Raw genomic sequence first — 54594 nt, forward strand, 5'->3', positions numbered from 1 at the left:
GTGCGCGCCATCGAAATCCGCAACAGCGTGCTGCCCCGCACCCACGGTTCCGCCCTGTTCACCCGCGGCGAAACCCAGGCCCTGGTGATTGCCACCCTGGGCACCGAGCGTGACGCCCAGCGCATCGACGCACTCTCGGGCGAGTTCGAAGAGCGCTTCATGCTGCACTACAACATGCCTCCCTTCGCCACCGGCGAAACCGGCCGCGTGGGCACACCCAAGCGCCGCGAAATCGGCCACGGCCGTCTGGCCAAGCGCGCCCTGGTGGCCGTGCTGCCGACCAAGGAAGAGTTCCCCTACTCGATCCGTGTGGTGTCTGAAATCACCGAATCCAACGGATCTTCTTCCATGGCTTCCGTTTGCGGCGGCTGCCTGTCCATGATGGACGCTGGCGTACCCCTGAAGGCGCACGTGGCGGGTATCGCCATGGGCCTGATCAAGGAAGACAACCGCTTCGCCGTGCTGACCGACATCCTGGGTGACGAAGATCACCTGGGCGACATGGACTTCAAGGTGGCCGGTACCACCAACGGCATTACCGCTCTGCAGATGGACATCAAGATCCAGGGCATTACCAAGGAAATCATGCAAGTTGCCCTGGCGCAGGCCAAGGAAGCCCGCATGCACATCCTCGGTGAGATGCAAAAGGCCATGGGCGAAGCCAAGACCGAAGTGTCCAGCTTCGCGCCCAAGCTCTACACCATGAAGATCAACCCCGAGAAGATCCGTGACGTGATCGGCAAGGGCGGCGCCGTGATCCGTGCGCTGACCGAAGAAACCGGCACCCAGATCAACATCGAGGAAGACGGCACCATCACCATCGCCGCTACCGACGGCGCCAAGGCCGACGAAGCCAAGAAGCGCATCGAGCAGATCACGGCCGAAGTCGAAATCGGCAAGGTCTACGAAGGCCCGATCACCAAGATCCTGGACTTCGGTGCCCTGGTCAACCTGCTGCCCGGCAAGGACGGCCTGCTGCACATCAGCCAGATCGCTCACGAGCGAGTCGAGAAGGTCACGGACTACCTGTCCGAAGGCCAGATCGTCAAGGTCAAGGTGCTGGAAACCGACGAAAAGGGCCGCATCAAGCTGTCCATGAAGGCGCTGCTGGACCGTCCCGCCCAGAACGGCGAACAGGCCTAAGTTACGTTGCTATTGATTCTGTAGCTGCTCGCGCAATATGCGCGGGGGCTACAGCCTGATTTGGCTATGAAAGCGGTAGAGATTTCTTCCTTCGGTGCGCCGGACATGTTGCGTCTGGTGGACTGCGCTGCGCCGGTTGCCGGGGCGGGGGATGTGCTCATCCGTGTGGCTGCCAGTGGCATCAACCGGCCCGATGTGCTGCAGCGTGCTGGGTACTACCCGGCGCCAGCAGGTGCTTCGACGCTGCCAGGACTGGAAGTGGCCGGCACCATCGTGAGTGGTGATGCGGCTGCCATGCAGGCGGCAGGTTTTCAGCCCGGGGATCGTGTCTGTGCCCTGGTGGCGGGTGGTGGCTATGCCGAGCTTTGCGTGGCACCGGTAGGGCAATGCCTGCCGGTACCTGCGGGTTGGAGCGATGTGGAGGCTGCAAGCCTGCCAGAGACGCTATTCACCGTGTGGAGCAATGTGTTCGACCGGGGCCGTCTGCAGGCGGGGGAAACCTTGCTGGTGCAGGGCGGAGCCAGTGGCATTGGTGTCACGGCTATCCAGCTCGCCAAAGCCATGGGCGCAACCGTGATTGCCACAGCCGGTAGTGACGAGAAATGTGCTGCCTGTCTCGTCTTGGGGGCTGACCACGCCATCAACTACAAGACCCAGGATTTTCAGGCGGAGGCCTTGCGCCTCACCGATGGACGGGGCGTGGATGTGGTGTTGGACATGGTGGCTGGTGCCTATGTGGCCAAGGAAGTGCAATGCCTTGCTGAAGATGGCCGTCTGGTCATCATCGCGGTGCAGGGTGGTGTGCAGAGCGAGATCAATGCCGGGCTGGTGCTGCGCAAGCGCCTGACCATCACCGGCTCAACCCTGCGGGCCCGGCCTGTGGCGTTCAAGGCAGCGATTGCGGCTGCGTGCCGGCGCGTCGTCTGGCCTCTGCTGGAGGTTGGCCGTGTCAAGGCAGTGATTCACAGCGTGTTTGCGCCGGCGGATGCGGCAAAAGCCCATGCGCTGATGGAGAGCAACCAGCACGTCGGCAAAATTGTTTTGAAGTGGGATGCAGCATGAAAAAGAAATTGATTGCCGGCAACTGGAAGATGAACGGCTCCACCGAGGCAAATGCCGCCTTGGTGGCGCAATTGCTGGCCGGTACAGGGCAGGCGGGCTGCGGTATTGCCGTCTGTGTGCCGGCGCCTTACCTGGCCCAAGTGGCCGGCTTGGTTCGGGGTTCGGCTATTGCCGTGGGTTCGCAGGATGTGTCGGTGCATGCTTCCGGTGCCTATACGGGTGAAGTGTCGGCTGGCATGCTGCGTGACCTCGGTGTGCGCTATGCCATCGTCGGCCACTCGGAGCGTCGTCAGTACCATGGTGAAACCGATGCCGTCGTGGCCAGCAAGGCCCAGGCAGCGCTGGCCGCAGGTGTCACGCCCATCGTTTGTGTGGGTGAAACCCTGCAGGAGCGTGAAGCCGGGTTGACTGAAGAGGTGGTGAAGCGCCAGATGGCGGCTGTCATTCACACCAACGGCCATTGCATCAGTGAGATCGTGGTGGCCTATGAACCGGTCTGGGCCATTGGTACTGGCAAGACGGCCACGCCCGAACAGGCGCAACAGGTGCATGCAGTGTTGCGCAAGCAATTGAAGGCCGCCACGGCACATGCAGACCAAATCCAGATTCTGTATGGCGGCAGCATGAACGCGGCCAATGCCGCTGAGTTGCTGGCCCAGGCCGATATCGACGGAGGCCTGGTGGGCGGTGCGTCGCTGAAGGCCCCCGACTTTCTGACCATCATCGCCGCAGCCGATTGAGGCAGCGCAATTTTTTAGTTTAGGAGTTATTCATGAATTTTGTTGTCACCATCATCCTGACTGTGCAAATGCTGTCGGCCCTGGCCATGATCGGCCTGATCCTGGTTCAGCATGGCAAGGGCGCCGACATGGGCGCAGCCTTCGGCAGCGGTGGCTCTGGCAGCCTGTTCGGTGCCAGCGGTAGCGCCAACTTCCTGTCGCGCACCACGGCCATTCTGGCCACCGTGTTTTTCGTTTGCACTCTGGCTCTGGCGTACTTCGGCAATCTGCGTCCCGCCAGCTCCGGCTCGGTGCTGGAAGGCGCTGCTGCAGCGGCCCCGGCTGCTGCTCCCGCAGCAGCAGTGTCTGCGCCTGTTGTCCCTGCTACCGGTGCGGCCCAGATCCCGTCCAAGTGATCCGTTTTTAAATGCCTTGTCCCTGTCAGTGGCAGGGTAAATTCAGGGTAAACTCTAGGGCTGGTGAATAAGCAAATGCCGAAAGGCTTTCCTCACGCAAATTCACCAGCTGAGAACCGCCGTCGTGGTGAAATTGGTAGACACGCTATCTTGAGGGGGTAGTGGCGAAAGCTGTGCGAGTTCGAGTCTCGCCGACGGCACCAGAACAATATCCGCTCAGCCAAGGTCCTCTTGGCTGAGCTGTAATGGTGATCAGAATCTCAAGATGAACCTCGATCAATATCTCCCCGTACTCTTGTTCATCTTGGTCGGTATCGGTGTGGGTGTAGTCCCTCAGGTACTCGGCTACGTCCTGGGGCCCAATCGCCCCGATCCCGCCAAAAATTCCCCTTACGAATGCGGCTTCGAAGCGTTTGAAGATGCCCGCATGAAGTTCGATGTGCGCTACTACCTGGTCGCCATCCTCTTCATCCTGTTCGACCTCGAAACAGCCTTTCTGTTTCCCTGGGCTGTGTCCCTGAGAGAAACCGGCATGCTGGGTTTCCTCATTGGTGCCGAGTTCGTGATTGTGCTGACCATCGGCTTTGTCTACATGTGGAAAAAAGGCGCCCTGGACTGGGAGTGATCCAATGATTGAAGGTGTACTCAAAGAAGGCTTTGTCACGACGAGCTACGACTCGGTGATGAACTGGGCCAAAACTGGCTCCATCTGGCCCATGACCTTCGGTCTGGCCTGCTGTGCCGTGGAAATGATGCACGCGGCGGCTGCACGCTACGACATCAGCCGTTTTGGCTCTGAAGTGTTTCGTGCCAGCCCGCGCCAGTCAGACTTGATGATTGTGGCCGGCACGCTGTGCAACAAGATGGCTCCGGCCTTGCGCAAGGTCTATGACCAGATGTCCGAGCCGCGCTGGGTCATCAGCATGGGCTCCTGCGCCAACGGCGGTGGCTATTACCACTACAGCTATTCCGTGGTGCGTGGTTGTGATCGCATTGTCCCTGTGGACGTATATGTGCCTGGCTGTCCCCCCACTGCTGAAGCTTTGGTGTACGGTATTCTGCAACTGCAGCAGAAGATTCGCCGCACTGAAACCATTGCCCGGGCCTGAGGAGTCTTATGACTGTTTATTCCATTCGGCCAGAAGACACGCTGGCTGCAGTGCAAGGTGTTCTGGGTGACAAGGTCAAGTGTCTGACGGTTGCGCTGAATGAGGTTGAGCTGGTGGTTGCGCCGACGGACCTGCTTGCTGTTGCCAAGACTCTGCGTGATGCGCCCGGCTGCCAATTCGAGCAATTGCTCGACCTGTGCGGCGTTGACTATTCGGACTACAAGGCGGGTGAGTACGAAGGCCCGCGTTTTGCAGTGGTGATGCACCTGTTGTCGGTCAGTCTCAACCAGCGTTTGCGCCTCAAGGTGTTCGCCGCCAATGACGACATGCCCACCGTGCCCTCGGTGACTGAAATCTGGAATTCCGCTAACTGGTTTGAGCGCGAGGCATTTGACCTGTTCGGTTTGGTGTTTGAAGGTCACAATGACCTGCGCCGCATCCTGACCGACTACGGCTTTATCGGCCATCCTTTCCGCAAGGATTTCCCGCTCAGTGGCCATGTGGAGATGCGTTTCGACGAAGAGCACAAGCGCGTGGTGTACCAGCCGGTGACCATTGAAGCGCGCGAGATTACTCCACGCATCATCCGTGAAGACAACTACGGGGGCCTGCAATAAGCAGTTGAATGCATGGCTGAAATCAAGAACTACACCCTGAACTTCGGACCCCAGCACCCAGCAGCCCACGGTGTGCTGCGTCTGGTGCTGGAGCTCGATGGCGAAGTGATCCAGCGCGCCGACCCGCACATCGGCCTGTTGCACCGCGCTACCGAGAAGCTGGCCGAAAGCAAGACCTACATCCAGAGCCTGCCCTATATGGACCGCCTGGACTACGTCTCCATGATGAGCAACGAGCATGCGTACTGCTTGGCCATCGAGAAGCTGTTGGGTATCGACGTGCCGATTCGTGCGCAGTACATCCGTGTGATGTTTGCCGAGATTACGCGCCTGCTCAACCACCTGATGTGGCTGGGCTCGCACGGCAACGACTGCGGCAGCTCCACCATCCTGATCTACACCTTCCGCGAGCGCGAAGACCTGTTCGACATGTACGAGGCCGCCAGCGGCGCGCGCATGCACGCGGCCTACTTCCGTCCGGGTGGCGTCTATCGCGACCTGCCCGACACCATGCCCCAATTCAAGGCGAGCAAGGTGCGCAATGCCAAGGGTGTGGAAGAACTCAACAAGAACCGCCAGGGCTCGCTGCTGGACTTCATTGACGACTTCACGCAGCGCTTCCCGGCCTGCCTGGAGGAGTACCACACACTGCTGACCGAGAACCGCATCTGGAAGCAGCGCACCGTCAACATCGGCATCGTGACACCCGAGCGTGCGCTCAACATGGGTTTCACCGGCCCTATGCTGCGTGGCTCCGGCATCGCTTGGGACCTGCGCAAGAAGCAGCCCTACGACGCCTACGACAAGCTGGACTTCGACATCCCTGTTGGCAAGACCGGTGACGTTTACGACCGCTACTTGGTGCGCATGGAAGAGATGAACCAGTCCAACCGCATCATCAAACAGTGCGTGGACTGGCTCAAGGCCAACCCCGGCCCCGTCATCACCGACAACCACAAGGTGGCGCCGCCCTCGCGCGAATCCATGAAGACCAGCATGGAAGAGCTGATCCACCATTTCAAGTTGTTCACTGAGGGCTTTCGTGTGCCTGAAGGCCAGGCCTACGCCTCGGTGGAGCACCCAAAGGGTGAGTTCGGCATCTACATCGTCAGCGACGGTGCCAACAAACCCTACCGTCTCAAGATCCGTCCCCCGGGCTTTGCCCACCTTGCCGGCTTGAATGAAATGGCGACCGGCCACATGATTGCCGATGCGGTGTCCATCATCGGCACCATGGATATTGTTTTTGGAGAGATTGACCGATGATCTCTGATGCGACCAAGGCACGCTTCGCAAAGGAAGTTGCCAAGTACCCCGACAACGATACGGGCCGCCAGTCAGCGGTGATGGCCTGCTTGGCCATTGTTCAGCAGGAGCTGGGTTTCGTGAGTGCCGAGAGTGAGAAGGTGGTTGCCGACTACCTGCACATGGCGCCCATGGCAGTGCATGAAGTCACCACCTTCTACAACATGTACAACCAGCGTCCGGTGGGCAAGTTCAAGCTCAACGTCTGCACCAATCTGCCCTGTCAGCTGCGCGACGGCCAGAAGGCCTTGCACCACTTGGAGCACAAGCTGGGCATCCACATGGGCGAGACCACGGCCGATGGCATGTTCACGCTGCAGCAAAGCGAATGCTTGGGCGCCTGTGCCGATTCGCCCGTGATGTTGGTCAACGACCGCACCATGTGCAGTTTCATGAGCAATGACAAGCTCGACCAGCTGGTCGACGGTCTGCGCGCGGCGGAGGGCAAGTGATGACCGTAGAGAACGTTCTCTCGCAGTTTCGCGCCACCGGCGTAGAAACCTGCTTCCACGACCGCCACATCAACCCCCAGATCTATGCCGGCCTCAACGGCAGCAACTGGAGCATTAAGGACTATGAAGCGCGCGGCGGCTACCAAGCGCTGCGCAAGATCTTGGGCAAGGATGGCGGCGAAGGCCTGACCCAAGACCAGGTGATTGCCACCGTCAAGGAATCAGCGCTGCGCGGACGCGGTGGCGCAGGCTTCCCTACCGGCCTGAAGTGGAGCTTCATGCCGCGTTCCTTCCCCGGCCAAAAGTACCTGGTCTGCAACTCGGACGAGGGCGAGCCCGGTACCTGCAAGGACCGCGACATTCTGCAATTCAACCCCCACATCGTGATCGAAGGCATGGCCATCGCGGCCTATGCCATGGGCATTAGCGTCGGCTACAACTACATCCACGGTGAAATCTTCGGCAGCTACGAGCGCTTCGAAGCCGCCTTGGAAGAAGCCCGTGCGGCCGGATACCTCGGCAACGCCATCATGGGCAGTGGCTTCAACTTCCAGCTGCATGCAGCGCACGGCTTTGGCGCCTACATCTGCGGTGAAGAAACCGCGCTGCTCGAATCGCTCGAAGGCAAGAAGGGCCAACCGCGCTTCAAGCCGCCGTTCCCGGCCAGCTTTGGCCTCTACGGCAAGCCCACCACCATCAACAACACCGAGACTTTCGCTGCCGTGCCCTGGATCATCCGCAACGGCGGCCAGGCCTACCTCGAATGCGGCAAGCCCAACAACGGCGGCACCAAGATCTTCTCGATCAGCGGTGACGTGGAGCGCCCCGGCAACTACGAAATCCCGATGGGCACGCCGTTCTCCAAGCTGCTCGAGCTCGCCGGTGGCGTGCGCGGTGGCAAGGCGCTCAAGGCGGTGATCCCCGGCGGATCGTCTTCGCCCGTGCTGCCCGCCTCCGTCATGATGGAGTGCACCATGGATTACGACTCCATCTCCAAGGCCGGCTCCATGCTGGGCTCTGGTGCAGTCATCGTCATGGATGAGACGCGTTGTATGGTCAAGGCTCTACAACGCTTGTCTTACTTCTACATGCACGAGTCTTGCGGCCAGTGCACGCCCTGCCGCGAAGGCACAGGTTGGCTCTCGCGTATGGTGGACCGTATCGTCGACGGCCAGGGCCGTCCCAGTGATATGTCCCTCCTGGACAACGTGGCCGAAAACATCATGGGCCGCACCATCTGCGCCCTGGGCGACGCGGCGGCGATGCCAGTGCGCGCCATGATCAAGCATTACCGCCACGAATTTGAGTACCTCGTTGAGCACAAGACCAGCATGGTCGCGGCCTCCGTTTGATCGAGTGAAGCGAGTAAACAGATGATTGAAATCGAACTCGACGGCAAGAAGGTGGAGATCGCCGAAGGCAGCATGGTCATGCATGCGGCTGACAAGGCGGGCACCTACATTCCTCACTTCTGCTACCACAAGAAGCTCAGCATTGCGGCCAACTGCCGCATGTGCCTGGTCGATGTGGAGAAGATGCCCAAGCCCATGCCGGCCTGTGCCACCCCCGTGACCCAGGGCATGATCGTGCGCACCAAGAGCGACAAGGCCATCAAGGCCCAAAAGTCGGTCATGGAATTCCTGCTGATCAACCACCCGCTGGACTGCCCCATCTGCGACCAGGGCGGCGAGTGCCAGCTGCAGGACTTGGCCGTGGGCTATGGCGGATCTGCATCGCGCTACGACGAAGAAAAGCGCGTGGTCTTCCACAAGGATGTGGGCCCGCTGATCTCCATGGAGGAGATGAGCCGCTGTATCCACTGCACTCGTTGCGTACGCTTTGGCCAGGAAGTGGCCGGCGTGATGGAGCTGGGCATGTCGCACCGCGGTGAGCACGCCGAGATCGAGACCTTCATCGGAGACACCGTGGACTCCGAGCTCTCCGGCAACATGATTGACATCTGCCCGGTCGGCGCGCTCACCAGCAAGCCTTTTCGCTACAGTGCCCGCACCTGGGAACTGTCGCGCCGCAAGTCGATCAGCCCGCATGACTCCACCGGTGCCAACCTGATCGTCCAGGTCAAGAACCACAAGGTGTTGCGCGTGGTGCCACTGGAAAATGAGGCCGTCAATGAATGCTGGATCGCCGACCGCGACCGATTCTCCTACGAGTCCCTCAACAGCGACGCACGTCTGGGTAGCCCTATGCTCAAGCAGGGTGGCGAGTGGAAGACCGTGGACTGGCAGACCGCCCTCGAGTACGTGGCCAACGGCCTCAAGCAGATCAAGGCCAACCACGGCGCCGCCAGCATTGGCGCGCTGGTGAGTCCGCACAGCACGCTCGAAGAGCTGTATCTGGCCGGCGCCCTGGTGCGTGGCTTGGGCAGTGACAACATCGACTACCGCCTGCGCAACAGCGAGTTCCCCGCTGCTGCCGGTGTGCGCCACCTGGGCACCTCGATTGCCTCGCTGTCGCAGTTGCAACGCGTGCTGGTCGTGGGCTCCAACCTCCGCAAGGACCATCCCCTATTTGCCCAGCGCATCCGCCAGGCCGCCAAGGTCGGTGGCGTGGTCAGCGCGCTGCTGGCCGAAACGCAGGACTGGGCTCTGCCCATCACCAATCTGTCCATTGCACCTGCCGCCAAGTGGGTGCAGGCGCTGGCCGACATTGCCGTGGCGATTGCCGCAGAGAAGGGCGTTTCGCCCCCGGCCTCTGGCACCGCCACCGCCGTGGCCCAAAGCATTGCCAAGAGCCTGCTCTCTGGCGAGCGCAAGGCTGTGCTGCTGGGCAACGCCGCCGCGCACCACGCCAAGGCCTCCAGCCTGCTGGCCCTGGCCAACTGGATTGGCGAGCAGACCGGCGCCAGCGTCGGTTACCTGACCGAAGCCGCCAACACCGTGGGCGCGCAATGGGCCGGTGCCCAGCCGCTGACCGGTGGCCTAAACGCAGCGCAAATGATGGGCGGTGGCCTCAAGGCAGCACTTCTGCTCAACACCGAACCCGCGTTTGACAGTGCGCTGGGCCGCGACGCCCTGCTGGGCTTGAACCAGGCTGAGATGGTGGTCAGCCTGAACCCTTTTAAGGCCAACCTCGAGATCAGCGATGTGATCCTGCCGATCGCACCGTTCACCGAAACCTCGGGCAGCTTTGTCAACGCCGAAGGCCGTGTGCAGAGTTTCCACGCTGTGGTAAAGCCCGCTGGCGAAGCCCGCCCCGCCTGGAAGGTACTGCGCGTGCTGGCCAACATGCTGGATGTGGCCGGCATGGACTTCGATACCTCGCAAGACGTGCTCAAGGTCTTTGCATCGGAAGCCCAGGGCGATGCCCAGTTCGTGCCCGTCGCACGCCTGAGCAATGCCAGCAGCGCCGCGATTGACCTGCGGGCCGCCGAAGTGGCGCCCGCGGTGGCCGCGATTTACCGGCTTGACGGTTTGGTGCGCCGCGCTAGCTCGCTGCAGCTGACGGCCGATGCGAAGCGCACCCATGCTGAACAGGGTGCCAAGGAAGAGGCTCTGTCATGATCGACACGATTTACAACACCGGCCTGGACCTGATCCCGGCCTCCTGGTGGGCGGGTTTCTTCTGGCCCGTGATCTGGACCCTGCTCAAGATCGTGGTGCTGGTGCTGCCGCTGATGGGTGCCGTGGCCTATCTGACGCTGTGGGAGCGCAAGTTCCTGGGCTGGATGCAGGTGCGCGTGGGCCCCAACCGCGTGGGCCCCTGGGGTCTGCTGCAGCCGATTGCCGACGCGCTGAAGCTGCTCACCAAGGAAATCCTGGTGCCGGCGCAGGCCAACAAGGGCCTGTTCTTCATCGGCCCTATCCTGACCATCATGCCCTCGCTGGCGGCCTGGGCTGTCGTGCCCTTCGGCCCCGAGGTGGCTCTGGCCAATGTGAATGCCGGCCTGCTGTTCATCATGGCCATCACTTCCATGGAAGTCTATGGTGTGGTGATTGCCGGCTGGGCCTCCAACTCCAAGTACGCCTTCCTGGGCGCGCTGCGCGCCTCGGCGCAGATGGTGAGCTATGAAATCGCCATGGGCTTCTGCCTGGTGATCGTGCTCATGGTCTCGGGCAGCATGAACCTGTCCGACATCGTGGCAGGGCAGGGCAAGGGCCAGCTGGCCGCTGCCGGCCTGGGCTTCCTGTCCTGGAACTGGCTGCCGCTGCTGCCCATCTTCGTGGTCTACATCATCTCGGGCCTGGCCGAAACCAACCGCCACCCGTTTGACGTGGTCGAAGGCGAAGCCGAAATCGTGGCCGGCCACATGGTGGAGTACTCCGGCATGTCCTATGCCATGTTCTACCTGGCCGAGTACGCCAATATGTGGCTGATCTCCATCCTGGCCTCCATCATGTTCCTGGGTGGCTGGTTGTCGCCGTTTGCCGCGCTGGACTTCATCCCCGGCTGGATCTGGCTGGGTATCAAGACCTGCGCCATCGTGAGCCTGTTCATCTGGGTGCGCGCCACATTCCCGCGCTTCCGCTACGACCAGATCATGCGTCTGGGTTGGAAGGTGTTCATCCCCGTGACCCTGGTCTGGCTGCTGGTGATCGGCGGCTGGATGCAGACCCCCTTCAACATCTGGAACTGAAGGAGCTGCACTCATGTCCTCCAACTCCGTGGCCCGTGTGCCTTCCGCTTTCTCCCTCAAGGACTTCCTCTACAGCTTCCTTCTGTTGGAGCTGTTCAAGGGCCTGGCCCTGACCGGTCGCTACCTGTTCCGCCGCAAGGTGACTGTGCAGTTCCCCGAGGAGAAGACGCCGCTGTCGCCGCGCTTCCGCGGCCTGCACGCACTGCGTCGCTATGAGAACGGCGAAGAGCGCTGCATCGCCTGCAAGCTCTGCGAGGCCGTGTGCCCCGCCATGGCCATCACCATCGAATCCGATGTGCGGGACGACGGCTCGCGCCGCACCACGCGCTACGACATCGACCTGACCAAGTGCATCTTCTGCGGCTTCTGCGAGGAAAGCTGCCCGGTGGACTCCATCGTCGAAACCCACATCCTGGAATACCACGGCGAAAAGCGCGGTGACCTGTATTTCACCAAGGAGATGCTGTTGGCCGTGGGCGACCGCTATGAGACCGAGATCGCTGCCAACAAGCAGGCCGATGCCAAGTACCGCTGACCAGAAAGTATTTCAATCATGAGTGTTACGACTGGCCTGTTTTACGCCTTTTCCGCGGTGCTGCTCATCGCGGCGTTCAAGGTCATTACCGCACGCAATCCTGTGCATGCAGCCCTGTACCTGGTGCTGACCTTTTTCCAGGCCGCGCTGATCTGGATGCTGCTCAAGGCCGAATTCCTCTCCATCGCCCTGGTGATGGTCTACGTGGGGGCGGTGATGGTGCTGTTCCTCTTCGTGGTGATGATGATGGACATCAATGTGGAGAACCTGCGCATCGGGTTCTGGAAGCATTTCCCGCTTGCGGCCCTGGTGGGCGTGGTGATTGCGCTGGAAATGGCGGCTGTGCTGATGGGCGGCTTCCGCGTCGTGGAAGACCCCTCGCTGCTGCCCGCAGCCGGCACTTCCAACACCAAGGAAATCGGTGTGGCGCTGTTCACCCAGTACCTGTTCCCGCTGGAAGTGGCCGCCGCCATCCTGCTGGTGGCCATGATTGCGGCGATTGCGCTGACGCTGCGCGCTCGCAAGGACAGCAAGTATGTGGACCCGGCCGACCAGGTGCGCGTGAAGTCGCGTGACCGCATGACCGTGGTGAAGATGGCTGCGAGCCAAGTGGCGCCGGCCCCCGTTGCAGACGCTGACGCGGAGAAAAAACAATGACTTTGACCTTAGGCCATTACCTGTCGCTGGGCGCCATGCTGTTTGCGCTGTCGGTGGTGGGCATCTTCCTGAATCGCCGCAACCTCATCGTGCTGCTGATGGCGCTGGAGCTCATGCTGCTGGCCGTGAACACCAACTTCGTGGCCTTTGCCCACTACCTCGGTGACCTGCACGGCCAGATCTTCGTGCTCTTCATCATGACCGTGGCCGCCGCCGAAGCCGCCATCGGCCTCGCCATCCTGGTGCTCTTGTTCCGCAACAAGTCCAGCATCAGCGTCGACGAACTCAACACGCTCAAGGGTTAACTATGTCCCAGACCCTTTCTGCATGCACGCTGCTGGCGGTTCCGTTGGCTCCCTTGGCTGGCTCCGCGCTGGCCGGTATCTTCGGTACCCGCTTTGGCGGCAACTGGATTGGCCGCAAACTCAGCCATACGCTGACGATCCTGGGCGTGTTCATCGCCTTTGTGCTTTCGGCCATGACGCTGTACTCCGTCGCTGTGGACGGTGCGCGCTTCAACGAGACCATCTACACCTGGATGGTGGTGGGCGGCCTCAAGATGGAAGTGGGCTTCCTCGTCGATAGCCTGACCGCCATGATGATGTGCGTAGTCACGTTTGTCTCATTGATGGTCCACCTCTACACCGTGGGCTATATGGAAGAAGACGAAGGCTACAACCGCTTCTTTGCCTACATTTCCCTGTTCACCTTCTCCATGCTCATGCTGGTCATGAGCAACAACCTGCTGCAGCTGTTCTTCGGCTGGGAAGCAGTGGGTCTGGTGTCCTACCTGCTGATCGGCTTCTGGTTCAACAAGCCTACGGCCATTTTCGCCAACATGAAGGCCTTCCTGGTCAACCGTGTCGGTGACTTCGGCTTCATCCTGGGCATTGGCCTGATCCTGGCCTATGCGGGCACACTCAACTACAGCGAAATCTTCGCCAAGTCGAGTGAGCTGTCGCAGCTGGGCTTCCCCGGTACCGACTGGATGCTGATCACCGTTATTTGCATTTGCCTGTTCATTGGTGCCATGGGCAAGTCCGCGCAGTTCCCGCTACACGTCTGGCTGCCCGACTCCATGGAAGGCCCGACCCCGATCTCTGCGCTGATCCACGCTGCCACCATGGTGACGGCCGGCATCTTCATGGTAGCGCGCATGTCGCCCCTGTTCGAACTCAGCGATGCGGCGCTCAACTTCATCCTCGTGGTGGGTTCCATCACGGCGCTGTTCATGGGTTTTCTGGGCATCATCCAGAACGACATCAAGCGCGTGGTGGCTTATTCCACGCTGTCCCAGCTCGGTTACATGACCGTGGCCCTGGGGGCCTCCGCCTACTCGGTGGCGGTGTTCCACCTCATGACCCACGCCTTCTTCAAGGCCCTGCTGTTCCTCGGCGCAGGCTCGGTCATCATGGGCGTGCACCATAATCAGGACATCCGATGGATGGGCGGCTTGCGCAAGTACATGCCTATCACCTGGATCACCTCGCTGCTGGGTTCGCTGGCGCTGATCGGTACACCGCTGTTCGCAGGCTTCTACTCCAAGGACAGCATCATCGAAGCCGTGCACGAAAGCCATCTGCCGGCCGCCGGTTTTGCCAACTTTGCGGTACTCGCAGGCGTGTTTGTCACGGCCTTTTACTCCTTCCGCATGTACTTCCTGGTGTTCCACGGCAAAGAGCGCTTTGACCAGAACCCCGACGCACACCATGACGACCACCACCATGATGATCATGGCGATCATGGCGATCATGGCCACCATGACCACCACCCGCACGAGTCGCCTTGGGTGGTGACCGTGCCCCTGGTGCTGCTGGCCATCCCTTCCGTGGTGATTGGCTACCTAGGCATCGGCCCTATGTTGTATGGCGACTTCTTCAAGGGCGTGATCCACATCAACCTCGAGAAGCACCCCGCGATGGAGGAAATGGCGCAAGCCTTCCACGGTCCGGCTGCCATGGCGCTGCATGCCTTCTCCACGGCACCATTCTGGTTGGCCCTGGCTGGGGTGGTTACAGCCTATCTGATGTACATAGTGTTCCCGGCCGTGCCTGCGACCATCAAGCGCAATGTGATGCCCATCTACACATTGCTGGAAAACAAGTACTACCTCGACTGGATCAACGAGAACATCCTAGCGCGCGGCGCGCGTGCCTTGGGTACCGGCCTTTGGAAGGGCGGTGACCAAGCTGTGATCGATGGTACCTTGGTCAATGGTTCCTGGAAGCTGGTGGGTAAGGTCTCCGACTTCGTCCGCAAGGGCCAGTCCGGCTACCTCTATCACTATGCGCTGGTCATGATCCTCGGCGTGTTCGTGCTGATGACGTACTTCGTTTGGCTCAAGTAGGAGAAAAATAAAATGGGTTTGTTGAGCCTCGCTATCTGGACTCCCATCGCCTTCGGCTCCGTGCTGTTGGCGCTGGGCCGTGACGAGCACGCCAAGGTCGTGCGCTGGATTGCCCTGGTTGGCGCCGTCGTCAGTTTCCTGGTGACGTTGCCGCTGTACGGCCAGTTCGACACCGGCACGGCTGCCATGCAGTTCGTTGAGAAGGCCGGCTGGATCAGCCGCTTCAACGTGAACTACCACCTTGGTGTGGACGGCATCTCCTTCTGGTTCGTGCTGCTGACCGCCTTCATCACGGTCATCGTGGTGATCGCCGCCTGGGAAGTCATCACCCAGCGCGTCAACCAGTACATGGGCGCCTTCCTGATCCTGAGTGGCCTCATGATCGGCGTGTTCTGCGCGCTCGATGGTCTGTTGTTTTACGTCTTCTTCGAAGCGACGCTGATCCCGATGTACCTCATCATCGGGATCTGGGGCGGCCCGAACAAGATCTATGCGGCATTCAAGTTCTTCCTCTACACCTTGCTCGGCTCGCTGCTGATGCTGGTGGCGCTGATTTACCTCTACACCAAGTCCGGTGGCAGCTTCGACATCGCCACCTGGCACGCACTGCCCCTGGGCAGCACTGCGCAGACCCTGCTGTTCTTCGCCTTTTTCGCGGCCTTTGCCGTCAAGGTTCCGATGTGGCCGGTCCACACCTGGTTGCCCGATGTGCACGTGGAAGCTCCCACCGGCGGTTCCGCCGTGCTGGCCGCCATCATGCTCAAGCTCGGTGCCTATGGCTTCCTGCGCTTCTCCATGCCCATCGCCCCCGATGCCGCGCATGAATGGGGTGCCTTCATGATCGCGCTGTCGCTGATCGCCGTGGTCTATGTGGGTCTGGTTGCCATGGTGCAGCAGGACATGAAAAAGCTGGTGGCCTACTCCTCGGTCGCACACATGGGCTTTGTCACCCTGGGCTTCTTCATCTTCAACGATCTGGGCGTCTCCGGCGCGCTGGTGCAGATGATTGCGCACGGCTTTGTGTCGGGCGCCATGTTCCTCTCCATTGGTGTGCTGTATGACCGCGTGCATTCGCGTGAGATCGCCAGCTACGGCGGTGTGGTCAACACCATGCCCAAGTTCGCGGCTTTTGCGCTTTTGTTCGCCATGGCCAATTGCGGCCTGCCGGGCACAGCCGGTTTCGTGGGCGAGTGGATGGTCATCCTGGGTGCCGTGAAGTTCAACTTCTGGATCGGCTTTGCCGCCGCCAGCGCGCTGATCTTTGGTGCGGCTTACACGCTGTGGATGTTCAAGCGCGTCTACCTGGGCCCCGTCACCAACGACGATGTGAAATCGCTGGAAGACATCAATGCACGCGAGTTCCTCATGCTGGCGCTGCTGGCGCTGGCCGTGCTCTACATGGGCTTGCACCCCAAGCCCTTTACCGACGTGATGGACGTGTCCGTGGCTGAGCTGCTCAAGCACGTGGCCGTGTCCAAGCTGAACTGATCAACTGAATTGCGAGACGAACGATGATAGACAAACTCAGTTTGATCACAGTCCTGCCCGAGATCGTCCTATTGGTCATGGCCTGCGCCATCGCCCTGATCGATCTGCGAGTGAAATCCCCGCTGCGCGGTGTGACGCATGCTCTGACTCTGTTGACCTTGGGTGCGGTGGCGCTGCTGCAGGCTTGCTACGCCAGTACGGGTGCGACGCAGTACGCATTTGGCAATATGGTCATCAGCGACTCCATGGGCAACTGGCTCAAGTGCTTTGCCACGCTGGCTGTCATGGTGACCCTGGTGTATGGCCGCCCCTATGCGGCCCAGCGCGACATGCTGCGCGGTGGCGAACTGTTCACGCTGAGCATCTTTGCGCTGCTGGGCATGTTTGTGATGATCTCGGGCAACAACTTCCTGGTCATCTACATGGGCTTGGAACTGCTGACACTCTCCAGCTACGCGCTGGTGGCCTTGCGCCGCGACAACGTGGCCGCTACCGAAGCCGCCATGAAGTACTTTGTGCTGGGTGCCATGGCCTCGGGCTTTCTGCTCTATGGCATGTCCATGCTGTATGGCGCGACCGGCTCACTCGATGTGAATGAAGTGTTCAAGGCCATCGCCTCCGGCCAGATCCGCCATATGGTGCTGGTGTTTGGCTTGGTCTTCCTGGTTGCCGGTCTGGCTTTCAAGCTTGGTGTCGTGCCCTTCCACATGTGGATTCCCGACGTTTATCACGGCGCCCCCACGGCTGCCACCCTGATGATCGGTGGCGCACCCAAGCTGGCGGCGTTTGCCATAGTCATGCGCCTGTTGGTGGAGGGCATGCTGCCTCTGGCTGGCGATTGGCAGCAGATGCTCATGGTGCTCTCCGTCGGTTCGCTGCTGGTGGGCAACCTGGCCGCCATTGCACAAACCAATATCAAGCGCATGCTGGCTTTCTCCACGATCGCACAAATGGGGTTTGTGCTGCTGGGTCTGCTCTCTGGTGTGGTCAATGGCAATACTGCTCTGGGCGCCAATGCATACAGTTCGGCCATGTTCTATGTGGTGAGCTATGTGCTGACCACGCTTGCCACTTTCGGTGTCATCCTGTTGCTGTCGCGTGAAGGCTTCGAGAGTGAAGAGATTGCCGACTTTGCCGGCCTGAACCAACGCAGCCCGCTGTATGCCGCTGTCATGGCCGTCTGTCTGTTCTCGCTTGCCGGCATTCCGCCCATGATTGGCTTCTACGCCAAGCTGTCGGTGCTGCAGGCCCTGATCGCCTCGGGCGAGAGCCTGTATCTGGCGCTGGCCGTGTTCTCGGTGCTGATGTCTTTGGTGGGTGCCTTCTACTATCTGCGCGTCATCAAGGTCATGTACTTTGACGAACCCATTACGGCGACCACCGTCAATGCGCCAGCTGATGTGCGCGCTGTACTCTGCGCAAACGGTGCCTTGGTGCTTGTACTTGGCGTGTTCCCCAGTGGCTTGATGGCCGTGTGTGCGAACTCCGTGCGCCAGATGCTGGGCAGTTAAGCGGCCAGAGGGCCCGCTACGGGTATGAGCAATAGCGTTGCGGTGTATCTGGTGGTAGGCATGGCCCTACTGCTGGCCAATTTGCCTTTTTTCACTGAGCGCCTGTTCTGTGCCTTCGCGTTGGCGCAACGCAAGTCGATTGCGCTGCGCCTGCTCGAACTCATCATTGGCTACTTGTTGGCTGGCCTCATCGGCCTGGCGCTGGAACACCGCGCCGGCCAGATTAGTCCCCAAGGCTGGGAGTTCTATGCCATCACGGCTGCGCTCTTCCTTACCTTTGCCTTCCCGGGCTTTGTTTATCGTTACCTGCTGAAGCGCGCCTGAGCATGCACGACGACGCGCACCTCGTGGAACGCCAGGCGTCCAGCGAAGAAATTCTCAAAGGCCATTTTCTGCACGCCTTCCGCGACCGGGTGGTGCTGCCCAATGGCAAGCAGGCGGTACGCGAATACGTGCGCCACCCCGGCGCCGTCATGGTGATTCCGTTGCTGGATGACGGTGCAGGGAACATCCGCCTGGTGTTGGAGCGTCAGTACCGCTACCCCATAGGCCAGGTGATGCTGGAGTTTCCGGCCGGCAAACGTGACGATGGCGAGGACCTGCAACGCTGCGCGCAGCGCGAGTTGCTCGAAGAAACCGGTTACACCGCCGGGCAATGGGCCCATGCGGGTGTTATGCACCCGGTGATTGCTTACTCCACCGAATTTATCGACATCTGGTTTGCGCGCGATTTGCAACCCGGTACACGCAAGCTCGACGAAGGCGAGTTCCTTGACGTGCTCAGCGCCACACCCCAGGAGTTGTTGCAATGGTGCCAGCAAGGCCGTGTGACTGACGCCAAGACCCTGGCCGGTGCGCTCTGGGTACAGAACGTGCTGCAGGGTAACTGGTTGCTGGACTGGCAGGCACCGCTGCCCCTGTGAGTCCGACATGAAGGTTCTGGATTTGCAGTGCAGTCACCAGCACCCGTTTGAGGGCTGGTTCGCCTCAGAGTCTGACTTCGTCGCGCAATGCGAGCGCGGTCTCGTGCAGTGTCCGGTCTGCGCCGATCCCCAGGTCGTCAAGAAACTCAGCGCGCCGCGCCTCAACCTGTCCGGTGCGCGCGAACCGCAAGCAGTCGCCGCTCCCGAAAAACCGGCCAGCAAGGATGATGTGAGCGGCGCGCTGGCCGCTGCCTGGATGGCCGTGGGCCGCCAGCTCATCGCGAATACGACTGATGTGGGCGACCGGTTCGCCGAAGAGGCGCGCAAGATGCACTACGGCGAAACCGATGTGCGTGGCATTCGCGGTCAAGCCAGCCTCGAGCAGGCGCGTGAACTGGCGGAGGAGGGCATTGAGGTCGTGCCCTTTGTGCTGCCCGACGCGCTTAAAGGTCCGCTTCAGTAAAAAGGCCCAAGCCCCTTTGAAAAGGCTTGGGCCGCATGCACGGGGCTTTGGCAATCAGGGGTAGAGACCACGCAGCTCGCGCGAATGCAGGATGCGCTGGCAGGCCACGATGAAGGTGGCGGTGCGCAGGCTCACCTTGTGTTCCTGGGCGATCTGCCAGACGCCGGCAAAGGCATCTTGCATGATGCGCACCAGACGGGCGTTGATCTCGTCTTCGCTCCAGAAGAAGCTGGAGAAATCCTGCACCCACTCGAAGTAGCTCACTGTCACGCCGCCGGCGTTGGCAATCACGTCGGGTAGTACCAGCACGCCCTTGTCGGCGAGGATGTCGTCGGCCTCGGGCGTCGTGGGGCCGTTGGCGCCTTCGATGACCAGCTTGGCCTTGACCTTGCCTGCGTTGTGCTTGGTGATCTGGCCTTCGAGTGCGGCGGGGATCAGGATTTCGCAGTCCACGCCCCAGAACTCTTCGGAGGACATGGTATCGGCGCCAGTGAAGCCGCCCACGCCGCCACGGATCTTCACGTGCGCCAGCAGCGCCGGCACGTCCAGGCCTTTGCCATTGAAGATAGTGCCGGTATGGTCTTGTACCGCAACCACCTTGGCGCCTGCTTCGGCAAACAGCTTGCCGGCGATGCCGCCCACATTGCCAAAGCCCTGCACGGCCACGCGTGCGCCTTCGATGGTCAACCCCGTGCGCTTGGCAGCTTCCACACCCACGGTAAACACACCGCGGCCTGTGGCTTCCACGCGGCCCAGGGAACCACCCAGGTCCACCGGCTTGCCGGTGACCACGCCGGTGGCGGTGGAGCCCACGTTCATGGAGTAGGTGTCCATCATCCAGGCCATGATCTGGCCGTCGGTGTTCACATCGGGGGCTGGAATGTCCTTGGAGGGTCCGATGATGATGCCGATCTCACTGGTGTAGCGGCGAGTCAGGCGCTCGAGTTCACCGCGCGACAGGGTCTTGGGGTCCACGCGGATACCGCCCTTGGCGCCGCCGTAGGGCACGTTCACGGCCGCGTTCTTGATGGACATCCATGCGGACAACGCCATCACTTCGGACAGTGTCACGTCCTGGTGGAACCGCACGCCACCCTTGCCGGGGCCGCGGCTGGTGTTGTGTTGCACGCGGTAGCCTTCAAAGTGGGCGATGGTGCCGTTGTCGAGTTCGATGGGCACGTCCACGATCAGCGCGCGCTTGGGGCGTTTGAGGGTTTCGGCCCAGCGGGCCAGGTGGCCCAGGTAGGGAGTGACGCGGTCCACCTGTTGCAGGTATATGCCCCAGGGACCGAGGTGATCGGCCTGGAGGTAGGACGGCAGCGCGTGGGTGGGCACTGCGGAAGTTGCCGGGTTGGCTTGGGTTTGCGACATGAAATCTCCTTGTAACTCGTCGTGGTTCGCAATGTAGGCTTGCCGCGACGGCCTGTCCAAGGCCACTTCATTTGCAAACTATGCAAAAAATTAATAAAGAGACGTTTTGGCCTGCAATCAGGCGCTGAGGTTCAGGATGCGTCCGGTCGCCTGTCCTTGGGCATTGAGTACAGGCGCAGCCGCGGCGTCTTCTTTGAGTGCGTTGCCCTGGGCGGCAAATTTCGCGCTGGTGGCCGTGTACATGCGTTCCAGAAAGGTCTGGGTCGCCACCGGTACCGCCGATGTGGAGCTGCGCAGGGCGCTGGTGTAGGTGCTGTCGCTGGCGGTGTTGTTGAGCTTGCGCGCCTTGTCGTTGCGCTCCTGCGCGTCGCGTTCGGCCTCATCCGCCTGGGCACGCAGGTCCTGGGCGCGGTCTTCGGCCGAATCGGCCTCGCGCCGGGCCTGCTCGATGCGTGCCTTGCTCAGCGTCAGGGATAGAGAGGGCGTGCTCGAGTTGGTCGCGGTGATGGCAGGCATGGCCGCAAACTCCGCTGGCGGTGCTCAGGCTGTGACGTTGAGCAGGCGGCCCGTGGTCTGGCCCTGGCTGTTCACCACAGGCTTGGCTTGCTCGGTCTTGCGCGTTTCTGCCTGCTTGGCCTGGGTGTCGCGCTCTTCGGTCTTGCGTGTGTCGTCGTTGCGCTTGAGCAGGGCCTGGGCCTGCTGCACTTGCTGGGTCTTGGCTTTGCTGACGTCCATGCGAATCTCCGGCGAGGGGTAGGCCACGATTTTAGGCGGCGAAGCCCCGCTTTTCAATGCTTTGGCGGGTTGTTGCTGTGCTAGGGCACAGCCGCTCAGGCATTGAACTGCAGCGCCGCCAGCCCTGCGTAGACGCCGCCGCGGGCCACCAGCTCGGCATGGGTGCCTTGCTCCACCAGCCGGCCATGGTCCAGCACCACGATCAGATCGGCCTTCTGCACCGTGGCCAGGCGGTGGGCGATGACCAGTGTGGTGCGGTTGCGCATGGCGCTCTCCAGCGCGGCCTGCACCATGCGTTCGCTCTCGGCGTCCAGCGCGCTGGTGGCCTCGTCCAGCAGCAGCAGAGGCGGGTTCTTCAGCATGGCGCGTGCGATGGCGATGCGCTGGCGCTGCCCGCCCGAGAGGCGCACGCCGCGTTCGCCCAGAAAGGTGTCGTAGCCCTCCGGCAGGGCGCTGATGAACTCATGGGCAAATGCGGCCTGGGCGGCGGCTTTCACTTCGGCATCTGTCGCGTCGGGCTTGCCGTAGCGGATGTTTTCCAGCGCGCTGCTGGAGAAGATGACGGCGTCTTGCGGAACGATGCCCACGCGCTGGCGCAGCGCCTGCAGCGACTGCTGGCGTGTCTCCACGCCATCCAGCTGGATGCTGCCGCCTTGCGGGTCGTAGTAGCGCAGCAGCAACTGGAACACCGTGCTCTTGCCCGCGCCGCTGGGGCCGACGATGGCCACGGTCTGGCCGGGCTGCACGTCCAGGCTGAACTGCTGCAGCGCCGCTTGCTGCGGGCGGGATGGGTAGTGAAAGTCGATTGCTTCGAATTTAATAGCGCTTCCCGCAGAAGGCATGGGGGCCAGGGCCGGTTTTTCGGGTGAAGTGATGGGCGACTGGCTGTGCAGCAGCTCCATCAGGCGCTCGGTGGCACCAGCGGCACGCAGCAGGTCGCCATAGACCTCGCCCAACACCGCAAAGGCGCTGGCCAGGATGATCACGTACACCACGGTCTGCCCCAGGTGGCCGGCCGTGATGCGGCCCTCGGCCACGGCCTGGGTGCCCTGGTACAGGCCCCAGAGCAGGGCGGCACTGGTGGCGATGATGATGAAGGCAACCAGCATGGAGCGCATGCGGCTGCGCTTGGTGGCGGTGTCAAAGGCGTTGTCGGTGGAGGTGATGAAGCGTGCGGTTTCGCGCCCTTCGGCGGTGTAGCTCTGCACCACGGGGATGGCGTTGAGTACCTCGGCCGCGATGGCGCTGGAGTCGGCCACGCGGTCCTGGCTGGCGCGCGAGAGCTTGCGCACGCGCCGGCCAAACCAGATGCTGGGCAGCACGATGAGCACCAGCCCGGCCAGCACCTGCAGCATCACGAAAGGGTTGGTCCAGACCAGCACGGCCAGTGCGCCAATGCCCATGACGGCGTTGCGCAGGCCCATGGAGAGCGAGGAGCCGACCACGGTCTGTACCAGCGTCGTGTCCGCCGAGAGGCGCGAGAGCACCTCGCCGGTCTGTGTGGTCTCAAAAAACTCGGGGCTTTGCTGGAGCACATGGCCGTAGACCGCGTTGCGTAGGTCGGCCGTGACACGCTCGCCCAGCCAGCTCACCATGTAGAAGCGGGCCGCAGAAAACACGCCCAGTGCCACGGCCACGGCAAACAGGACCGCAAAGTGCTCGCGCAATGCCATCATTTGCGCTCCCTTGTCGGCCTGCACCAGTCCGCCGTCGATCAGGCTGCGCAGCGCCACGGGGAAGGCCAGCGTAGCGACCGCTGCCAGCACCAGAAACACCAGCGCCATGCCGATGCGCCAGCGGTAGGGATGCAAAAAGGGCAGCAAGCCGGAGAGGGACTGCGGGCTGGAGGCTTTGGGGCGGTCGGAAGAACTCATGGCGGCTTAGTTGGGGGTGAGGGCGGCAGAGGCAAGGTGGCTGGAGAAATATAACGAAATATGCCTTTAGCCCCCGTAAGTATTGCGCGAGCAGCTATCGCTTTTGTAGCGCATGGTTTTCGGTTTGTTGCGATTTGTTGCAGCGGTATAGTCGGCGAATTTTCCCGGTCCGGAACCCCCATGAAGAAACGCCATATCTTTGCCCTGGGCGCCGCCTACGGTCTGGTCATGCGGCTGGCCTTTGGCATGTTGCCCTTTCTGAACGGGAGCTCGGCCAATGCCGGTGGCCCGATGCTGTCGGCGTTTGTGCTGCTGGTGCCGGCCATTATTGGCGTGTACACGGTGTATGCGGCCCGTGATGATGACCCCGGCCTCAGTTTCATGCTGTTCGGACCCTGGGCGCCCACCGTGGCCTTTGTCGCCGGCACCGCACTCCTGCTCATCGAGGGCAGCATCTGTATTGCCATGGCCTTGCCCATCTTTTTGTTGTGCGCCTCTTTTGGCGGGGCCTTGGGCTGGCTGTTGGTCCACTGGACCAAGCCGAAGCCGGGTGTCATGAATTCGCTGCTGGTGCTGCCGCTGGTCCTGGGCTACGCGGAAGTCCACGCACCCCTGCCGCAAGAAGTGTTTCGCAGCACGGCCTCGGTTCACATCGCCGCCCCGCCAGAGCGGATCTGGCAGACCATCAACCATGCGACCGACATCCAGCCCGATGAAATGAAGGGGGGCTTGGCCTACCTGATCGGCGTGCCCTATCCCATCGAGGCGATCACCGAGGCCAGCGGGCAGGGCCGCGTGCGCAAGCTGCGCTGGGACAAGGGGGTGCGCTTTGACGAACCCATCACCGCCTGGGAGGAGAACCGCTTTGTCCGCTGGACCTATGCGTTCAAGCCCGAGTCATTTCCTGCCGGCGCGCTGGACGAGCATGTGCTGATCGGCGGCAAATACTTTGACCTCGTGGACACCTCCTACCAGCTGACACCTGAAGCCGGTGGCACCCGGCTGGAGATCGTCATCAACTACCGCATCAGCACCAACTTCAACTGGTATTCCGCCTGGTGGGGGCGCGTGCTGGTGGAAGACTCGGCGGACGCCATCCTGCGGTTCTACAAAAACCGCGGCGAAGGCGCCGTGCCCACAGGAGGAAAGCAGACATGAGCACCATCTACTTCACCGCCACCAGCCTGGACGGCTTCATCGCCACCGAGGACGATTCGCTGGACTGGTTGTTCCCATTGGGCGAGCTGGGGGAGTCCAGCTACCCGGAATTCATTGCCGGGGTGGGCGCGCTGGCCATGGGGTCGAGCACCTACGAATGGATGCTGCGCAACGCGGACAAGGTGGTGGCCGAGGTGGGCTCGCCCTGGCCCTACACGCAGCCCACCTGGGTGTTCACCAGCCGCACGCTGCCGCGCATTGAGGGCGGCGACATCCGCTTTGTGCAGGGCGATGTGCGCCCCGTACACGCCGCCATGCAAGCCGCTGCAGGTGGCCAGAACCTCTGGGTGGTGGGCGGTGGTGATCTGGTGGGTCAGTTCCATGACGCGGGCCTGCTGGACGAGCTCATCGTGCAGGTGGGCTCGGTCACGCTGGGGCAGGGCAAGCCGCTGCTGCCACGCCGCATCCTGCATCCCCGGTTGAGGCTTACCAACGTGCGCCAGATGGGCGAAAGCATGGTGGAGTTGCGCTACGCAGTGCAGCGCGGGGACTGAGTTACTTCAGCCCCACCCACCAGCGCTTGTTCTCGCGCGGCTGGCCCACGGTCAGCACCTCGCCAATCTCGGGCGTGGCCAGTGCGATGTTCTTGGCGGCGGCCAGGTCGGCCAGCCGGTTCAGCGGATCGTGCCAAGTGTGGAAGGCGAGGTCGAAGGTGCTGTTGTGCACCGAGAACAGCACCTTGCCGTGCAGGTCTTCAAAGGCCTGCACACTCTGCTCCGGCGTCATGTGCACCGCAGGCCAGTAGGCGTCGTAGGCACCGTTCTCCATCAGCGCCAGATCGAAGCTGCCAAAGCGCTGGCCTATCGTCTTGAAGCCGTCGAAGTAGCCCGAGTCGCCGCTGTAGTAGATGCGCTGGCCGCCACTCTCCAGCACCCAGGACGCCCATAGCGTGCTGTTGCGGTCGCTCAGCGTGCGGCCCGAGAAATGCTGGGCCGGCGTGGCCGTGACCTTCACATCGCCCTGCGTGGCAACCTGCCACCAGTCGAACTCCTGCACACGCTCGGGCGGCACGCCCATGTCCACCAGCCGCGCCTTCACGCCCAGCGGCACAAAGTAGCGCTGCACGCGCTGCGCCAGGTACTCGATGGTGGGCACGTCCAGGTGGTCGTAATGGTCGTGCGACAGCACCAGCCCTTCGATGGGCGGCAGGTCCTGCAGCGCGAGTGGCGGCGCATGGAAGCGCTTGGGCCCGGCAAAGCTGAAGGGCGAGGCGCGCTCGCCAAACACCGGGTCGATCAGCCAGAACTTGCCGCCCAGCTTGAGCAGGTGCGAGGAGTGGCCCAGGCGCACCACGTGGTTAGCCCGCGGGTCCAGCGCGGCGAGCTGGGCCGGGGTGATTGGGCGCACGGGAATCGGGTCCACCGGCACGGTGTCCACCTTGCTGCCGAAGATGAAGCGCGTCCAGATGGCCCAGCCGCTGGCGGCGGGTGGCGTCTGCGGATTGGGCGGGTTGGCGAACAGGCAGCTCTGGCCCTGGTATTGCGGGGAGTTGGCGTAGGCGGCACTGCAGTCGCCCCGGCCGGCACAGCCGGTGATGAGCAGGCAGCAGGCAGCAAGGGCGGAGTACAGCAGCGTTTTCATGGGGCGCAGTGTGCCAGAGGCACCGGCCAGCCGCCATTCCCCCCGATGTTTCACGGGTCTATACGAAACCAGGCACTGGCCCCCGTGGAATATGCGCTAGCAGCTACCAAAATCGTAGCGCCCTGTGGGATTGGACTCAGAGCTTGAGCGCCGCGGCGTACCCCGTCATCTCCAGGTAGCCGCGCCCGACCAGCTGGCCACGCGGGTCCCGTACTTCGCTCAGGCCTTCCCAGTAAATGGCGCCGGTGGAGCCGCGGCTGTCGAGTTCCTGGTTGTCGATGACGGCCTTCACCGTGTAGACCCCGGCCGGGGTGCGCACTGTCCATTCCACCGGGTAGCTGGCATGGCTGAGCGGGCTGCGCCAGCTGCGCACGGGAGTGAACTGCGCCTCACCGCGCGTAAACACCTGGCGCGCGCCGGCTGCGCTGCGGAAGGAGCCGCCGTCCCACAACACGCCTCCCTCGCGCGTGCGCAGTTGGAAGGCCGTAAGCGCGCTGCCGTCAAAGAGGTTGATGCCGATCCAGTCCCAGCCCTGGGCCTGTGGGTGCAAGACCTCCTGGCTCCATTCGTGGTCCAGCCAGGCGGTGCTGCCAGTTTCCAGCGCGCGTGCTTGGCCCCGCAGTGCGATGCTGCCGCTCACCTGCAACTGCGGCAGGCTGTAGTAGTAGCTGGCCTGTTTGTCTTCCGGCCCTTTGCGGGAGAGCCCGTCGCGCCCCTGCAGCAGCACGGGCTGGCTCGCCTTGAAGCGCAAGTTCAGCGTGAAGTTGCCAGTGGGAATCGTCGCTACCAGGTCAGCGCCCTGGCGCAGCAAGGACCAGTCGCGCAGCTGCACGCCGGTGTCCTGCAGGCTGGCCCAGGCGGTGTCGGCCGGGTTGCTGTCCGCGGGCTCGCCGGACCAGCGGGCAATGCGCTGGTCGTGCCAGAGTTTCTGGCCCGCCACATCGGTGACGGCGGCGTGCGCAAACAGCAGCTGCCGTGCCGCCAGGCGCGAGCGCAGTGTTTGCGTGGCCGCTACACGGCTGCGGAAAAAGGTGACCTGAAACCCGAGTGCTGCAGCCTGCCCCGCCACTGTGGCATGGCCCGTGAGGTACCACCACTCGGTGGCATAGTCGTTGTGGCTGCCAGCGTCGCGCGGAAAGCGCAGTGCGGCCGGTGGCAGGGCTTGCGCGGCGGGCAGGGCGCTCAGCAACGGGGCCGCCAGCAGGGCGCGGCGGCGCAGCATGGGGCGGTTGGGGCTACTTGCCGGCACGCGCCAGGCGCTGCGCCACGGTGGGCGAGGGCTTGCCTGAGAGCCCGTCCAGGCGCTGGCCCATGGCGGCTTCGAGCTGATCCAGCCGCGTCTGCGTGGCGGGGTGGGTGCTCAGTGCCAGGGTGTAGGCCGGGTTGTCGGGCTTGGCGGTGCGCAACTGCTGTAGCACAGCCACCAGGCCATAGGGGTCAAAGCCCGCGCGCGCAGCCAAGGCCACACCGCTGCGGTCGGCGTCAAACTCGTCGCTCTGGTCCAGCCCCTTGGAATACACCTCGCGCCCCAGCGCCAGCAGTTGGGCCGAGAGCATGCCCTGGGCGTTGTTGTTGAGCTGCGAGGCAATGGCGCGCGTCAGCAGCCCGGTCTGGGCCGACTTGCGCAGCGCCTTGAGGTGGTGCTTGGCCACGACGTGGTGAATCTCGTGCGCCAGGATGCCGGCCAGCTCGGACTCATCGCTGACCGAGTCGATCAGGCCCTTGGTCACAAACACATAGCCGCCCGGCGCGGCAAAGGCGTTGTAGCCCGGGTCGTCCAGCACGGCAAAGGTCCAGGGCAGGTTGGGGCGCTCGGACTGCAGGCTGATCCAGCGGCCCAGGCGGTTCACATAGCGCTGTAGCGCCACGTCCTTGTGCAGGGGTTTCGCACCCAGCAGCACGGCCGAGAGCTGGCGGCCCATCTCGATCTCTTTGGGCTCGTCGATCTGCTCCATGGACTGCGAGAGCAGGCTGGCCAGGTCATTGGTGGCTGCAGCGGGTGTGCTGTTGTTGCCGCCCGCATTGGGCTTGAACATGTTTTGCAGCAGACCGCCCAGCATCTTGCCGGGGTCTTGCGCCTGTACGGCTAGGGGCAGGCCAGCGCAGCAGGCCGCCAGGCTCAGGGAAAGCAGGGTGCGCTTCATGGGGAGAATCCTGTGTCTCTGGCGTTGTGGGGGGCTGCAGGGGCGGGGGGCGGTGCCGGTGCGGGCAGGGGCTCCACGGACTGCACGCTCAGGCTGGACTCGGCCGCAAAGCGCTTGGCCTGGGCTGCGTCTTGGCGCTGGCCTTCGGCCTGGGTCAGTGCAGCCAGGTTGGGTTGGGCGTTGGCAATGTCTTCGGCGCCCAGGCCGCGTATGCCCACCGTCGCGGTGGGGCCGCTGGAGGCTTGGGGCTGCGCGCTGCCGCGGTTGAACAGGTTGGAAAGCCCGCGCAGGGCACCGGTGGCGGCATTGGCCACGCTGCCCTGGTCGGCTGCGGTGCCCACGTCGAACATGTGAATCCAGCCGGTGGCACCGGCGGCCGTCTTGACTTGCACCCACGGACCCTGGCGTGTGGGCTGGCGGGTCAGCGCGGTTTGCGCGGGCAGGGTGGCCAGGGTGTTGGCGCTGTCGCCGGGGCCATCGCGCAGCACGGTCTGGCGCTTGGTAACCAGTGCGTCCTGGGCCAGCGCCAGCGGACTGGTCAGTGCCGTGACCAGCAGCACGGAAAAAAGAGTGGGGATACGCATGTTTGCCATTGTGGGGGATGGGCTGGGTGGCGGCAATGGGCCGATCAGGGTTCAGTCCGGGTGGGCGTGGGTCTCGGGGTCGGGCACCTCGCCGATGGCCTTGCGCGTGAGCGCCGCCTGCGCCATCAGCCAGTCGCAGAAGGCGCGGATTTCGGGGCGTGCGCCGCTGCGTGGCCCCACCAGCAACCAGTAGACCAGGGGCGAGTCGATGCGCCCGTCGGGCAGTACCTCCACCAGGTCGCCGCTGGCTAGGCTGTCGGCCACCAGGGGCATGCGCGCCAGCGCCACGCCTTGCCCGGTCAAGGCCGATTGGGCGATCTGGTGCGCGTAGTTGAAATACATCCAGCGCTTGGGCTCTAGCTTGGGCAATTGGTTGTCGTCCAGCCAGCGCCGCCAGGTCAGCCATTCCAGGTTCTGGTTGCGGTGGCTGTCGCTGGCCTCCAGCAGCGCAAAGCGCGCCAGGTCAGCGGGCTTGCGCAGGGGGGCACCACTTTTGAGCAGCCAGGGGCTGGCCACCGGGGTGAGCTGTTCGCCAAACAGGCGGATCGCGCCAGGCCCCACGCTGCCCGGGCTGGTGTAGCGGATGGCCAGGTCCACATCGCTGGTGTCCAGGTCCACGGGGTTGTCGGTGGCGTCCACGCGGATGTCGATGTCGGGGTACTCGGACTGGAAGGCCTCCAGCCGCGGAATCAGCCACATGGAGGCGAAGGAGGCCCAGGTGGAAATGGCCACGCTGCGGCGTCCGGCCGAGCGGCGGATCAGGCGCACTGCGCTGTCCACCCGCTCCAGCGAAGGCACCACGGCGCGCAACAATTGGGCCCCGGCGCTGGTGAGTTCCACCGCCCGCGTGTGGCGCAGGAACAGGGGCACGCCCACCTCGTCTTCCAGCGCCTGCACCTGGCGGCTCACAGCGCTTTGCGTGAGCGAGAGCTCTTCCGCCGCCGCCCGGAAATTCAGGTGCCGGGCCACGGCTTCCAGCGCGCGCAGGTGGCCTACCGCGATGGGGCGGGTACGCAGGCGTATTTCGGCATGGGGCGGTGCAGAAGGTGAGGACATGCGGGGACTCGGTAGTGGGTCGATTCATGCGGGAATGGAATGAATAGCATAGCCCGATTTCATTGGACGCAAAAGCAGGTGACGCCGATCATTCATCTGCCCCATCCACCTTTTCAAGGAGTCCGTCATGTCAGTCCACAGCCCTTCCTCCCAAGTTCCGCTATCGCAATTCGTGTCTGAAGCCCTCGCCGGGCCCAGCCTCACCACTCCGGTGGATCGCGCTGCTGATTTGCCCCTGGACGCTGTGGCCATGGCGTTGGACACGCCCTGGAACTTGCCCCAGGGTCAGGCAGTGACCTTGCGCCCGCGCACCGCCGGTGTGCTGCGTGTGGTTTCGGGCCGTGCCTGGGCGACACTGGACGTGTCACGCCACACGCCCCTGACCGAGAGCGGAGACCATTTCGTCGCCCTGGGCCACGATCTGCAACTGCGCGCCGGGCAGCGCGTGGTGGTGGAGGCGTGGCCCTACAAGGGACAAGACGGAATTCAGCTGCAATGGGTGGCACAGCCCCAGGCCTGCCTGGCGACGCGCTTCCAGACCAATGTGGTGCAACCCCTGCGTGACGTGGGACAGGGCCTGGGCCTGGTGGCCCGCGCCCTGGGCCGTCTCATCGCCGGCTTGGCCAGTTATTCCAATGTCATGACCGCCGGCCGTGGCCGCGTGCTGCGCGGCCTGGAGTCCAACGCGCCCTGAACGTGCTCAGGCGCTGTCCCTGAGTTGCAGCGTGTAACCCAGATTGATGCAGGGTGTGGCCACGGTCTCGCCCTGCATCAGCGCCACCAACATCTGCCCGGCCGCCTGGCCAATCTCGGCGCGCGGTGTGCGCACCGTGGTCAGCGGCGGCAGCATCTGGTCGCTGCCTGTCAAATCGTTGAAGCCCGCAATCGCCACCCGCTGTGGCACGGCAATGCCCAGCCGCAGCGCGGCCAGCAGGGCGCCCTGGGCCAGGTCGTCGTTGCAGAAGAAGATGGCATCCACAGCGGGCTGCTGTCCCATGATTTGTTCAAACATGCGCGCGCCCATGGACAGCGAAGAGGGCGCTGGGTTCAGCCACTCCAGCGTGGCGTCGTAGTGGCCTGCGGCCTGCAGGGCCTGGCGCCAGCCTTCCAGGCGTTGCAGCGCGCGCGGGTCCAGTTGCGCCGCAGCAAAGGCAATGCGGCGGTGGCCTTGATTCAGCAGATGGCGGGTCAGGTCGTAGCCCGCATCGCGCTGTGAAAAGCCCACGCAATAGGCGCCTTCCGGTGCCTGCGCTGTCATCAGGTGAACACAGGGCACACCGCTCTGCGCGATCAGATGGCGGGTGGTGTCGCTACGTTCCAGTCCGGTGACGATCAGGCCTGCCGGGCGATGCAACAGTTGCTCGCGCAGCAAGGTCTCTTCCTCGCTGGGGTCGTAGTGGGTGATGCCAATCAGCGTCTGGTAGCCGGCCTGGCGCAGGGTCTGCTGCAAGGCCTCCAGCAAATCCACAAACAGCGCGTTCGACAGCATGGGGATGAGCACCGCCACATGGCTGCTCTGGCCGGACGCCAGGGCACGTGCGGCCGGGTTGGGTACATAGCCCAGCCGGTCGGCCGCGGCCTGCACCTTGGCCACCAGCTCGGGGGCCACCGCCCGCTCGCCCCGCAGCGCGCGCGACACGGTAATGGGGCTGACCCCGGCCAGTTGAGCCACGTCCGAGAGGGTGACGCGGCCGGTGGCGCGGGGGCGGAGAGGGGGGCTCATGGGTCCTAGGGAAACTACGGGGTGGTGTTGGATGATTTTTGCATAGGATAGCGCTGTCCGACGTGTGGCACGGCGCGGGCAAACCCCTAAACAAGAATTCATTGGGGAAATTTGCCTGAATCCTGCAACACGTCATTTTTTAAACTTTTCTGGATAGCGCTATCCGTATATTCGACTCCATGCATTCCATTGTCATCATGGGTGTGGCCGGTTGCGGCAAATCCAGTCTTGGGGAGGCGCTGGCCCAGGCCTGCGGTCTACCCCTGGTGGAAGGCGACGACCACCACAGCCCGGCCAACCGCGACAAGATGGCGCGCGGCATCGCACTGACCGATGTGGACCGTCAGGACTGGCTGGCCACGCTGGGGGTGCAGCTGCAGGCGCACCCGGACGGCGCCATCGTGACCTGTTCGGCCCTCAAGCGCGCTTACCGCGACCGCCTGCGCCAGGCCGCGCCCGGCCTGCGCTTTGTGTTTCTTGAGATCAGCCGCGGCGAGGCCCAGGCCCGCGTCAGCGCGCGGTCGGCCCATTTCTTTTCCAGCAGCCTGGTGGACAACCAGTTCGCCACGCTGGAGCCGCCGGTGGGCGAGCCCGGCGTGCTGCGTCTGGATGCCACCCTTTCCCTGGACCAGTTGCAGGTCGCCGTCTGCGACTGGCTGGCCATTCCACAGGAGTCCGCATGACCACCCCCGAGAAAGACCTGGCGCCGCCGGGCCGCTTTGTCCAGCTGACCAACACGCTCATGGCCTTGTGCCTGGGCGTGATGGCGGTGTCCGTGTTTGTCAACGTGGTGCTGCGCTACGGCTTTGGCAGTGGTGTGGCCGCCAGCGAGGAGCTGTCGCGCCTGCTGTTTGTCTGGATGGTGTTCATCGGTGCCACCGCGGCCTACCCGGCGGGCGAGCACATGGCTTTCACCAGCCTGGTGGGCCTGTTGAAGGGCAGGGCGCTGGCAGCCATGACGGTGCTGATCCGCTTGCTGGTGGTGCTGGCCTGTGTGCTGTTGGGCCGCGGTGCCTGGCAGCAGGTGGCGGTTGGACTGGACAGCTATTCCGTGGTGCTGCGCTACCCCAGTGCCTTGCTCCCGTTACCAGCCCTGCTGAGTGCTGTGGCTATTGGTGCCATGGCTTGCTGGGAATTGGTGCAAGGCACCCCGCTGGACCTCGGTCACGGCGCAGAAATGGACTGATGCCATGAGTAACGAAGGACTCGCATTCATTGTGTTTTGCGTGGGCATGCTGGCCCTCATGGGCATCGGCATGAACATGGCGTTGGCCCTGGTGCTGACGGGTGCCGGCATGGCCTGGGTGCTCGACTTCTGGGATACGCAGCTGCTGGCCCAGAACCTGGTGGCGGGGGTAGACAGCTTCCCGTTGCTGGCCGTGCCCTTCTTCATCTTGGCCGGCGAGCTGATGAACAGCGGCGGCATCAGCCGACGCATCATCGCCATGGCGCAGGCTTGGGTGGGGCATATCCGTGGCGGCCTGGGTTTTGTGGCCATTGGCGCGGCGGTGCTCATGGCCAGCATGAGCGGCTCGGCCCTGGCCGATACGGCGGCGCTGGCCACCATCCTCATGCCCATGATGCGCCAGCAGGGCTACCCCATGCACACCTCGGCCGGGCTGATCGCCTCGGGCGGCATCATCGCGCCCATCATTCCGCCCAGCATGCCGTTTGTGATCTACGGCGTGACGACCAACACCTCGATCTCGGCGCTGTTCCTCTCCGGCATCGTGCCTGGACTCATCATGGGCGTGGGTCTCATCGTGGCCTGGAAGCTGGTGCTGCGCAAAATCGACTTGCCTGAAGGCCAGCCCCTGCCCATGCGCGAACGCCTGCAAGCCACGCGCAAGGCTTTCTGGGCCATGCTGATGCCGCTCATCATCATCGGCGGCATGAAGACTGGTGTTTTTACGCCGACGGAAGCTGCGGTCGTGGCGGCCTTCTATGCGCTGGTGGTGGCGCTGTTCATCCACCGCGAGATGAAAGTCGCCGCAGTGTATGGCGTGCTGGTGCGCGCTGCCAAGACCACGGCCATCGTGATGTTCCTCTGCGCCGGTGCGCAGGTAGCGAGCTACATGATCACGCTGGCTGACCTGCCCAGCGTGTTGACCGGCTGGCTGGGCCCGCTGGTGAACAGCCCGCGCATGCTCATGGTCGTGATGATGTTGGTGCTCATCCTGGTCGGTACCGCGCTGGACCTCACGCCCACCATCCTGATCTTTGCGCCGGTGATGCTGCCCATCGCCGTGAAGGCCGGGATCGACCCGGTCTACTTCGGCCTGATGTTTGTGCTCAACGGCGCCATCGGCCTCATCACACCCCCTGTCGGCACCGTGCTCAATGTGGTGGCCGGGGTGGGGCGTCTGCCGCTGCACCAGGTGATCAAGGGCGTGAACCCCTTCCTCATCACCTACACGCTGATCCTGTTCCTGTTCGTCCTTTTCCCGCAGATCGTGACCGCGCCGGTGGCGTGGATGCGCTGAGTTTTACCGCCTCGTTTTCTTCACAACAACACCTTTCCAGGAGACATGCCATGAAAACTTCCACCACCCTGATCCGCCGCGCCGTGCTGGCCGTGGCCGGTGCCGCCGTCTTCGGCGCTGCGCTGCCCGCGCTGGCGCAGGACATCAAACCCCGCCTGATCCGCTTCGGCTACGGGCTCAATGAACAGAGCAACCAGGGCCGCGCGGCCAAGGTGTTTGCCGAGGCGGTGGAGAAAGCCTCTGGCGGCAAGATGAAAGTGCGTGCCATCGGCGCCTCCGCGCTGGGCCCGGACGTGCAGATGCAGAATTCGCTGATTGGTGGCGCGCAGGAAATGATGGTCGGCTCCACCGCCACGCTGGTGGGTATCACCAAGGAAATGGCGCTGTGGGACACACCCTTCCTGATCAGCAACGCCAAGGAAGCTGACGCGCTCTTGGACGGACCTATCGGTGACAAGATCCGCAACAAGCTGCAGGACAAAGGTCTGGTGGGCCTGGCCTACTGGGAAAACGGCTTTCGCAACCTGACCAACAGCAAGCGCGCCATCAACAAGGTCGAAGATCTGGATGGCATCAAGCTGCGCGTGATGCAGAACAACGTGTTCCTCAACAGCTTCAAGACCTTGGGCGCCAACGCCGTGCCCATGGCCTTCTCCGAGTTGTTCAGCGCGCTCGAAACCAACACCGTGGATGGCCAGGAAAACCCCTTCAACACCATTCTGTCGAGCAAGTTCTACGAGGTGCAGAAGTACATGACGGTGACCAACCACGTCTACAGCCCCTGGATCGTGATGGCCAGCAAGAAGTGGTGGGACCAGCTGTCCAAGGACGAGCAGAAAATCCTGCTGGACGCCGCCGTGGCCAGCCGCGACTTTGAACGCAAGGACACGCGTGACGAAGCCTCCCGCGCCGTGGCCGACCTCAAGGCCAAGGGCATGCAGGTCAACGAACTGTCCCCTGCCGAGTCGGCCCGTATGCGCGACAAGCTGACCCGCGTGTACGCCTCCATTGGCGCCGACATCGGCATGGACCTGTGGAACGAGGCCCAGGCCGAACTGGTGAAGATTCGCGCGAAGAAGTAAGCGCAGGCGGGAGGGCGCCTACCAGTCCTCTTTCACCGCCATCACCGCATCGCGTCCCGCAGCGGCCTGGCCTGACAGCCAGGCCGTTGTCGTTCCGGCGGCCACCACGGCGGCGGCCAGCGCCGCCAGCCGGCCCCAGGGCAGGGCCAGGTCCATGGTCCAGTGAAAGCTCTGTGGGTTCACCACATGCACCAGTACCACGGCCACGGCCAGGCCCAACGCCACGCCGGCGAGAGCTCCCAGCGTGGTCCAGGCCGCACCCTCCAGCGCCACCACGCGCAGGATCTGCGCGCGGGTTAGCCCCAGGTGGGCCAGCAGGCCGAACTCCTTGCGCCGCGCCAGCACCTGCGCGCTGAAACTGGCGGCCACGCCAAACAGGCCAATGCCAATGGCCACCGCCTGCAGCCAGTAGGTCACGGCAAAGCTGCGGTCAAAAATCTTCAGGCTGGTGGCGCGTATCTCGGCGGCTGAGCCAAATTCCAGCAGGCGGCCGGCCTCGCCGCCGGGTGTGTGGGCCTGCTGGTTGGCCAGCGCGCGTAGCTGCTCTTGCACCTGCGCAACGCTGACGTCCGCCTGGAGCCAGAAGGCAATGTCATTGGCCTGGGTGTCGCGGCTGTAGCGGGCAAAGTCTGCCGTATCCATGGCCACGGTGCCGAACTGGCGGCCATAGTCTCGCCACACGCCTGCTACGAAAAAAGTAGCTGCTTGCGCACTATCCACAGGGGCTGGAGGTCTGAAAGATGCTGAAAGTGCAGGGAAGTCCCTCCCTGGCTGTGCGTCGTAGAGGTCGCGCATGGCCTCGCTCACGTACACGCCCACGCGCCCTTCTGGCACCGCCAGCGCCGGGGCGAGCAGGGGCAGGCTGACCGTTCCCTTGTGCGCATCGTGCAGGGGGCGCACCAGCAGCGTGACCGCGGGCCGCGTGGGGTCCAGCGTGAGAGGCAGGCTGCGCTGCGCGCTCAGGCGTTCCACACCGGGCAGCTGGGCAGCTGCTTGCACAAAGGCCGCATCGAAACCGGGCACGTTGGCGCTGCCGGCGCCGCTGGCCGTGCGCACATAGAGTGTTGCAGGTAGCACGGCGTCTAGCCAGTTGCTCACAGACTGGCGAAAGCTCGCCACCATGACGGTCAGCGCCACGGCCAGGCTCAGCGCGGCCACCACGCCGCTCACGGCCACGGCCGCGCTTTCGCGCACGCGGCGTGCGCGCTCCACCGCCAGCATTGGCAGGGCATGACGCGCCACGCCGGGCGCCACATGTTGCAGCAGCAGCCCCACAGTCGCGGGCAGCACCGCAATGCCGCCCAGTAGCAGGCAGGCCACGCTGGCATACGCTGCCAGCGGAATGTCCCACATTGGGGGCAAGCGGGTCAGCAGGCCCGCCACCAATAGCAGTGCCAGCCCGGCGCCGGCCCGGTGCCCGGGGCCGCCATGGCTGCCCAGGCCCTTGAGGGTTTGGGCCGGTGGCAGGCGCTGTGCCTGTTGCGCCGGTGCCCAAGCGCCCACCAGCGCCGCCACCACGCCCAGACTGCCAAACAGCAGCGCCGCGCTGGTGCTCCACTGCAGCGCAGGTGTGCTGCCGGCAAAGTAGCCCCCACCCAAATCGCCCCCCAGCAGGCGCAGCGCCAGCGCAGCCAGGCCCGTACCCAGCGCCAGGCCCAAGGCGCTGCCGAGGCTGCCCAGCACTGCAGCCTCCAGCAGCACCAGGCGCAGGCGCTGGGCGCCAGTCAGCCCCAGCACCCCGAGCAGCGCAAACTGCTGCGCGCGCCGTGCCACGCTGAGCGCCAGCACCGAAAACACCAGAAAACCCCCCGTGAACAGCGCCACCAGTGCCAGCACCGTCAGGTTCACCCGGTAGGCGCGCGAGAGCTGGCTGATGCGTGCGGTGGAGTCTCCAGGCGCACGCAGGGTGGCGCCGGCGGGCCAGTCAGGCGCGCTTTGGAGTTCGCGCACCAGGGCTGCGCGGTCCACCCCGGGGCGAAGGCGCAGGTCCACGCGGCTGATGTCCTCACGGCCCAGCATGGCCTGTAGAGCGCCAATGTCCATGACGGCCAGCGCCGCGCCACCGGCCTGCACGCTGCCGGCCACCTGCAGCGGCTGCAGGCGCAGACCGAGTTGCAGTTGAACGGTGTCGCCCGCCAGCAACTGGCGCGCCAGCGGGTTGAGGAAGATGGTGTCGGGCGCGAACAGGGCCAGACGGTCGGCCCCGGCTGCAGGCTGGGGCAACAGGTCTGGGGCCACGGCGGCTACTTGCAGGGCGTCCACACCCAGCACACGCAGTGCAATCTTGCGGCCGTCCTGCACGGCGGTGCTGTGCAGATCCAGAACGGGGGAGGCCACGGCCACGCCGGGGTGGTGCAGCAATCGGCCCCATAGCGCCAGCGTCACGCTGCTGGTGTCGCCATTGCCGGCGCGCAGTTCCAGGTCAGGCTGGCCGTCTACCGAACGCGCGGCCTGGGCGAACTCGTCCAGCGCGGAGGCGTTGATCAGGTGCACCGCAAAGGCCAGCGCCACACCCAGCATGACTGACACCACGGCCGCCGCATTGCGCCAGGGATGGTGGCGCAGCTCCTGCCAGGAGAAAGTGGTAAGCAAAGGTATCAACACCGCCCTAGCCTAGCGCAAAGCGGGGGCGGCGCGTCATATCGGCTGGTTACCATGTGTGCACGGAGCAGCCACCGGCTGCGTTGGGTATCTTTATGACGCCAGAAACCAGCGAAATCCCCACCCCCCCCCCACTTGCGCAATTCCCCACGCCGGAGGGGGGCGATTCTCCATCTTGGGCTCGCGCAGCGGCGCTGGGAAGCCTTGCCAGCTTGCTGGCGGCCTGCGCAGCGCCCGGCGGACGTTTGGGGCGGGGGCTGCCACTGCAGCGGCCCGACCAGCATTACGCCAGTGCCCATACCCCGCAGGAGGCCGCACGCTTTCTGCTGCAGGCGCAGTTCTCGGCCTCCGATGCGGAAATCGCCGCCGTGCAAAGGCAGGGCTATGCGCGCTGGCTGGAACAGCAGTTCGACGCGCCGTTGGGCCAGACGGGCTGGGATTGGCTCAACGAGCGCGGCTACGGCCAGATTGCCAACGACACGCGCTACTTCGACCACTTCTACCCCGGCGACTACATGATCTGGAACCAGCTCATGACCGCGCCTGACGCTGTGCGCAAGCGTCTGGCGCTGGCGCTCTCGGAGTTTTTTGTGGTCTCGCTCACGGGGCTGGACTTTGCTTGGCGCAGCCACGCCATGGCGCACTACTGGGACACGCTGGTGCGCCACGCGCTGGGCAACTTCCGCGACCTGCTCGAAGAGGTATCGCTGAACCCGGCCATGGGCCACTACCTCAACACCAAGGGCAACCAGAAGGAAAACCCCGCCACCGGCCGCGTGCCCGACGAGAACTACGCGCGCGAGGTGATGCAGCTCTTCAGCATCGGCCTGGTGCAACTCAACCCGGACGGCACCGAGAAGAAGGGCAGCAACGGCCAGCGCATCGAGACCTATGTGCAGAGCGATGTGACGCAACTGGCGCGCGTGTTCACGGGGTATGACTTTGACCAGCGGCAGAACGTGGTCACCCCGTTTGATCCCGAGGGCAAGCGCAAGGTGGGTAACACCCTGTTTGCGCGCCAGCGCATGATGTTCACGGCCAACCGGCACTCTGACCTGCCCGCGCAGTTCCTGGGCGTGACCATTCCCGCCAACACGGCGGGCGCGGACGCACTCAAGATCGCGCTGGATACGCTGTTCAACCATCCCAACGTAGGCCCCTTCTTTGGCCGGCAGATGATTCAGCGCCTAGTCACCAGCAACCCCAGCCCGGCCTATGTGGCGCGCATCTCGGCGGTGTTTGCCGACAACGGCCAGGGCGTGCGCGGGGATTTGCGCGCGGTGTTTGCCGCCATCCTGCTGGATGACGAGGCGCGCGACCCGGCTGGCCTGCAGCAGGCCCAGTTTGGCCGCCTGCGGGAACCCATGTTGCGCTTGGTGCAATGGGGCCGCACCTTTGGTGTCACATCTGCGCAGGGCAGCTGGAAGATCAATGACCTCAGCAACCCGGCGACCCAGCTCGGCCAAAGCCCGCTGCGTTCACCTTCGGTGTTCAATTTCTTCCGGCCCGGCTATGTGCCACCGGCCACGCAGATGGCGGCCAACGGCGCATCGGCCCCGGAGTTCCAGATCGTCACCGAAAGCAGTGTGGCGGGCTACCTGAACTTCATGCAGAACGTGATCCGCAACGGCATCTATGTGAACGACCCGGACCTGCCCAACAACATCAACAACTCCAAGAATCCCAAGAATGGCTTTGACATCAAGGCCAGCTACAGCGCCGAGCTGGCCATGGCGCAGGACAGCAAGGCGCTGATGGCGCGGCTCAACCTGTTGCTGTGTGCGGGCCTGTTGCCCATCGCCTTGCAGGCGCGCATGGAAGCGGCCCTCAACGCCACGCCGCTGACGGCCAGCAGCCCGCCCGACAAGCGCCTGGACCGCGTGGCCTCCGCCGTGCTGCTGGTCATGGCAGCCCCCCAGTACCTGGTTCAGAAGTAAGCGAGGCACCCCCCATGCACCTGCTCAACACCGCATTGCACACGCGCCGCGCCTTCCTCAAGCGCAGCGGCCAACTCGCCCTGGCTGGCGCCGCGCTGCCTACGGCCCTGAACCTGGCTGCGCTGGGTGAGGCCGCTGCTGCTACCGCCAACGACTACAAGGCCCTGGTCTGCGTCTTCCTCTATGGCGGTAACGATTACGCCAACACCGTGGTCACCTATGACCCCACCAGCTACACACAGTACGCCACCGTACGCGGCGGGGTCGGTGACGCGGGCGGCGGCATAGCGCTGGCACGCGCCGATCTGGAGCGCACCCTGCTCAAGCCGCACAAACCCTTAGCTGACGGGCGGCAATACGCGCTGCACCCCGCCATGGCGGGGCTGGCCGATCTGTTCAACGCTGGGCAGGCGGCCGTGCAATTGAATGTCGGGCCCTTGGTGGTGCCGCTCACGCGCGCCCAGTTCAACAGCCCGGACCGCAAGACCTACCCGCTACCGCCCAAGCTGTTTTCTCACAACGACCAGCAATCGGTCTGGCAATCATCATCGCCCGAGGGCTCCACCGTGGGCTGGGGCGGGCATCTGGGCGATCTGGCGCTCAACGGCAATACCAAGTCTCTCTTCACCTGCATGTCGGTCACCGGCAATGCGGTCTTCCTCTCGGGCGATTCGGCGCTGCAGTACCAGGTCAGTACCGGTGGTGCGGTGCGCGTGCGCGCGGCGACTGACGGCGCGGTGTATGGCTCCAAGGCGGTGAAGGACTTGATGTCCCAGATGATTTCGGAGGCCAGTAGCCATCCACTGGAGAACGAATATGTGCGTGTGATGCAGCGATCGCGCGAGGCCGAGGTCCATGTGGCTGCGGCGCTGGCCGGCAGCCAAAAGGATGGCGCCACGCCGCTGGCCACCGAATTCCCCGCCAACAACCCGCTGGCCGACCAGCTCAAGATGGTGGCGCGCCTGATCCAGGGGCGCAGCCTGCTGGGCGCCAAGCGCCAGGTCTTCATGGTGTCGCTGGGCGGTTTTGACTTGCACGACAACCTCATCGCCCAACAGCCGGTGCTGATGGGCCGCGTGAGCGAGGCCATGGCAGCCTTCTACCGGGCCACGGTGGAGCTGGGCGTGGCCCAGAGCGTGACCAGCTTCACCGCGTCGGACTTCGGCCGCACGCTCACCTCCAACGGCGATGGCTCTGACCACGGTTGGGGTGGTCACCACATCGTCGTGGGCGGCGCCGTCAAGGGCCGAGCCTTCTATGGCGCACCGCCGCCCGTGAGCGTGGGCAATACCAATGCACCGCAGGACCAGTGGCATGTGGGCCAGGGCCGGCTGTTGCCCAGCACCTCGGTCGACCAGTACGCCGCCACGCTGGCGCGCTGGTTCGGCGTGGAGCCCCAGCAGTTGGGCGGTATCTTGCCCAATCTGCGGCAGTTCGGTTCTTCCGCATACCCGCTGGACCTGGGCTTCATGGGACCGTCTGCATGAGGGTGATGGTGCTGGGTGGGTATGGCAACTTTGGTGCACGCATTTCCCGGGCCCTCGCGGCCGATCCGTCCATAGACCTGCTGGTGGCAGGACGGGATGCGAACAAGGCCTCGGCCTTTGCCACCGCGCTGAACTGCCACGCCCTGGGCGTGGCGGTGGACTGGCAGGGTTCCCACTTTGTGCGCGCACTGCAAGCCCATGGTGTGCAACTGCTCATCCATACCGCAGGCCCTTTCCAGGGGCAGGACTACGCTGTGGCCCAGGCCTGTGCGCAGGCGGGCGCGCACTACATCGACCTGGCCGATGGCCGCCGCTTTGTCTGCGACTTTGCTGCGGCTTTGCAAGCGCCCTTTGTGGCGGCAAACCGGGTCGCCATCACGGGCGCCAGCACGGTGCCCGCCCTGTCGTCGGCCGTGGTGGACTTCCTGTGCCACGACTGGCAGCGCATCGACACCATCGACATCTGCATTGCCCCCGCCCAAACCGCTCCGCGTGGGGTGGCCACGCTGGAGGCGGTGCTCAGCTACTGCGGGGTGTTAGTTCAGCTTTGGCGCGATGGGCGTTGGCAGAGCCGGGCCGGCTGGGCCGATCTGCAGCGCGTGCAGTTTGCGCGCCTGCGGCCACGCCTGGGTGCGGTGTGCGACATCCCGGATCTGGCGCTGTTCCCCGCGCATTACCGGGTGCAGGACCGCGTGGAGTTCCGCGCGGCGCTGGAAGTGGGCCTGTCCCAGCGCGCGTTTGCGGTGCTGGCGTGGCTGCGGCAACGGGGCGTGCTCAAGAACCCGGCGTCCCTGGCACGGCTGCTCAACGCAGGTGCCAAGGTATTCGATCCCCTGGGTTCGGCCCTGGGCGGCATGGTGGTGCGCGTGGCGGGTGTGAACGCGGATGGTGTATCAGTGAGGCGTGCCTGGCACATCGCCGCCGACAAAGACCACGGCCCCGAAATCCCCTGCATGGCCGCCATCCTGCTGGCCCGCCGCCTCGCGGCCGGTGAACAGATGCAGCCCGGCGCCCGTGCCTGCGTAAGCCAGCATGCGCTGCAGGACTTTGCCCCGGAGTTCGCGAAATGGGGCATGGTGACGGATGTGGTGGAAGAGGGCTGAGCCATGGAACATGCTGAATCCCGCTGGCTGCGCTACAGCTTGGTGTTTGTGTGGCTGGCGACCACACTGGTTAGCGTGGAGGAGCTGCATGGTCAGAGCCGCGCACTGCTGGTGGCCAGTGGTGTGACGGATGGGCTAGTGGCCGATGCGCTGGTGTGGGCCGGGGCGGCAGTGGATGCTGTGCTGGGGTTGCTCTTGTTTATGTGGCCGGTGCGTCGCGTCTATGGCCTGGCCTTGTTGGCGATGCTGGGCATGACGATGGTGGCGACCTTCATGCAGCCTGCCCTGTGGCTGCACCCGTTGGGGCCGCTGACCAAGAACGTCCCCATTGCGGTGGTGTTGTGGATCTTGATGCGGAGGTCACCGTGAGTCTGTATTTGCTTTTGAAGTGGGTGCACATCCTGTCCAGCGTGGTGCTGGTGGGCACCGGGTTTGGCACGGCGTTTTTCTTCTTCTACGCCAACCGCAGTGGCGTGGTGGCGGCGCAGGCTGTGGTGTCGCGCCTGGTGGTGCGGGCCGACACCTGGTTCACCTCGCCCGCCGTGGTGATCCAGCCCATCACGGGGCTGTGGATGGCCTACCTGGCCGGCTACCCCTGGCATACACCATGGTTGCTGGTGACGGTGGCTCTCTACCTGTTCACCGGCGCCTGCTGGACGCCCGTGGTGGCACTGCAGCTGCGCATGGCCGATATGGCGAAGGCGGCACACGACAAGAACGAGCCTTTGCCAGCGCTGTACTGGCAGTACGCGCGTCGCTGGGAGGCGTTGGGCTACCCCGCGTTCATCGCCATGCTGGCGGTGTTCTACCTGATGGTGGCCAAGCCGGCCTTGTGGGCATAGGCCGGCGCAGGCGGCCCACAGGCGCAAAAGCCTACAATCCACACTTCCACCGGGGGTGTCCGTCACAGGACTGAGAAATACCCCATGTACCTGATCTGGGTTATGCCAGCGTAGGAAGTGTGAGAGGCCAATCCCGCCTTGCGGGTGCCGGTTTTTGATGCGACCTGTGGCTGGCGCATTGAAAGTGAGCACACCATGCAACACGGGATTTTTTCGTTTCTGAAAACCACGCTGGGCGCGGCCCTGCTGACCGCCGGCCTGACCGCTGCGCACGCGGCCGACCTGCGTGTGCTGACCCACAGTTCTTTCACCGTGCCCAAGCCCCTGCTGGCGCAGTTTGAAAAAGACAACGATGTGAAGCTGCGCATCACCAAGGCCGGTGATGCGGGCGAGATGCTCAACAAGCTCATCCTCACCAAGGCCAACCCGATTGCCGACGTGGTCTACGGCATCGACAACGCGCTGGCGCCCAAGGCCCTGGCGGCCGACGTGCTGGACAGCTATGCCGGCGCTGCCGCCAGCCGCAAGCCGGTTGCCGAGTTGCCCGCACCGCTGGTGCCGGTGGACTACGGCTATGTGACGCTGAACTATGACAAGGCCTGGTTTGCCAAGAATGGTGTGGCCGTACCCAAGGCGCTGGACGACCTGACCCAGCCTGCGTACGCCAAATTGCTCGTCGTGCAAAACCCTGCCACCAGCAGCCCCGGCTATGCGTTCCTATTGGCCACCATTGGTGCCATGGGCGAAGACAAGGCCTTTGACTTCTGGGCCAAGCTGCGCGCCAACGGTCTGAAGGTGGCCAAGGGCTGGAGCGAGGCCTACTACACCGAGTTCAGCCAGAACGGCGGCAAGCACCCCATCGTGGTGAGCTACGCCACCAGCCCGGCGGCCGAGGTGTTCTACGCCAAGACCAAGCTGGCCGAGCCACCCACGGGCTCGCTGAGCCTGCCCGGTTCCGTGTTCCGCCAGGTCGAAGGTGTGGCGCTGGTCAAGGGCGGCAAGGAGCGCGCAGCGGCCGAGAAGTTTGTCGAATTCATGCGCTCTGCCGCCGTGCAGCAGGGTATGCAGACCGAGATGTGGATGTACCCCACAGAGCCCGGTGTGGCCCGGTCCGACGCTTTCAAGTTCGCGCCCGAGCCTGCGGCCTTCCATGCGCCCAGTGATGCCGACATCGCCGCCAAGGGCGCCGATTGGGTGGCACGCTGGACCAAGGTGGTGCTGAAGTAATCCACCAGGTTTGACCATGCGCCACCGCGACCCGGCGCAGCCCCGGGCGGGCTGGGCCTTGGCAATGCTTCCGCTGGCATTTTTGCTGGTGGTGCTGGTGGCGCCTGCTATGCGGCTGCTGGTGGAAGGCGGTCGCGGGGAGGCGGGGCTTGCCACCTTGTTCATGCCCTGGTTGGATCCGTATTTGCGCTGGCGCATGGCCTGGTCCTTCTGGCAGGCCAGCATTACCTGCGTTGCTGCCTTGGTGCTGGGTCTGCCCATGGCCTGGGTACTGGCGCGCTTTGATTTCCCCGGCCGCACGCTGATCCTGCGTGGCCTCATGCTGCCCTTTGTGGTGCCCACGCTGGTGGCCGCCATGGGCGTGTTGGCGCTGTTGGGGCCGCAGGGCCTGCTGGTGCACCTGGGCGGGCCGGACCTGCATGGCACGCCCTGGCTGCTGCTCTACGGCAATCTGTTTTTCAACCTCTGCGTGGTGGTGCGTGCGGGCACCGATGCGCTGGGGCAGGTGAGCGCCTCGCGCGTGGCCGCGGCGCGCACGCTGGGCGCAACTCCCTGGCGTGCCTTCTGGCGCGTGGAATGGCCGGCCATTGCGCCCTGGCTGGCCTCGGCGCTGTGCCTGGTGTTTCTTTACTGCTTTGCCGGCTTTGGCCTGGCGCTGGTGCTGGGTGGGCAAGACTACGCCACGGCCGAGGTGGAGATTTACACCCTGGTGGCGCACGAGCTGCAGCTGCAACAGGCCGGTGTGTTGGCAGTATGGATGCTGCTGCTGACCGCGCTGGTGGCGCTGGCCTACGCCGCCATTGAACGCCGCCTGGCCGCACCCGGCCGCGCGGACCGCGTGCCGCGCGTGCAGCCTCAGGGTGCGGTGCAATGGATCGCGGTGCTCGCCATGGTCGCGGTCTACATGCTGATTTGTGCGCTACCCCTCGTCGCCATTGCGCAAGGCGCTATACATTCAGGAGCGGAGGCCTGGGCGGTTCTGCTGGAAGAGGACACGCTGGCTGCGCTGTACAACACCGCGCGCTTCACCGCACTATCCCTGCTATTGGCCACCGCGCTGGGCCTGGCGCATGCACTGGCGGCGCGGCGGGTGTTGTGGCTGCGGGCGCTGGTGTTTCTGCCCTTCATGGTCTCGCCGGTGATGGTGGCCTTCGGCCTCTTGCTGCTGTACCCCGCATGGACTGGCAGCTTCACCCTGCTGGTCGCGGCCTATGCCTTGCTGGCCTACCCGTTCGTGGCCAAGTCCATCGCTTCCGCGCTGGACAGCCTGCCCGAGCATTATTTGGACGCCGCCCGCAGCCTGGGTGCCAGCCCCTGGCGCGCGTTTGTGCGCGTCACGTTGCCGCTGCTGGCGCCCGCGCTGCGCCGCGGCATGGCGTTTGCGGCGGCTACCGCAGTGGGCGAGTTTGCGGTCACGCTGTTTTTGTCGCGCCCCGAATGGGCCACACTCACCACCCTGATTTACCAGCACTTGGGCCGCCCCGGTGCGGCCAACCGCAGCGCCGCGCTGGTGCTGGCCTGCGTGCTCATGGGGCTGGCGCTGCTGGCCTTTGTACTGATTGAATGGAAGCGCACTGAGGACACGGACCATGCTTGAGCTGCACGCGATCTGCAAACACTGGCAGCCCTATGCCCCACGGCAAGCCGCGCCGCGCGTGCTGCTGAAAGACCTGGCGCTGCAGGTGCGCCCCGGTGAAACGGCTGCGCTGCTGGGCCCCTCGGGCAGCGGCAAGAGCACGCTGCTCAAGATCGTGGCGGGGCTGGAGCCGCCCGAGAGCGGGCGCGTGCTGTTTGCGGGCCAGAACATCACGCACACCCCGCCCGAACGGCGGGGCTTCGCGCTGATGTTCCAGGACTTCGCGCTGTTCCCGCACTTCAACGTGCAGGACAACGTGGCCTTTGGCCTGGTGGAACAGGGCCAGCGCAAGGCGGATGCCCGCGCGCAGGCCCAGGCCATGCTGGAGCGCTTTGGCCTGCAGGCCTATGCCAAATCCAAGGTGTGGCAACTCTCTGGCGGCGAGCAGCAGCGCGTGGCGCTGGCCCGCGCCTTGATCACCCAGCCGCGCGTGCTGCTGCTGGACGAACCCTTTTCGGCGCTGGATGCCGAGCTGCGCCTGCAGCTGCGCAAGGAATTCAGCCAGCGCATTGCCGAGTTCCAGATGGCGACGATTCTGGTGACGCACGACGAAACAGAAGCGCGTGCCATGGGCACGCGGGGCTACCGACTGGTGGATGGAGCGCTGCAGGTCCTGTGGTGAAGCGCAGCCCTAGCGTGGGCGGACGGCTTCCTTGAGCACATTGGGCGGGTAGTAGGTCTGGAAGCTCTTCCACACCGTGCCCGCCTGCGATGCGCGGGTAAATATGCCCAGAAGGATCGCGGCGTCATCCTTGTTCAGCGAGGTTTTGGAGATGTACAGGCCGCTTTCGCCCCAGGGCAGTTCGGCCAGGGGCTCGAAGCGGACGCGCTCCACCAGGTCACCCACGCGCGGGTCGTCCTGGATCACACCGTAGAAGATGACCGGTGACATGATGGTCACGTCGTTCGGGTTGGCCTTGAGGAAGCGGGCCACGGCCAGCGGATCGGGCTCGTAGAGAACACGGTTCTGCCGCGCCAGGGCGTCCACCAGCTCCTGGTAGGCCACGCCATAGTCAAAACCGCGCACCAGCACGGCGCGCACGTCCTTGCGTTCCACCAGCTCGTAGGCTGTCTTGACCGGCGGGCGCTTGCTGTCCACCGAAATGACGGTGGCGCGGTTGCGTGTCAGCGGGACAAAGACTCCCAGCTCGTCGCGGCGGGGCGTGCGGGTGGCGGGCACCAGCAGGTCGGCCTTGCCGGTTTCGAACATCAGCTCCAGGCGCGCGCGCGGCACCGGGGAGAGCACAAATTCGCAGCCTTCCTTGGCGCTGACGGCGCGCAGCAGGTCCGGGTAGATGCCGCTGATTTCGGTGTCATTGATGATCACGCTTTGCCCGGTGGAGGCCACCGGAACCTGCAGGGGGCGCGAACATGCCGCGAAAGCCACCCCGTTGGCGGACAGGGCCACACCGAAGAGCAGGGCTTGCAGGAGGGCGGAAGGGCGCACGTGTTGAGAACTTGTCGTGTTTGTTACAAATTAGTCTATCGCATGCCCGTGACCCTGTCAGCCCGGAAAAGCCATGTCCCCACCGGCTTCTTTCCCTGGCCGCCAGAGTCTAGTTGTGGTCCGCATTGAATCCAATGGACTATTGAGCGGCCGCCGTCAACCCGGTAAGCTTGTAACAGTTTGATACAGAATCAGAGAGCAGGAAACCACATGCGCATGTCTTTCAAATCCTGGGTGCTTGGTGCCCTAGCCGCCACACTGGCCATCGCCGCACAGGCCACCGCCAATACCAACACCACCCTCTACGGCACCAACTTCGGTACCGGCAGCAGCTACAGCACCACCTTTCTGAACGGGGTAACGGCCGACTTTGCGGCCAAGGTGGGCAACGATGCCGCCAAGTTCAGTTACAAGGCCGGGCAGGGTGGTTTTCAGGGCGTGGGCGTCTCACCCCTGCACGGTTCCGAGCGCACCCCTGGTGAAATCGACATCGGCGAAACCATCACCGGCAGCTTTTCTGCGGGCATCAAGATCACCAGCTTCAGCCTGGGCCTGCTGTTTGACGGCCCCGAGTACAACGACGTGAACGAAGTGGCCAAGATCAAGGCCTATTACGATGGCTCCTGGCATTCCTTCACCCTGACCGCCACGGGCACCACCATGGCCCTGTGGAGTGGCAACAAGGGGACGGTCACCAATCTGAGCGCCGCGTCCAATGGCCTGGGTGGTGCCTGGACAGTGAGCAATCCTTTCGGCAACAAGCTGGTGAGCTCGATTGTCTTCACGGCGGTCAGCGGTAATCCGGCCCATGGCTGCCACAACTGCACCAACCAGTCCGACTACACGCTGATCAGCATCAGCGCGGTGCCCGAACCTGAAACATATGCCCTGATGCTGGCCGGTCTGGCCATGGTGGGTGTGGCGGCGCGTCGCCGCCAGCGCAAGCTGCGCTGAACCGCGGCTTCGCCTCAAACAAAAAACCGGCCTTGTGCCGGTTTTTTATTGGGCGCGCGGCGGCATGCTCAGGCCGGGTAGATACCGTCGGCGCGCAGGTGCAGCACGCGGTCGGCATGCGCTGTGGCGGCCAGGGAGTGAGTCACCAGCACCAGCGCGGTACCGTGCTGGCGGGTCTGCGCCACCAGCGCGTCCATCACCCTGGCGGCGGTGGTGGGGTCCAGGTTGCCGGTCGGTTCATCGGCCAGCAATAACGCCGGTTGGTGCACCAGCGCCCGCGCAATGGCTACGCGCTGCAGCTGTCCGCCGCTGAGTTGCTGCGGCAGGCGTGCGCCCAGGCCGCCCAGGCCTACGGCGTCCAGCAGAGCCTCCACGCGTACAGGATTGGGCCGGTTGAGCAACAGCAGGGGTAGGGCCACGTTCTGCGCCACATCCAGGTGCGGCAGCACATGGAAGGCCTGGAACACAAAGCCTACGGCCTCGCGGCGCAGCAGGGCGCGGGCGTCGTCGCTCATGCCACCCAGGTCGCGTCCGGTCAGTTGCACGCTACCGCTGTCCCAGTGGTCCAGCCCGGCCATGCAGTTCAGCAGCGTGGACTTGCCCACGCCCGACTCACCGACGATGGCAACAAACTCGCCGGGCGCCACGTCCAGCGACACATTGGCAAACACGGGCGTGCTGCCGTAGTGCTTGCTCAGGGCCTGGACGCGCAGAGTCATGGGTTGGGGCGCCGGGCTATGGCGGTGTCGACCCGCTTCAGCACTTGTGCCAGCGAATCGGGCGCATCGGCGGCCACGACCTCGCGTTGCGGCATGGAGCGCAGCCAGGTGATCTGGCGCTTGGCGAGTTGGCGCGTGGCGAAGATGCCCTTGTCGCGCAGCTCGGCCCTGGGCCACAAGCCATCGAGCGCTTCCCACGCTTGCCGGTAGCCCACGCAGCGCATGCTGGGCAGGTCCAGGTGCAGGTCGCCACGCGCGCGCAGGGCTTGCACCTCGTCCATGAAGCCCTGGGCCAGCATGGCATCAAAGCGCTGGGCGATGCGGCCGTGCAGCCAGGCCCTGTCTGCCGGCTCCAAGGAAATCAGGGCTCTAGCCCCCGTGGAATCTGCGCGAGCAGCTTCTGTTTTGATAGCGGCGCTGGCGGCGTGGAAGTGCGAGAGCGGCAGGCCGGAGATGCGGTAGACCTCCAGCGCGCGCTGGATGCGCTGGCTGTCGGCCGGCGCCAGGCGGGCGGCGGTGACGGGGTCTACCTGGGCCAGTTCGGCGTGCAGGGCGGGCCAGCCTTTGGTGGCAGCCTCGGCGTCGATTGCGGCACGCACGTCGGGGTTGGCGGCGGGCATGTCGTCCAGTCCGTCGAACAGGGCCTTGAAGTACAGCATGGTGCCGCCCACCAGCAGGGGCAGCTTGCCGCGCGCGGCAATGTCGGTGATCAGGGCCTGCGCGTCGCGCACGAATTCAGCGGCGCTGTAGGCCTTGAGCGGGTCGCGGATGTCGATGAGGTGGTGCGGCACGCTGGCCAGTTCGGCGGCGCTGGGCTTGGCGGTGCCAATGTCCATGCCGCGGAACACCAGGGCCGAGTCCACGCTGATGATCTCGCAGGGGTGCTGCCGCGCAATGGCCAGCGCGGCCGCCGTCTTGCCGCTGGCGGTGGGACCGGCCAGGCAGATGTGAAAGGGCAGCGTGGTCATGTGGCCGCCCCGTGTGCAGGCAGGTGGTCCAGTGCGACCTTGCGCAGCAACAGCACCAGGCCCACGGCGGCCACGGTCAGGCCCACCACCAGCGCAATCCAGAAGCCTTGCGCGCCCATGGCCTGGGCCGGGCCAAAGGGCAGCCAGTCCGGCGCGAGGCCCAACACACAGCCCAGTGGCAGCGAGACCAGCCAGAAGGCGGTGAGGTGGATCACCATGGGGCTGCGCGAGACCTTGTAGCCGCGGATGGCGCTGCTGGTGACCACCTGGGCCGAGTCGGACAGCTGGAACACCGCGGCCAGGAACAGCAGGTTGGCGGCCAGCCCGGCCACGACAGGGTCATTGGTGTAGGCCCCGGCAATCTGGTGCGCACACAGCGCCATCAGCAGGGCCGACACCACACCAAAGCCCAGCCCGGCATTCACACCCACCCAGGCCCGGAAGCGCGCCGCCACCGGGTCGCCCGCGCCCAGCGACTGGCCCACGCGCGTGAGCAGCGCAATGCCCATGCTCAGCGGCACCATGAAGACCAGCGAGGTGAAGTTCAGTGCGATCTGGTGCGAGGCCACCTCGCGGCTGCCGAATTTGGCAATCAGCAGTGCGATGAGGCCGAAGGCACTGGTCTCGGCAAAGTAGGTCACGCCAATGGGAAAGCCCAGCTTCCACAGCGCGCCCAGCTTCTCGGGGTGCGGCCACTCCCAGCGGCCAAAGGGCCAGGTGCTGCGGTAGGCGGGCGAGAAACGCATCCACACCAGCAGGCCCAGAAAGTTGAGCCATACGCACAGCAGCGTGGCCCAGGCGCAGCCCAGCCCGCCCAGGCGCGGGAATGGGCCTACGCCAAACACCAGTAGCCAGTTCACCAGCACGTTCAGCCCCAGCGCCGCCAGCGACATCACCATGATGGGTTTGGTCTGGTTCAGGCTGGCGCTGTAGCCGTAGAGCACGCGGTAGCAGGCGAAGGCGGGCAGACCAAAGCTGATGATGTGCACGAAGCCGGTGGCCACCTCGTGCACATGGGGTTCGATGTCCATGTGGTCGAACACGCGGGCGGCCAGTTGGACCAGCACCATGGCACACAGGCCCACGCCGAACGCCTTCCACAGACCCTGGCGCACCAGGTGGGGCACCTTATCGAACTCCTGCGCGCCAACGTGGTGGGCCACCAATGGGGCGACGGACATCATCAGCCCCATGAGGGTGATGATGGTGATGTTCCAGATGGAGACGCCCAGCGAGATGCCGGCCAGGTCGTGCGCCGACGCGTGGCCGGCCATGGCCACGTCCACCACCGACATGCCCACATTGGCCAGTTGCCCGATCAGAATGGGCCAGGCCAGTTGCCAGAGGGCAAGGAGTTCGGTGCCTGCGCGCTGCAGACGGGAGGGAGAAAGCGGGGGCGTGGCAGACATGGGCCTGCCATTCTAGGGGCGCCCCTCATGCTGCGCGATCCAACCCTCAGGGCTTGGCGCCCACCGGGCCCTGCCAGCGCCGCAGCGGGTTGAAACCCGTGATCAGCGCGCTGGCCAGCAGCACCAGCGCGCCGCCCGCCAGCGTGCCGCTGCCCAGGGTTTCGCCCAGAAACAGGTGGCCCCAGAGCACGCCAAACACCGGCACCATGAAGATGGGGCTCATGGCCGCCACAGGCGTGACATGGCGCAGGATGCGCAGATGCACCAGGTAGGCCAGGCCCGACGTGGCCACACCCATGACCGCCACGGCGCCCAGGGCCGCCATGCTGAAACCTGCCCGCGGCAGGCTCCAGGCTGCGCCGGGCAGCAGCATGAAGAGCGAGAACAGGTGGATGCCGGCCGCAATCTGCAGCGGCTGCATCTGGCCCACGGCCCGCTTGGTAATGGGGGTGGAGAAGCCATAGCTGGCTGAGGCCGCCACGCAGGCCAGCACCGCCATGATGACGGTGAAGGTGGGCTGCACCGGCCCCAGGCTCACGATCATCGCCACGCCGGCAAAGCCGCAGGCGCAGCCCAGCAGCTTCTTGGGCGTGATGGTGTCTTCCTTCATGCGGGCGGAGGCGAACATGCCGAAGATCACTGCGGTTGAATTGAGCAGCGCGCTGTAGCCCGCCGGCAGGTGCAGACCGGCCCAGGCAAACATGAGGAAGGGGCAGGCCACCGACAGCGCACCGATCAGCGCCAGCGTGCGCCACTGCGCCCAGGCCCAGTGTTGGCGCATGACGCGCATCAGCAATGCCAGCGTCACGGTGGCCATGGTCACGCGCAGCAGCGCCAGCACATTGGGGCCAAACACGGGGCTGGCCATGCGGATGAACAGAAAGGACGCACCCCACAGCGCCGACAGGGCGACCAGCTGCAGGAAGTATTTGGTTTTCATGGATGCTATGGATTCAGTAGCTGCTCGCGCACATTGCGCGGGGGCTGCAGCCACTTTTATTCAGATATCGTTCAAAGGCAGGGCTGCATGGAGCCCGTGTGGCAACTCTGGGCCAGGTTTTGGGCCTGCGTGATCTGCGCCGGACTCAGCGTGCGCGCCAGGGTCTGCGCGTTGGTGCCACCCACGTCTGCGCCCTGTGCTTGCGCGAGCAGAAACAGCGCCAGTGCCTTCACCTTGTCCTCGCGCACGGTCTGGCCGCGGGCATATTCGCCTCCCAGGTTGGACAGCGCCCCTCCGTGCCGCCCTTGCGCTGCCCGCTGCAGCCACTGCATGGCCTGCTGCGCATTCGGCGCCACGCCGCGCCCCGTGCGGTACAGCAGACTGAGCTGAAACTGGCTGGCCGCATCGCCCTCGCGCGCCAGGGCCTGGAAGGCAGTGAATGCAGCGGCGTACTGGCCTGACTGCAGGGCCTGTTCGGCCTGGGCGTAGCTGGGGGTTTGGGCGTGTGCAGCGACCCCTGAAAACGCCCAGCACAGGATCAGGCTGCGCGCAACAAAGAGGATATGGGGGGGCATGGGCGTCGTGATATGGACCGCTGCGTGGATGCAGGTGAGGCCTCAGTGTACGTTGGGCTTCGGATACATTTGTAACCGGCATTGATGGTTATGGCTTTTTGTGGGCTTTGTCATCAGGCCTTTTCAATCAAGGGAGTGAAACGTTAATGAAAACGGTGAAGTATTTGCCGGTGGCTTTGGCCGTCCTGGCAACACTGAGCGCTTGTGTGCAGGAAGGATCCCGCACCCTACCGATTCAGAAGGTGGAATCTGCCGGACAGAGCTATAGCGGCAAGCGCACGCCTGTATCGGTTGGCAAGTTTGATAACCGCTCGTCCTTTATGCGGGGGGTGTTCTCGGACAATGTGGACCGCCTGGGCAGTCAGGCGCAGACCATTCTGGTGACCCATCTGCAGCAGAGTAATCGCTTCAGCGTGCTGGATCGCACCAATATGAGTGAGATCAAGGAAGAGGCTGCCCTGAAGAAGCAGGCGCAGACCCTCAAGGGCGCTGACTACGTGGTGACAGGTGATGTGACAGAGTTTGGACGCAAGGAAGTGGGCGACAAGCAGCTGTTTGGCATTCTGGGACGCGGCAGAACCCAGATCGCGTATGCCAAGGTCAACCTCAACATCGTCAATACCTTGACATCGGAAGTCGTGTTCTCGTCTCAAGGCGGTGGTGAATACAGCCTGTCCGAGCGGGAGGTCATCGGCTTTGGCGGTGCTTCCGGATATGACTCCACGCTGAACGGCAAGGTGCTGGAACTGGCTATTCGTGATGCGGTGAACAACCTTGTGTCGGGCATCGACAGTGGCGCATGGCGCCCCAATCCCTGATTCACTTTTCTTTCAAAAATATGACTATTCGACTGATGTCGGTCGCCGCGGCGGCCACGCTGGCGTTCGCCCTGGCGGGCTGCGCTACCAAGCCCAACACCATCTACCAATGGCAGGGTTACCAAGCCAATGTGGATCAGTACTTCCGTGCTGACAACCTGAGTCTCGATGCACAGGTACAGGCGATGGAAGTTGATCTGCAGAAGATCCGCGTGGGCGGTGGTGCGGTTCCACCTGGCTACCACGCTCACTTGGGCTTGCTGTATGGCAAGCAAGGCAAGGCAGACCAATTCGTGGCGCAAATGCAGACAGAGAAAAAACTGTTTCCCGAGTCGGAAACCTATGTCGACTTCTTGCTGCGTAACTTCAAAAAATAACAGGGAACCCTTATGCAATGGAAACTATCTGCCCGCGTGTTGGCTGCAGCCTGCGCTGCCCTGGTGATGACTGGCTGTGCGACCGCTCCGCCCTTTGACTATGCCGCCTACAAAGCGAGCCGTCCGCGCTCCATCCTGGTGCTGCCCCCGCTGAACAGCACACCAGAGGTCTATGCGCCCTACAGCGTCTTGTCACAAGCGACGTTCCCTCTGGCGGAGTCCGGCTACTACGTGCTGCCGGTGTCTTTGGTAACGGAGACTTTCCGTGAAAACGGAATGAGCCAGCCCGCAGAAATGCACGGTGCTTCCACCGACAAGCTGCGCCAGATTTTTGGTGCGGACGCGGCTCTCTATGTCAGCAT

At 64.0% G+C, this 54594-nt stretch carries 57 protein-coding genes, 1 tRNA gene and 1 riboswitch (2 of these 59 running past the window's edge); of the genes, 41 read left to right on the forward strand and 17 right to left on the reverse strand.

Annotated elements, in window-relative coordinates:
* The 22 genes from pnp to AC1RNN_RS14605 form a co-directional block, all read left to right on the forward strand.
* Positions 1-1143, forward strand: the 3' portion of a protein-coding gene (gene pnp / locus AC1RNN_RS14500; protein ID WP_493089947.1) for a polyribonucleotide nucleotidyltransferase. It extends 975 nt beyond the left edge of the window; only the last 1143 of its 2118 coding nucleotides appear in the window; its start codon lies beyond the left edge, outside the window; the stop codon is at positions 1141-1143.
* A gap of 66 nt (positions 1144-1209) precedes the next feature.
* A complete protein-coding gene (locus tag AC1RNN_RS14505; protein ID WP_493089946.1) occupies positions 1210-2205 on the forward strand; it encodes an NAD(P)H-quinone oxidoreductase in 996 nt (331 codons plus the stop codon).
* The gene (gene tpiA / locus AC1RNN_RS14510) at positions 2202-2945 is read left to right on the forward strand and encodes a triose-phosphate isomerase (RefSeq protein ID WP_493089945.1); all 744 of its coding nucleotides are present in this window, start codon (positions 2202-2204) and stop codon (positions 2943-2945) included. The genes AC1RNN_RS14505 and tpiA overlap by 4 nt, the downstream gene beginning before the upstream one ends.
* Positions 2946-2977: 32 nt before the next feature.
* Positions 2978-3340 carry a preprotein translocase subunit SecG gene (secG, locus tag AC1RNN_RS14515; RefSeq protein WP_493089944.1) on the forward strand — a complete coding sequence of 121 codons (363 nt, stop codon included), beginning with the start codon at positions 2978-2980 and terminating at the stop codon, positions 3338-3340.
* Between the two features lie 118 nt (positions 3341-3458).
* A tRNA-Leu gene (locus AC1RNN_RS14520) sits at positions 3459-3543 on the forward strand.
* A 62-nt stretch (positions 3544-3605) separates the two neighbouring features.
* Complete coding sequence (locus AC1RNN_RS14525; protein ID WP_493089943.1) at positions 3606-3965, forward strand: NADH-quinone oxidoreductase subunit A; 360 nt, start codon at positions 3606-3608, stop codon at positions 3963-3965.
* Positions 3966-3969: 4 nt separating this feature from the next.
* On the forward strand, positions 3970-4449 hold the full coding sequence (locus AC1RNN_RS14530) for a NuoB/complex I 20 kDa subunit family protein (RefSeq protein ID WP_322579445.1): 480 nt from the start codon (positions 3970-3972) through the stop codon (positions 4447-4449).
* 8 nt (positions 4450-4457) lie between these two features.
* Positions 4458-5066 (forward strand): NADH-quinone oxidoreductase subunit C, encoded by a 609-nt coding sequence (locus tag AC1RNN_RS14535; RefSeq protein WP_493089942.1) that lies wholly within the window; start codon positions 4458-4460, stop codon positions 5064-5066.
* 12 nt (positions 5067-5078) lie between these two features.
* Entirely contained in the window at positions 5079-6332 is a 1254-nt protein-coding gene (locus tag AC1RNN_RS14540; RefSeq protein ID WP_493089941.1) for an NADH-quinone oxidoreductase subunit D, read from the forward strand.
* Positions 6329-6823 carry an NADH-quinone oxidoreductase subunit NuoE family protein gene (locus AC1RNN_RS14545; RefSeq protein WP_493089940.1) on the forward strand — a complete coding sequence of 165 codons (495 nt, stop codon included), beginning with the start codon at positions 6329-6331 and terminating at the stop codon, positions 6821-6823. Before AC1RNN_RS14540 ends, AC1RNN_RS14545 begins: the two co-directional genes overlap by 4 nt.
* On the forward strand, positions 6823-8175 hold the full coding sequence (gene nuoF / locus AC1RNN_RS14550; RefSeq protein ID WP_493089939.1) for an NADH-quinone oxidoreductase subunit NuoF: 1353 nt from the start codon (positions 6823-6825) through the stop codon (positions 8173-8175). Before AC1RNN_RS14545 ends, nuoF begins: the two co-directional genes overlap by 1 nt.
* Before the next feature lie 21 nt (positions 8176-8196).
* The gene (nuoG, locus tag AC1RNN_RS14555; RefSeq protein ID WP_493089938.1) at positions 8197-10344 is read left to right on the forward strand and encodes an NADH-quinone oxidoreductase subunit NuoG; all 2148 of its coding nucleotides are present in this window, start codon (positions 8197-8199) and stop codon (positions 10342-10344) included.
* A complete protein-coding gene (gene nuoH, locus AC1RNN_RS14560) occupies positions 10341-11417 on the forward strand; it encodes an NADH-quinone oxidoreductase subunit NuoH (RefSeq protein WP_493089937.1) in 1077 nt (358 codons plus the stop codon). Before nuoG ends, nuoH begins: the two co-directional genes overlap by 4 nt.
* Positions 11418-11430: 13 nt before the next feature.
* On the forward strand, positions 11431-11952 hold the full coding sequence (gene nuoI, locus AC1RNN_RS14565; protein ID WP_493089936.1) for an NADH-quinone oxidoreductase subunit NuoI: 522 nt from the start codon (positions 11431-11433) through the stop codon (positions 11950-11952).
* 18 nt (positions 11953-11970) lie between these two features.
* Positions 11971-12609, forward strand: coding sequence for an NADH-quinone oxidoreductase subunit J (locus AC1RNN_RS14570; protein ID WP_493089935.1), 639 nt, complete (start codon positions 11971-11973; stop codon positions 12607-12609).
* The gene (nuoK, locus tag AC1RNN_RS14575; RefSeq protein WP_493089934.1) at positions 12606-12914 is read left to right on the forward strand and encodes an NADH-quinone oxidoreductase subunit NuoK; all 309 of its coding nucleotides are present in this window, start codon (positions 12606-12608) and stop codon (positions 12912-12914) included. Before AC1RNN_RS14570 ends, nuoK begins: the two co-directional genes overlap by 4 nt.
* A gap of 2 nt (positions 12915-12916) precedes the next feature.
* On the forward strand, positions 12917-14956 hold the full coding sequence (gene nuoL / locus AC1RNN_RS14580) for an NADH-quinone oxidoreductase subunit L (RefSeq protein WP_493089933.1): 2040 nt from the start codon (positions 12917-12919) through the stop codon (positions 14954-14956).
* A gap of 12 nt (positions 14957-14968) precedes the next feature.
* Positions 14969-16444: an NADH-quinone oxidoreductase subunit M gene (locus AC1RNN_RS14585; RefSeq protein ID WP_493089932.1), complete on the forward strand. Its 1476-nt coding sequence runs from the start codon at positions 14969-14971 to the stop codon at positions 16442-16444.
* Positions 16445-16467: 23 nt separating this feature from the next.
* A complete protein-coding gene (nuoN, locus tag AC1RNN_RS14590; RefSeq protein WP_493089931.1) occupies positions 16468-17955 on the forward strand; it encodes an NADH-quinone oxidoreductase subunit NuoN in 1488 nt (495 codons plus the stop codon).
* Positions 17956-17979: 24 nt separating this feature from the next.
* Positions 17980-18279: a DUF2818 family protein gene (locus tag AC1RNN_RS14595; RefSeq protein WP_493089930.1), complete on the forward strand. Its 300-nt coding sequence runs from the start codon at positions 17980-17982 to the stop codon at positions 18277-18279.
* 2 nt (positions 18280-18281) lie between these two features.
* Positions 18282-18878: an NUDIX domain-containing protein gene (locus tag AC1RNN_RS14600; protein WP_493089929.1), complete on the forward strand. Its 597-nt coding sequence runs from the start codon at positions 18282-18284 to the stop codon at positions 18876-18878.
* A gap of 7 nt (positions 18879-18885) precedes the next feature.
* Entirely contained in the window at positions 18886-19341 is a 456-nt protein-coding gene (locus AC1RNN_RS14605; protein ID WP_493089928.1) for a DUF1178 family protein, read from the forward strand.
* A gap of 54 nt (positions 19342-19395) precedes the next feature.
* On the opposite strand, the gene AC1RNN_RS14610 is transcribed toward AC1RNN_RS14605, so the two are convergent.
* From AC1RNN_RS14610 to AC1RNN_RS14625, 4 genes are all read right to left on the reverse strand, one after another.
* Positions 19396-20712: a Glu/Leu/Phe/Val family dehydrogenase gene (locus AC1RNN_RS14610; RefSeq protein ID WP_493089927.1), complete on the reverse strand. Its 1317-nt coding sequence runs from the start codon at positions 20710-20712 to the stop codon at positions 19396-19398.
* Between the two features lie 117 nt (positions 20713-20829).
* Positions 20830-21228: a hypothetical protein gene (locus tag AC1RNN_RS14615; protein ID WP_493089926.1), complete on the reverse strand. Its 399-nt coding sequence runs from the start codon at positions 21226-21228 to the stop codon at positions 20830-20832.
* A 24-nt stretch (positions 21229-21252) separates the two neighbouring features.
* Positions 21253-21447, reverse strand: coding sequence for a hypothetical protein (locus tag AC1RNN_RS14620; protein WP_493089925.1), 195 nt, complete (start codon positions 21445-21447; stop codon positions 21253-21255).
* A gap of 95 nt (positions 21448-21542) precedes the next feature.
* The gene (locus AC1RNN_RS14625) at positions 21543-23321 is read right to left on the reverse strand and encodes an ABC transporter transmembrane domain-containing protein (RefSeq protein WP_493089924.1); all 1779 of its coding nucleotides are present in this window, start codon (positions 23319-23321) and stop codon (positions 21543-21545) included.
* A 180-nt stretch (positions 23322-23501) separates the two neighbouring features.
* Between AC1RNN_RS14625 and AC1RNN_RS14630 the strand changes: the two genes are divergently transcribed.
* Entirely contained in the window at positions 23502-24479 is a 978-nt protein-coding gene (locus tag AC1RNN_RS14630; protein ID WP_493089923.1) for an SRPBCC family protein, read from the forward strand.
* Positions 24476-25033 carry a dihydrofolate reductase family protein gene (locus tag AC1RNN_RS14635; protein ID WP_493089922.1) on the forward strand — a complete coding sequence of 186 codons (558 nt, stop codon included), beginning with the start codon at positions 24476-24478 and terminating at the stop codon, positions 25031-25033. The genes AC1RNN_RS14630 and AC1RNN_RS14635 overlap by 4 nt, the downstream gene beginning before the upstream one ends.
* A gap of 1 nt (position 25034) precedes the next feature.
* Here AC1RNN_RS14635 and AC1RNN_RS14640 read toward each other — a convergent pair whose 3' ends face one another.
* From AC1RNN_RS14640 to AC1RNN_RS14660, 5 genes are all read right to left on the reverse strand, one after another.
* Positions 25035-26120 carry an MBL fold metallo-hydrolase gene (locus AC1RNN_RS14640; RefSeq protein WP_493089921.1) on the reverse strand — a complete coding sequence of 362 codons (1086 nt, stop codon included), beginning with the start codon at positions 26118-26120 and terminating at the stop codon, positions 25035-25037.
* A 136-nt stretch (positions 26121-26256) separates the two neighbouring features.
* A complete protein-coding gene (locus AC1RNN_RS14645; RefSeq protein WP_493089920.1) occupies positions 26257-27342 on the reverse strand; it encodes a lipocalin-like domain-containing protein in 1086 nt (361 codons plus the stop codon).
* Between the two features lie 13 nt (positions 27343-27355).
* Complete coding sequence (locus AC1RNN_RS14650; protein ID WP_493089919.1) at positions 27356-28264, reverse strand: M48 family metallopeptidase; 909 nt, start codon at positions 28262-28264, stop codon at positions 27356-27358.
* On the reverse strand, positions 28261-28857 hold the full coding sequence (locus AC1RNN_RS14655) for an SH3 domain-containing protein (RefSeq protein ID WP_493137447.1): 597 nt from the start codon (positions 28855-28857) through the stop codon (positions 28261-28263). The genes AC1RNN_RS14650 and AC1RNN_RS14655 overlap by 4 nt, the downstream gene beginning before the upstream one ends.
* Positions 28858-28899: 42 nt before the next feature.
* Positions 28900-29904, reverse strand: coding sequence for a LysR substrate-binding domain-containing protein (locus AC1RNN_RS14660; protein ID WP_493089917.1), 1005 nt, complete (start codon positions 29902-29904; stop codon positions 28900-28902).
* Positions 29905-30031: 127 nt separating this feature from the next.
* On the opposite strand from AC1RNN_RS14660, the gene AC1RNN_RS14665 reads away from it, so the two are divergent.
* Complete coding sequence (locus AC1RNN_RS14665; protein ID WP_493089916.1) at positions 30032-30598, forward strand: DUF2917 domain-containing protein; 567 nt, start codon at positions 30032-30034, stop codon at positions 30596-30598.
* Positions 30599-30604: 6 nt separating this feature from the next.
* Here AC1RNN_RS14665 and gntR read toward each other — a convergent pair whose 3' ends face one another.
* Entirely contained in the window at positions 30605-31627 is a 1023-nt protein-coding gene (gntR, locus tag AC1RNN_RS14670; protein ID WP_493089915.1) for an HTH-type transcriptional regulator GntR, read from the reverse strand.
* Positions 31628-31806: 179 nt separating this feature from the next.
* Between gntR and AC1RNN_RS14675 the strand changes: the two genes are divergently transcribed.
* From AC1RNN_RS14675 to AC1RNN_RS14690, 4 genes are read left to right on the forward strand one after another with little or no spacing between them, the layout of a single operon-like run.
* Positions 31807-32310, forward strand: coding sequence for a gluconokinase (locus AC1RNN_RS14675; protein WP_493089914.1), 504 nt, complete (start codon positions 31807-31809; stop codon positions 32308-32310).
* Positions 32307-32813, forward strand: coding sequence for a TRAP transporter small permease (locus AC1RNN_RS14680; RefSeq protein ID WP_493089913.1), 507 nt, complete (start codon positions 32307-32309; stop codon positions 32811-32813). The genes AC1RNN_RS14675 and AC1RNN_RS14680 overlap by 4 nt, the downstream gene beginning before the upstream one ends.
* A gap of 4 nt (positions 32814-32817) precedes the next feature.
* A complete protein-coding gene (locus AC1RNN_RS14685; RefSeq protein WP_493089912.1) occupies positions 32818-34110 on the forward strand; it encodes a TRAP transporter large permease in 1293 nt (430 codons plus the stop codon).
* Between the two features lie 50 nt (positions 34111-34160).
* Positions 34161-35192 (forward strand): TRAP transporter substrate-binding protein, encoded by a 1032-nt coding sequence (locus AC1RNN_RS14690; RefSeq protein WP_493089911.1) that lies wholly within the window; start codon positions 34161-34163, stop codon positions 35190-35192.
* An 18-nt stretch (positions 35193-35210) separates the two neighbouring features.
* Here the strand turns inward: AC1RNN_RS14690 and AC1RNN_RS14695 are convergent, their stop codons facing one another.
* Positions 35211-37793 carry an ABC transporter permease gene (locus AC1RNN_RS14695; RefSeq protein ID WP_493090044.1) on the reverse strand — a complete coding sequence of 861 codons (2583 nt, stop codon included), beginning with the start codon at positions 37791-37793 and terminating at the stop codon, positions 35211-35213.
* A gap of 95 nt (positions 37794-37888) precedes the next feature.
* Here AC1RNN_RS14695 and AC1RNN_RS14700 point away from each other — a divergent pair, with 95 nt between their 5' ends.
* The 8 genes from AC1RNN_RS14700 (at position 37889) to AC1RNN_RS14735 (ending at position 46647) form a co-directional block, all read left to right on the forward strand.
* Positions 37889-39730 carry a DUF1800 domain-containing protein gene (locus AC1RNN_RS14700; RefSeq protein WP_493089910.1) on the forward strand — a complete coding sequence of 614 codons (1842 nt, stop codon included), beginning with the start codon at positions 37889-37891 and terminating at the stop codon, positions 39728-39730.
* Between the two features lie 14 nt (positions 39731-39744).
* Positions 39745-41217, forward strand: a complete 1473-nt coding sequence (locus tag AC1RNN_RS14705) for a DUF1501 domain-containing protein (protein ID WP_493089909.1) — start codon at positions 39745-39747, stop codon at positions 41215-41217.
* Positions 41214-42320, forward strand: coding sequence for a saccharopine dehydrogenase family protein (locus tag AC1RNN_RS14710; protein WP_493089908.1), 1107 nt, complete (start codon positions 41214-41216; stop codon positions 42318-42320). Before AC1RNN_RS14705 ends, AC1RNN_RS14710 begins: the two co-directional genes overlap by 4 nt.
* 3 nt (positions 42321-42323) lie before the next feature.
* On the forward strand, positions 42324-42689 hold the full coding sequence (locus tag AC1RNN_RS14715) for a DoxX-like family protein (protein ID WP_493089907.1): 366 nt from the start codon (positions 42324-42326) through the stop codon (positions 42687-42689).
* The gene (locus tag AC1RNN_RS14720) at positions 42686-43162 is read left to right on the forward strand and encodes a DUF2269 family protein (protein ID WP_493089906.1); all 477 of its coding nucleotides are present in this window, start codon (positions 42686-42688) and stop codon (positions 43160-43162) included. The genes AC1RNN_RS14715 and AC1RNN_RS14720 overlap by 4 nt, the downstream gene beginning before the upstream one ends.
* Before the next feature lie 41 nt (positions 43163-43203).
* Positions 43204-43297: riboswitch (TPP riboswitch) on the forward strand.
* A gap of 60 nt (positions 43298-43357) precedes the next feature.
* Positions 43358-44389 carry a thiamine ABC transporter substrate-binding protein gene (locus AC1RNN_RS14725; protein ID WP_493089905.1) on the forward strand — a complete coding sequence of 344 codons (1032 nt, stop codon included), beginning with the start codon at positions 43358-43360 and terminating at the stop codon, positions 44387-44389.
* 16 nt (positions 44390-44405) lie between these two features.
* Entirely contained in the window at positions 44406-45986 is a 1581-nt protein-coding gene (locus AC1RNN_RS14730; RefSeq protein WP_493089904.1) for an ABC transporter permease, read from the forward strand.
* A complete protein-coding gene (locus AC1RNN_RS14735; RefSeq protein ID WP_493089903.1) occupies positions 45979-46647 on the forward strand; it encodes an ABC transporter ATP-binding protein in 669 nt (222 codons plus the stop codon). Before AC1RNN_RS14730 ends, AC1RNN_RS14735 begins: the two co-directional genes overlap by 8 nt.
* A 9-nt stretch (positions 46648-46656) precedes the next feature.
* On the opposite strand, the gene AC1RNN_RS14740 is transcribed toward AC1RNN_RS14735, so the two are convergent.
* Complete coding sequence (locus tag AC1RNN_RS14740) at positions 46657-47472, reverse strand: substrate-binding periplasmic protein (protein WP_493089902.1); 816 nt, start codon at positions 47470-47472, stop codon at positions 46657-46659.
* A 216-nt stretch (positions 47473-47688) separates the two neighbouring features.
* Here AC1RNN_RS14740 and AC1RNN_RS14745 point away from each other — a divergent pair, with 216 nt between their 5' ends.
* Positions 47689-48426, forward strand: a complete 738-nt coding sequence (locus tag AC1RNN_RS14745) for an FxDxF family PEP-CTERM protein (protein WP_493089901.1) — start codon at positions 47689-47691, stop codon at positions 48424-48426.
* Positions 48427-48494: 68 nt separating this feature from the next.
* Here AC1RNN_RS14745 and AC1RNN_RS14750 read toward each other — a convergent pair whose 3' ends face one another.
* From AC1RNN_RS14750 to AC1RNN_RS14770, 5 genes are all read right to left on the reverse strand, one after another.
* Positions 48495-49145, reverse strand: coding sequence for an ABC transporter ATP-binding protein (locus tag AC1RNN_RS14750; RefSeq protein ID WP_493089900.1), 651 nt, complete (start codon positions 49143-49145; stop codon positions 48495-48497).
* Entirely contained in the window at positions 49142-50113 is a 972-nt protein-coding gene (miaA, locus tag AC1RNN_RS14755) for a tRNA (adenosine(37)-N6)-dimethylallyltransferase MiaA (RefSeq protein ID WP_493089899.1), read from the reverse strand. Before miaA ends, AC1RNN_RS14750 begins: the two co-directional genes overlap by 4 nt.
* Entirely contained in the window at positions 50110-51522 is a 1413-nt protein-coding gene (locus AC1RNN_RS14760) for an MATE family efflux transporter (protein ID WP_493089898.1), read from the reverse strand. The genes miaA and AC1RNN_RS14760 overlap by 4 nt, the downstream gene beginning before the upstream one ends.
* A gap of 46 nt (positions 51523-51568) precedes the next feature.
* Complete coding sequence (locus AC1RNN_RS14765; RefSeq protein WP_493089897.1) at positions 51569-52462, reverse strand: DMT family transporter; 894 nt, start codon at positions 52460-52462, stop codon at positions 51569-51571.
* Positions 52463-52533: 71 nt separating this feature from the next.
* The gene (locus AC1RNN_RS14770; protein WP_493089896.1) at positions 52534-53037 is read right to left on the reverse strand and encodes a tetratricopeptide repeat protein; all 504 of its coding nucleotides are present in this window, start codon (positions 53035-53037) and stop codon (positions 52534-52536) included.
* Positions 53038-53183: 146 nt separating this feature from the next.
* On the opposite strand from AC1RNN_RS14770, the gene AC1RNN_RS14775 reads away from it, so the two are divergent.
* The 3 genes in view from AC1RNN_RS14775 to AC1RNN_RS14785 are tightly spaced (at most 20 nt apart) and all read left to right on the forward strand, a layout consistent with a single transcriptional unit that may run on beyond the window.
* Positions 53184-53855: a CsgG/HfaB family protein gene (locus tag AC1RNN_RS14775; protein WP_493089895.1), complete on the forward strand. Its 672-nt coding sequence runs from the start codon at positions 53184-53186 to the stop codon at positions 53853-53855.
* 20 nt (positions 53856-53875) lie between these two features.
* The gene (locus AC1RNN_RS14780) at positions 53876-54232 is read left to right on the forward strand and encodes a DUF4810 domain-containing protein (RefSeq protein WP_493089894.1); all 357 of its coding nucleotides are present in this window, start codon (positions 53876-53878) and stop codon (positions 54230-54232) included.
* Positions 54233-54244: 12 nt separating this feature from the next.
* Positions 54245-54594, forward strand: partial view of a DUF799 domain-containing protein gene (locus AC1RNN_RS14785; RefSeq protein WP_493089893.1) — the 5' portion only. 316 nt of this gene lie beyond the right edge of the window; only the first 350 of its 666 coding nucleotides appear in the window; the start codon lies at positions 54245-54247; the stop codon falls past the right edge of the window.

Source organism: Rhodoferax sp. GW822-FHT02D07, assembly GCF_058802405.1.

Bases quoted from the DNA above. Each gene is read 5' to 3' on its own strand.
- AC1RNN_RS14705 (WP_493089909.1), top strand. From the start codon at position 39,745: ATGCACCTGCTCAACACCGCATTGCACACGCGCCGCGCCTTCCTCAAG.
- AC1RNN_RS14530 (WP_322579445.1), top strand. From the start codon at position 3,970: ATGATTGAAGGTGTACTCAAAGAAGGCTTTGTCACGACGAGCTACGAC.
- AC1RNN_RS14700 (WP_493089910.1), top strand. From the start codon at position 37,889: ATGACGCCAGAAACCAGCGAAATCCCCACCCCCCCCCCACTTGCGCAA.
- AC1RNN_RS14725 (WP_493089905.1), top strand. From the start codon at position 43,358: ATGCAACACGGGATTTTTTCGTTTCTGAAAACCACGCTGGGCGCGGCC.
- AC1RNN_RS14605 (WP_493089928.1), top strand. From the start codon at position 18,886: ATGAAGGTTCTGGATTTGCAGTGCAGTCACCAGCACCCGTTTGAGGGC.
- AC1RNN_RS14635 (WP_493089922.1), top strand. From the start codon at position 24,476: ATGAGCACCATCTACTTCACCGCCACCAGCCTGGACGGCTTCATCGCC.
- AC1RNN_RS14650 (WP_493089919.1), bottom strand. From the start codon at position 28,264: ATGAAGCGCACCCTGCTTTCCCTGAGCCTGGCGGCCTGCTGCGCTGGC.
- AC1RNN_RS14570 (WP_493089935.1), top strand. From the start codon at position 11,971: ATGAGTGTTACGACTGGCCTGTTTTACGCCTTTTCCGCGGTGCTGCTC.
- AC1RNN_RS14595 (WP_493089930.1), top strand. From the start codon at position 17,980: ATGAGCAATAGCGTTGCGGTGTATCTGGTGGTAGGCATGGCCCTACTG.
- AC1RNN_RS14645 (WP_493089920.1), bottom strand. From the start codon at position 27,342: ATGCTGCGCCGCCGCGCCCTGCTGGCGGCCCCGTTGCTGAGCGCCCTG.
- nuoK (WP_493089934.1), top strand. From the start codon at position 12,606: ATGACTTTGACCTTAGGCCATTACCTGTCGCTGGGCGCCATGCTGTTT.
- AC1RNN_RS14675 (WP_493089914.1), top strand. From the start codon at position 31,807: ATGCATTCCATTGTCATCATGGGTGTGGCCGGTTGCGGCAAATCCAGT.
- AC1RNN_RS14665 (WP_493089916.1), top strand. From the start codon at position 30,032: ATGTCAGTCCACAGCCCTTCCTCCCAAGTTCCGCTATCGCAATTCGTG.
- tpiA (WP_493089945.1), top strand. From the start codon at position 2,202: ATGAAAAAGAAATTGATTGCCGGCAACTGGAAGATGAACGGCTCCACC.
- AC1RNN_RS14760 (WP_493089898.1), bottom strand. From the start codon at position 51,522: ATGTCTGCCACGCCCCCGCTTTCTCCCTCCCGTCTGCAGCGCGCAGGC.
- gntR (WP_493089915.1), bottom strand. From the start codon at position 31,627: ATGAGCCCCCCTCTCCGCCCCCGCGCCACCGGCCGCGTCACCCTCTCG.
- AC1RNN_RS14660 (WP_493089917.1), bottom strand. From the start codon at position 29,904: ATGTCCTCACCTTCTGCACCGCCCCATGCCGAAATACGCCTGCGTACC.
- AC1RNN_RS14745 (WP_493089901.1), top strand. From the start codon at position 47,689: ATGTCTTTCAAATCCTGGGTGCTTGGTGCCCTAGCCGCCACACTGGCC.
- AC1RNN_RS14620 (WP_493089925.1), bottom strand. From the start codon at position 21,447: ATGGACGTCAGCAAAGCCAAGACCCAGCAAGTGCAGCAGGCCCAGGCC.
- nuoN (WP_493089931.1), top strand. From the start codon at position 16,468: ATGATAGACAAACTCAGTTTGATCACAGTCCTGCCCGAGATCGTCCTA.
- AC1RNN_RS14780 (WP_493089894.1), top strand. From the start codon at position 53,876: ATGACTATTCGACTGATGTCGGTCGCCGCGGCGGCCACGCTGGCGTTC.
- AC1RNN_RS14685 (WP_493089912.1), top strand. From the start codon at position 32,818: ATGAGTAACGAAGGACTCGCATTCATTGTGTTTTGCGTGGGCATGCTG.
- AC1RNN_RS14505 (WP_493089946.1), top strand. From the start codon at position 1,210: ATGAAAGCGGTAGAGATTTCTTCCTTCGGTGCGCCGGACATGTTGCGT.
- AC1RNN_RS14690 (WP_493089911.1), top strand. From the start codon at position 34,161: ATGAAAACTTCCACCACCCTGATCCGCCGCGCCGTGCTGGCCGTGGCC.
- nuoL (WP_493089933.1), top strand. From the start codon at position 12,917: ATGTCCCAGACCCTTTCTGCATGCACGCTGCTGGCGGTTCCGTTGGCT.
- AC1RNN_RS14540 (WP_493089941.1), top strand. From the start codon at position 5,079: ATGGCTGAAATCAAGAACTACACCCTGAACTTCGGACCCCAGCACCCA.
- AC1RNN_RS14610 (WP_493089927.1), bottom strand. From the start codon at position 20,712: ATGTCGCAAACCCAAGCCAACCCGGCAACTTCCGCAGTGCCCACCCAC.
- AC1RNN_RS14775 (WP_493089895.1), top strand. From the start codon at position 53,184: ATGAAAACGGTGAAGTATTTGCCGGTGGCTTTGGCCGTCCTGGCAACA.
- nuoH (WP_493089937.1), top strand. From the start codon at position 10,341: ATGATCGACACGATTTACAACACCGGCCTGGACCTGATCCCGGCCTCC.
- nuoF (WP_493089939.1), top strand. From the start codon at position 6,823: ATGACCGTAGAGAACGTTCTCTCGCAGTTTCGCGCCACCGGCGTAGAA.
- nuoG (WP_493089938.1), top strand. From the start codon at position 8,197: ATGATTGAAATCGAACTCGACGGCAAGAAGGTGGAGATCGCCGAAGGC.
- AC1RNN_RS14630 (WP_493089923.1), top strand. From the start codon at position 23,502: ATGAAGAAACGCCATATCTTTGCCCTGGGCGCCGCCTACGGTCTGGTC.
- AC1RNN_RS14655 (WP_493137447.1), bottom strand. From the start codon at position 28,857: ATGGCAAACATGCGTATCCCCACTCTTTTTTCCGTGCTGCTGGTCACG.
- AC1RNN_RS14525 (WP_493089943.1), top strand. From the start codon at position 3,606: ATGAACCTCGATCAATATCTCCCCGTACTCTTGTTCATCTTGGTCGGT.
- AC1RNN_RS14625 (WP_493089924.1), bottom strand. From the start codon at position 23,321: ATGAGTTCTTCCGACCGCCCCAAAGCCTCCAGCCCGCAGTCCCTCTCC.
- nuoI (WP_493089936.1), top strand. From the start codon at position 11,431: ATGTCCTCCAACTCCGTGGCCCGTGTGCCTTCCGCTTTCTCCCTCAAG.
- AC1RNN_RS14585 (WP_493089932.1), top strand. From the start codon at position 14,969: ATGGGTTTGTTGAGCCTCGCTATCTGGACTCCCATCGCCTTCGGCTCC.
- AC1RNN_RS14615 (WP_493089926.1), bottom strand. From the start codon at position 21,228: ATGCCTGCCATCACCGCGACCAACTCGAGCACGCCCTCTCTATCCCTG.
- AC1RNN_RS14735 (WP_493089903.1), top strand. From the start codon at position 45,979: ATGCTTGAGCTGCACGCGATCTGCAAACACTGGCAGCCCTATGCCCCA.
- AC1RNN_RS14600 (WP_493089929.1), top strand. From the start codon at position 18,282: ATGCACGACGACGCGCACCTCGTGGAACGCCAGGCGTCCAGCGAAGAA.
- secG (WP_493089944.1), top strand. From the start codon at position 2,978: ATGAATTTTGTTGTCACCATCATCCTGACTGTGCAAATGCTGTCGGCC.
- AC1RNN_RS14680 (WP_493089913.1), top strand. From the start codon at position 32,307: ATGACCACCCCCGAGAAAGACCTGGCGCCGCCGGGCCGCTTTGTCCAG.
- AC1RNN_RS14765 (WP_493089897.1), bottom strand. From the start codon at position 52,462: ATGAAAACCAAATACTTCCTGCAGCTGGTCGCCCTGTCGGCGCTGTGG.
- AC1RNN_RS14715 (WP_493089907.1), top strand. From the start codon at position 42,324: ATGGAACATGCTGAATCCCGCTGGCTGCGCTACAGCTTGGTGTTTGTG.
- AC1RNN_RS14750 (WP_493089900.1), bottom strand. From the start codon at position 49,145: ATGACTCTGCGCGTCCAGGCCCTGAGCAAGCACTACGGCAGCACGCCC.
- AC1RNN_RS14535 (WP_493089942.1), top strand. From the start codon at position 4,458: ATGACTGTTTATTCCATTCGGCCAGAAGACACGCTGGCTGCAGTGCAA.
- AC1RNN_RS14640 (WP_493089921.1), bottom strand. From the start codon at position 26,120: ATGAAAACGCTGCTGTACTCCGCCCTTGCTGCCTGCTGCCTGCTCATC.
- AC1RNN_RS14730 (WP_493089904.1), top strand. From the start codon at position 44,406: ATGCGCCACCGCGACCCGGCGCAGCCCCGGGCGGGCTGGGCCTTGGCA.
- AC1RNN_RS14770 (WP_493089896.1), bottom strand. From the start codon at position 53,037: ATGCCCCCCCATATCCTCTTTGTTGCGCGCAGCCTGATCCTGTGCTGG.
- AC1RNN_RS14545 (WP_493089940.1), top strand. From the start codon at position 6,329: ATGATCTCTGATGCGACCAAGGCACGCTTCGCAAAGGAAGTTGCCAAG.
- miaA (WP_493089899.1), bottom strand. From the start codon at position 50,113: ATGACCACGCTGCCCTTTCACATCTGCCTGGCCGGTCCCACCGCCAGC.
- AC1RNN_RS14710 (WP_493089908.1), top strand. From the start codon at position 41,214: ATGAGGGTGATGGTGCTGGGTGGGTATGGCAACTTTGGTGCACGCATT.